The organism is Legionella santicrucis, assembly GCF_001468135.1.
Classification (GTDB): domain Bacteria; phylum Pseudomonadota; class Gammaproteobacteria; order Legionellales; family Legionellaceae; genus Legionella; species Legionella santicrucis.
Genome location: NZ_LNYU01000006.1, coordinates 57,672 through 111,244 on the forward strand (window position 1 = coordinate 57,672; position 53,573 = coordinate 111,244).

Here is a 53,573-nt window from a genome sequence, read left to right on the forward strand (position 1 = left end):
GAATTAGCACATAAGGTTGTTGACGGAATAATATCATTAGTGTAGAAATTACGTTTAGTGCGCCACTATTTAACAATAAAGTCGTATAGTGAACACTCAAGGAGTTTTTTAACGGAGGCCATAATGAAATTTTTTGATAGAAAAACCAACACACTATTTATTACTGATGGAAAAACAAGCGTAACTAATTTATCAGATAATCAATTAATACAAATATCTGAACCCCAAACAGACGAACCTTTATTTTATAAACTTCGCCGACAGAATGCGTGCCTACTAAATAGTCGTTCCGAAAAACACTTCGTCAGCAATAGTACAAGTCAAGAATACTTCGGTAATTACGATCTCGATCATCCCAGTAATAAAGATCTTGAAGAAGTTCAAACTATTATTTGTTGTCCTTAGTCGCAGAGAGAGTACTATTTAATTCCTTAATTCCGCTGTAGAGCATCAAGAAAAATGATTCGCACAATACAAGTTTATATGCGAATAAACTAAGAATAAACAAAAATAGGCCTACAGCAGAATATGGGATTAACTAAAAAAAGAGTTTAGTTTTATGTCTTTCATTTAAAGTACTTGTAGAGCTCACCTCGGAGGCCAATTGTCAACAGAGCCTATATACATTAAGAAAACTATCTGCCTATAATGCATGAAGATGATATTTAAAATATACAAATTTAAATCATCATTCTCTTTATAGTTGAAATAAAAAATTAACTCTTTATTCTAATAAGGAATGAACTATGAAACATGTGTCAACTTCAGGAAATACTCATACACATACTCACCCCACGCCGGCTCACGTACACACTCATGCCCCTACTACGAACACAACTGTTGTAGTAACAAATCCACCACAAACAGTGGTAGTAACAAATCCACCGCAAACAGTGGTAGTAACTTCTACTCCCCATGGTTTTTTTACTCCTTATCAAGTGCAACATCCTAACTACCATAATCACCGCTCTCATGCTCACCAGCATCCTGATCCAAATACGCATTCTCACACTCATCGTCCTTAATGGAGGATAGCCATATCATCTAAGGATGATATAAATTTTTGGACTTGCGCTAATAGCGCGTGAATTTTAACTAAAAAATACTCATTCCAAAATTCTAAACGTCCAGGTACTCGCTCAATGGTGCGAATGTAAGACAGTCTAGGTAAGGATTGAAGTTTCGAGGCTGACTCTCAGTTTCGAAAGAACATCGCCCTCCGCGAAGGTGGAGGGTCTAAAAATCGGTCAGAAATATACGGTATATTATGCTCTTGAATCAATTCCTCGAATAATACCCTGAATCAATTTTCCCATTTTTTCAGTAATGTAAACCTCATAATCAGATATGCCTAATTGCGAAGTTCATATAATCGATAAAAATGAATTTGTTAGTTCGTTTCATTGCATCGAAAGTACTTTAGTAAAACAACACCTATTTATACTAAACCAGTCAAGTAATCCTTATTCAAATCATAATATGGAAAAGTTATTATCATTATTGTAGATTAATCTTCAGAATGGTTAAGGTTTTTGAAGCAGAATTTGATGTTGTTTCAAAATACCTAATTACTCGCCAAAAAAACTATGGTAAGTTAGTAATTTTAGTTATTATGTTTACTTACTTAAGATTTTGCGGTTTTTCAATGCGCTCTATAGTTATTGTTTTTTTAATATTTATTTGCTCTGCATTTACTCATGCAAATGAAATTAATATTTCCACAACAACCAAAAATGGAAGTACTATTTTTTTTCTGCAAGCAGGTGCATTCAATTTAGAAAAAGATGCACAACAGCGTCAAAAAGAACTTTCCGCGCTTGTGAGTGAACCAGTAAAAATTAAAAACTTATCTGATAAAAAACTTTATCTTGTACAAATTGGCCCAATTAGTGATTACCTTGCTGCACGAGATTTGCAAAATAAATTATCTAAAAAAGTCAATTCAAGCACAAATCAACAAACTACTTCCTTTGCGCCATCTAACCAAGCTGGGAATATAGAGGAGCAAGCTCAAACGCAGCCTGTTAACAGCAAATTATGGAATTTAAGAAATGCTGACATTCGCGCGGTTATCGCGGAAGTATCGCGAGTTACTGGCAAAAATTTTGTCATTGATCCTCGGGTTCAAGGAAAAATATCGATTATTTCTTCAACGCCAATGAATAATAATGAACTCTATCAAGTTTTTCTTTCAGTATTACAAGTATCTGGCTATGCTGCTATCTCAAGTGGGGCTGTTATTAAAATTATTCCTAACATAGATGCAAAAACACAATCCCCTGATATTTTGAGTGAAATAAAAAATCCCCCTCATGGGGACGACATGATGGTCGCGGTAGTACCCGTTCACTACGTCCCAGCAGAACAATTAGTTCCTGTTTTACGACCATTAATGCCTCAATGGAGTAGTATTTCAGCTTATGCCCCTTCTAATATGCTGATTTTATCAGGACGAGCCAATAATATTCATAGCCTTGCTGATATCATCAAACAAGTGGATAATTCATCTACAAGTGGAATCGATATGATCCATTTACAGCATTCATTGGCTATGGATATTGCAGCTACCTTGAAAGACCTTGTAAAAGCTCAACCCAATATGGGAGGAGCACGAACACAGACAACCATCGCAGCTGATGATCGCTCGAATTCCATTTTAATCAGTGGTTCCAAAACAGATCGAATACGAATTAGAATGTTGATCTTAAAACTAGATAAGGAAAGCTCCGAAGGTCTTAATGCGAATACTCAAGTCGTTTATCTTAATTACCTCAGAGCAGAAGATTTAGTACCTATTCTTGCTGGCATCGCACAAGCGAACTTTAGCGGTAATGTTGGCACAACGATTGGAACAATAACACGCCCCGCATTAGACAGTACAAATCCTGCCTCCAACCTTGCCAACAACGGTAATAATGCAACCACACAGAGTTCTACATCTCTTTATCCTGTAGGTGGTTCATTAACTTCATCTGGAGCAACTGCAAATACAACATCGGCATCAACTCAAAATGAAGGAACAACGAAACCCACGGTACAGATCATTGCAGAACCCAATACGAACTCGATTATTCTCAATGCTCCTGCATCAGTGATACAGATTCTAAAAAGAGTCATAGGGCAACTGGATATTAAACCCGCACAGTTACTTATCGAAGCACTTGTAGCTGAAATTAATCAAGATGATGTCAATGATTTAGGTATAGAATGGGGAAGCAATCAGCAAACAGGAAAACCAGGTGGCTTTAGAAATGGCTTTGCGATCATCAATAGTAAAACTCAAATTGAAGATTTCCAAGCACAAATTTATGCTTTGGCAAGAGCACATAAAGCCAACATTCTATCAACCCCCTCTGTTGTAGTTCTTGATAACCGCCAAGCTAAGATTTTGGTGGGAAAACAAGTTTCTGTTGCTTCCACAAATTATCCTAATAATGCCGGAGGCACAACGCCTGCAAGCCCCTATACAACTTTTGATCGAGTAAATGTGGCCTTGCATCTTTATGTTCGTCCCCAAATTACACGTGGGAATGGAATTCAGATGCAAATCGATCAAGGCAATGATACTTTAGATCCGCCAGCTACTGCAGAAGCATCTGTGAATCCAACTTTTAGAATCAGTAGCATCGTTACCTCAGTCCATGTTGAAAGTGGTGACATTGTTGTTCTAGGAGGATTAACTCAAGACAGATTAGATAATGACAACAACCGTCTACCGGTTCTAGGAGATCTTCCTGGTGTAGGTCGTTTATTTAAACGTAATGTAAATACCCGGGAAAAACGAGTTCTTATGGTTTTTATCAAACCTATTATCATACGTAATGAAAGAGATAATATGCATCTATCTGGCGAAAAATATAATAATATTCGCCAATTTGAGTTAGATTGGCTAAGATCACAAGATGCATTTGTACAAAGTAATAATGCAACAGTCATGCCTGCATTAAAACGGGCTGATTTACCAAAACCGTTTAGTCGCCCACCTTTATTAGTGACAAAGTAATGGAACATGAAGAAAAATCACTACAAATTCCCTACAGTTTTGCAAAAAACAACGGGATTGTAGTGGCTAATGAAATGACCAATAATCAGGCTACTGTTTATTATTTATCAAATACGTCCCTGCAAGCTCTAGCGGAAGTAAAACGTTTATTACAATGTGAGTTTTCTTTAAAAAAAGTAGATGAATCGGCTTTCCAGCAAGAATTAGCTCATGTTTATCAATCTAAATCATCCATATTAGATGCTGCTGGAGGCATGGAAGAAGATATGGATCTTTCATTACTCGCCAGTCAACTACCTGTTAGCGAAGATTTATTAGAAAACCAAGATGATGCCCCAATAATACGTTTGCTAAACGCTCTGTTTACTCAAGCAATAAAACAAAAAGCATCTGATATTCATATTGAAACTTATGAGGATAGAGTTTTAGTACGCAATCGTATTGATGGTGTATTGCATGAAGTTTTAGAAATTCAACGTGCCATTGCTCCTCTGGTAATTTCCAGGGTTAAAGTAATGGCAAAATTAGATATTGCAGAAAAACGCATCCCACAAGATGGGCGTATTTCACTCCGCATTGGAGGCCATAATATCGATGTACGTGTTTCTACTCTTCCCTCTAATCATGGGGAGCGTGTAGTTTTGAGGATCTTGGATAAACAAGCAGCCCAATTAGATTTAAATCTGTTAGGCATGCCTAAAACGACTCTAAAAGCGATGCGGAAAATGATTGCAGAACCTCATGGTATTATTTTGGTGACTGGTCCAACGGGTTCTGGAAAAACGACCTCTTTATATGCCATGCTGACTGAATTAAATCAGGTCACACGAAATATTCTTACCATTGAGGATCCTATAGAATATGATCTTGAAGGCATAGGACAGACCCAAGTTAATACTAAAGTACAAATGACCTTTGCTAAAGGTCTAAGGGCTATTCTCAGACAAGATCCTGATGTGGTTATGATAGGAGAAATTCGTGATCTCGAAACTGCTGAGATCGCAGTTCAAGCCAGTCTTACTGGACACCTGGTACTCTCTACGTTACATACAAATAGTGCCTTAGGAGCATTGACCCGCCTACGTGATATGGGGGTAGAATCCTTTCTTTTATCATCCAGTATTGTTGGTCTTATTGCACAACGACTGGTTAGAAAATTATGTTCCCATTGTAAAACCCCCCATCAATTAAGAGATGATGAAAAGGAACTCATGGGACTCACCTCTGATATGGACATATCCAAAGTTTTTGAACCTAAAGGTTGTGACTTATGCAATCACTTGGGTTACAGAGGAAGAACAGGTATTTATGAACTTATTACCATAGATGAAGTATTAAGAGGTATGATTCATCGTCATGAAGATCTGCAAACTATGGAAGAACATCTGCGCCCGACAAGTCCTAGCATTCGTGATGATGGTTTTAAACGAGTACTTGCTGGAGATACTTCGCTTGCTGAAATTCTTCGAGTAACAACACAAAGTTAAAAATAATAAGCGAATACCCTGAGCTATTTATAATGATCTTTATATACAACTACTCTTGATTGTAAGCGTCCACAATGGCGCCAACTTACTGATTCCTATTTTTCTGTAGAAGACGTGGTGCACAATTCCCTGATTACGACTGCGTCTGATTCAGGCTACTTAAGTTACCGAAAGGATTAATTTGGCATATTGCGCAAAAATAAATCTATTTACCAAGAGACAAAAGCATACATCCTGAACAGGCACCTTGATTTTTATACTAAAACTTTTCTCTTTATTAACCTGCACCAATAAAATAACTTTGATTTAAACTCCCAAGATTCGCAATTCTAACTCTTGGTATACATATAAGCCCCTGCTCCTCTACTTCCGGGACAATACTATGTTCCAGAATCTCAAGCAACGTTTTTCCTAACGCTGATTTCATTGCAGCTCGCTCTTCATTTTCCATCCAATAAAGCTGAAGGTAAACTTTTGCTGCCTTAGAGTTGTTTAAACCAATATAAGAATAACTTTCTTGAATAACTCCACTATAAGCAGTATTCACATCCATATTGGGTACAATTCGCAGAGCATCATGAATCATCTCGAAAAGGCTTTTAAAATTAATAAGATTGGCATGTATATTTTGAGAAATGATAAGCGTTAACTGAGGCATTATTAATTCCTATATTTTTGGAGATCATGCTACAACATAGGATTTATGGCAAGCCTAACTTCATCCTCAATGATATCCACGCATCATCCACCTAAAGCAATATATAATTTAACAGTATCCTGATAACGTTGGGCTTGTGCACGGACATAACCTAATCGAGCTTGTGCATAATCTCGTTCAGCATTAAGAATTTCTAAAACCCCAACATTTCCTTCATTAAAACTAACCCTAGCCAATTTCAAAGAGTTTTTCGCTGTGTTCACTGCTTTTTTTTGCAACATTACTTCTTCCTCATCATGTAACAATGCATAAAGCACATCATGTACTTCTCCAAAAGCATTTAAAACAATTTGCTGATAGTTTGCATAAGCTGATTGATAAGCATGTATGGATGCTCGGCGTTGTGCATGCAATGCCCCTCCATTAAAAATGGGCGTAGTTAAGTTTCCAATAAGACTCCAGGCATTAGAAGAACCATTGAATGGAATAAGTGCTTCTTGCATGGCTGTAGCTGATATAGTGATATTAGGGTAAAGTTGTGCCGTGGCAATTCCAATATCTGCACTTGCAGCATGAAGTATAGACTCCGCAGCAAGAATATCTGGTCTTTTATGCACCAGTTTAGAAGGAAGACTCAATGGTAATTCTTTAGGTAAAGTAATATCTTTTAACCTAAAAGTATCTATTTTAAAATGTGCTGGAGGAATACCCAGTAAAATACTTAGCTTACTTTGTGCAACTTTTATTCGTTGATAGAGAGGGGGTAACAGAGTTTCATCTTTAGTTAATTGGCTTTGAGCACTTAAAACTTGTGTTTGAGTAGTTGCTCCCAAATCAAAAGCTTTTCGTACCAATCGCACGTTTTTTTTATCATCAAGAATGATTTCTTGAGTAGCAGTTAACTGAGAATTTAATTCGGCTATTTCTAAAAAAGCTTCTGCAATATTACCAGTAACCGTAAGATAGGTAGCATTCAATTCTTGTTGCTGATAATCCGCTATAGCCTGTTGTTTTTCAATTGTGCGGCGAGTGCCCCCAAATACATCTAAAATATAATTTGCGCTAGGGCCTATTTGATAATAAGTAAATGCTGGAATAGACGTATCAATTGGTCCAAATGAAGCAGCGCCATACTTTTGGCGACCAATACCTGCATCCAGGGTTCCCTGTGGCCATAATTGTCCTTTAGCAACTTTTACCATTTCACGTGCCTGGGCCAGGTTTTCTTGCATGATTGTTAAGGAATAATTATGCTTTTTCCCTTGCTGCATCATTTCATTTAATGCCGATGAATGAAATGATGTCCACCAATTTGTTGGTACATACTTTAATTTAAGATCCCTTCCTCCAAATTGTTTTTTTATTTTTGCAGTGTACGTTTTACTAGGTACAGCAGTAGGCTTCACGAAATCAGGGCCAACAGCACATGAAGTCAATAAATTAATCCCTACCCCAAAAAATAAATAATACGGATACAAATTCATAGGTTAATCCACAGCAATTGAATGTTCTACTTTGTCTTTAGGTTTTTTTATAAAACAGAGCAAAGGCAGCACGCCAAGGGTAATAAGCATCATTAATTTAAAATCGTCAATATATGCAATCATCGTTGCTTGATTAGTGAGCATATAATTTAAAGAAACCAATCCTGTCTGTGTTGATACATCAATATGATTAGCAAAATAAGCAGGATTTGCTGCGATATTATAAGGTGTTATATGAGAAGCGAGTACGCCATGATTAATTTGCGTATTACTCGTTAACAAACTTGTTACTATTGAAATCCCTATGCTACTGCCTATATTTCTCATCAAATTAAATAAAGAAGTGCCTTCGTTGCGTAAATCCCCCAGGAGAGTAGAAAATGTAAGTGTGCTTAAAGCAACATAGGCTAAACCGATACCAAAACCTTGTACCACACCAACCCAAATAATTGCCCATGAGTCGATATACAAAGAATAAGAGGTCATTCCCCAAAGAGAAAAAGCAGTGGTGAGCAAGCCTGCACCAACTAAAAAACGAGGATCTACTTGATTAATAATTTTTCCTACCAATATCATAGCTACCATAGTTCCCACTCCTCGAGGCGCAGTAACTATACCCGCAGTGATCACAGGATAATTTAATTGGTTTTGAAGCAAAGGAGGAATTAAAGCAAGGGTTGCAAAAAGAACTATTCCAAGAACAAAAATCAATACATTACCTGCTACAAAATTACGATCCTTAAATATTTCAAGATTTATAAAGGGCGTCTTATAAGTGATGCTATGAATCAGAAAAAGATAAAATCCTAGTCCAGAAATAATTGTTTCCAGTATAATTTCTGGAGAACTAAACCAATCTTTTAACTCTCCTCGATCAAGCATTAATTGTAAAGCGCTGACGCCAATGCTTAGTGTGATAAAACCCATAAAATCAAATCGGCTTTTTTGTGCTTTTGTCTCTGATAGGAAAAAATAAAGTCCAATGAACGAAAGAATGCCAATAGGAACATTGATGTAGAAAACCCAACGCCAATTATAATTTTCAGTGAGCCAACCGCCTAATGCAGGGCCTAATATAGGTCCAAGGGTTACACCTACACCCCACAAGGCCATTGCTTTACCAAAATTTTCTTTCGAATTAATATCAAATAAAATAGATTGTGATAAAGGTACTAATGCTGCCCCAAAGACACCTTGCATGAGCCTAAAAATAACCATTTCAGGTAAGCTTCCCGCAATTCCGCATAAAATCGAAGAAAAGGTAAATCCTGCTATTGATGTTAAAAAAACCAATTTTCGTCCCAAATAACCTGCCAACCATCCTGTCAGTGGGATTGCAATAGCTGCTGCAACAATGTATGAAGTAAGAACCCAGGACATTTGATCTTGGGTAGTGGCCAGTGAACCTTGCATGTGTGGCAAAGCGACATTGGCAATAGTAGAGTCAAGTGATTGCATGATGGTAGCGAGCATCACAGAAAAAGTAATTGCTTTATAAGGTATACTTTCTCTAGAAAGAGTGGTTGTAGAAAAATTATTCATTTCTATTTGTTGAAAAAATTCGACGATGTTGAGTATCCACAGTCACTACAACACTTAAGCCTGATTTTAAAAAAGGCATTTTTTCTACATCCTTAATGGCTATGCGTATAGGTATTCTTTGTGTAATTTTCACCCAATTTCCTGTGGCATTCTCTGGAGGTAATAGAGAAAAAGTAGCACCAGTACCAGGGCTAGTACTTACCACATAACCTGATATTTTTTTATCACTGTATGCATCAATCACAATAATTGCATTTTGTCCTGGTTTTATATTGGTTATTTGTGTTTCCTTTAAATTAGCCTCAACCCATATATTTTTATTGGAAATCAAAGCAAATACTGCGGCACCTGCATGGATATAATCACCAGGCTGTATTTGTTCTACCTTAGTCACAATGCCATCCATAGGCGCTTTAATTACTGTATATGAAAGATTAAGCTCTGCACGACTAACTTGCGCCTTAGCTTGTTGAACTAAAGGGTGTTTATCCACAGATATGTTCTCATTATTCCCCAAATTAGCTAGTGCATTTGCCATCTGCTGCTGGGCTGCTGTCAATTGCTGTGTTGCATTTTCTAAAGCATTGGTAGCTTTATTTAATTGCCTTTGTGAGGAAATACCTGAGGCAGCCAATTTTTTTTGACGATTATATTCTTGTTGCATGTAGCTAAATGTTTGTTGTGCTTTTATTGTATTAGCTTCACGTTGTTTATAAGTTGCTTTGAGCGCTTGTACTTGTAAACGTGTATTGATTAATTCTGCTTTAGCTTTTTCCAACGCAATTTTATAAGGCTGATCATCAAGGCTAAATAAAGGAGTTCCTTCTGTCACTTTTTGATTATCATGTACATAAATTTTTACAACCTGACCAGGTACATTAGCACTAATGGCTGCTTTGGCGGCTTGGATGTATGCATTATCCGTAGAAATGTAACGCCCACCAAATAAATAACACAACAAAATGACCAAAAAAAGAATAAGTGGAACACCAACAAGCAAAAAACGTCTATGCTCTTGCATCCAGTTTGTTAACTTCATTTTGAACCACACATTTACAGATTAAAGCATATTTAAACATACAATTTGACATAATAAGTAAAAATTGTCAAACTTTATTATGTTCTTATTTTTTATAAATTGACTTTTTATCTCAATTTAAGATAATTAAAAAATGACTCAGGAACTCACCATAATACATTGTGATAAAAGAAAAGAATTAATTCTTAAAGCCGCTCTTAAATGTTTTTTACAGTTTGGATACAGTAAAACATCAATGGAAGACGTGGCTAAAGAGGCTAACTTATCCCGACCACTAATTTATTTAAAGTTCAAAAATAAAGAAGAACTCTACATTGCGGTTATTGAATACTTAACCGAGGGTCGTATTGAAAAAGCGAAGCAAGCCCTAGAATCTCATGAATCCAAAAAACAAAAACTCATGAAATTTTATGAGATTTTGTTATTAAAACCTTGGGAACAAGTTATGGAAAGGCCTATGTCTGCTGATTTGTATTGGGCATATAAAACGCTCTTTCAGGAACTTGCTCAAAAACATAAATTGCTCGCATTACAATGTATAGAGAACATTTTTGAGAATAAGGAAATTGCCCTCTTATTTGTTTTGGCGGTCGAGGGTTTAAAATCTGATCTACCAGATACACAAACACTAAAAAATCGCTTAAAAATGCTTATAGAGCGTTTTGTATAAATGGCATGAACTAACATAAAAGGCATAGAAATCTTTTATGTCGTTAAACGAACATATCCTGTAACGCTTGTCCCTAGAGGAAAGGATGGACTCGTAGTAAAAAAATTGCCTATTTAATCTATTATAATCGAACAGTTATCGCCAAGAACTACCAAAGTTACTGTAGTGTCTTTTGTTAAAGTTTTAGAGCCACAGATAACATCATCCCCAAAAACTGTATGCTTTCTAAAGCCAAATACATATTTCTTATTTGAAGGTCCTCTACCTGAATAAGATTTTCCTGCAGTACCACTTTTTTTTCCTTCGACTACAAACCCTAATGCCGCCGCCGTTTTTTCATTTGTTTTCACATGAACTCGAATAGTGTCGTTGGCAAAAACATCAGTTGAAAAAAAGAAAATGGTGAAGCAGCTTAATATTATTAGTGAACTCCTTTTCATAATACTCTCCTTGTAATTATGATATTTTACTATAGCTCATTTTTCGTCATGTAAATATTAATTACTCACCTAAACGGACAAAAAACTCCTATGAAAATCAAGTTCTAATGGTTACTATATAAAGAACTTTATGATGATAAGATGGAAATTAGGTTATTGTTAAAGGATTTATTATGAGGCTAATCAGAGGAATTGCTTGCTTGAGCTTATATGCATTAGCATCCTGTACTATCTCTCTACCTCAACAAAGCCAAGTTAAAAATATAAGAGCAGTCCCAAACATGGAACATGCTATTAAAAAAAATCTGCAAAAAAAGGAAGTTTTTTCTCAAGGAAAATGGCCAAACAAACAATGGTGGTTGTCTTATAATTCTCCTGAACTTAATCTCCTAGTCACAGAAGCTTTAGGTTATAACCCATCAATTCAGGAAGTCAAAAAGCGCATTGAGGTAGCGAAACAGCAAGCGATAGTTACACGGTCGGTGCTCTTCCCATTAGTCTTTTTTAACGCAGATGAGAACAGACAATATATCAGTCACAACGGTTTATATCGCGCATTCAATCCATCATTCCCTTTAAATGCTAACCTTTTAGATCTTTCTCTTTCATTTAATTATGAAGTTGATTTTTGGGGGCAAAACCGTAATCTCTTTCGTGCTGCTCTAGGAGAAGCAAAAGCGCAAGAAGCAGAAGCAGCTGAAGTAGAGTTAATTACAAGCACTGCAACAGCACAAGCTTATTTTGCTTATAAAACAAATCTTATAAGAAAGAAATTATACGTACAATTAATTAACGTACGACAAAAAATTGCAAAATTACAAAACTTATTAGTACAAAAAGGACTTTCTTCAAAATTACCTGCATTAGAAACTTCGGAAAAATTATTTGAAGCAAAAAAACTACTCTCAAGTATTACTGATGAACTTACCGCAAATAAACATTTGATTAATATTTTAACCGGACATGGACCTGATAGTCCTTTATCAATCAACTCCTCGCTTCCAAGCTTGCCTAAGTCATTGAATATTCCTCAAATACTGCCTTTAGATTTCTTGGCTCGCAGGCCTGATCTTATGGCACAAATTTGGCGTGCTAAGGCTTTGGCCTATAAAACAGGGGCAGCAATGGCCGAATATTATCCCAATATAAATCTTGTTGGTCTTCTTGGTCTGGAAAGTACCGGCTGGAAAAAACTTTTCGATATATCAAGTGGTACAGCAGCATTTAGACCTGCATTAAGTTTACCTATTTTCACTGCGGGAGCGATACGAGCCAATATCAAAGCAACTAAAGCACAATTCGATGCAGCAATTGATGCCTACAACAGCTTGCTCCTATACAGCACCCAAGAAGTTCTTGATGTCTTAGCATTTGCTGAGGACATTTATCAACAAAAGGAAGAACAAGAGCATGTAGTTGAATTGGCAAAACAACGTTATGAACTCAGTTATTTGCGCCAGAAAAAAGGATTAGATAGTCTATTCGATCTTTATTTTTTGCAAGAAGAGGTCATTCAAAAAAGGATTGTAGACGTTACTTTACTATATAACCAATACTTAGCTTCAATAAAATTGACCAAAGCCTTAGGAGGCGGTTACTACCAAAATACGATACCCTTGGTGAAAAACTCATGAACAAGAAATCTCCCTCTTTCTATTTTACAATCATTCTTTTTGTTCTATTTCTTTTTCTTTTGTTGTATTGGTTTATTGTTTGGAGAAACGAAGTTTACACCAATGATGCCTATGTCCAAGGAAACCAAGTTTATATCAAATCCTTACATCCCGGATTTGTTACAGGTATTTATACTGATGATAGTTTTCTTGTAAAAAAAGGACAACTGATTGTTTCTTTAAATGAAACAGACTCTCTTATCGCTCTTGAAAAAGCGAAAAAGAAGCTCGCTCAAACAGTACGTGATGTATGTCAGGCATTTCACGATGTATTTATATTAGCCGCAGACATAGACGTAAAAAAAGCAGAACTGCTAAAAGCACAGCAAAATCTGAAACACCGCTATGACGTAATTGATGCCAAAGGAGTTTCTTTGGAGGATTATCAGCATGCACAAGACGATCTTAAAGCCTCAATGGCTTCACTAAAAAGCACTAAAAATAATTATCAAAAAATGCTCGCTTTTGTACAAGGTACCTCAATTATTGAACATCCCTGGGTACAGGAAGCAGCCCAAGAAGTACGTGATGCCTGGGTTCAATTATATCGATGTAAAATTTATGCTCCTGTAGATGGTCTTATAGCACAAAGAACTATTCAGGTAGGCATGTGGATCTCCCCTAAAGATCCTCTGATGTCCATTATTCCGTTGGATCAAATATGGGTTAACGCCAACTATAAGGAAACACAACTCAAAAAAATGCGTATTGGACAAAAAGTTAAATTTACTTCAGATCTTTATGGTTCTAGTGTTGTGTTTCATGGCAAAATTGTAGGTTTACCTGGAGGAGCAGGCAATGCTTTTTCATTATTACCTCCTGAAAACCTCTCCGGAAATTGGATTAAAATCGTCCAAAGGTTACCTGTTCGAGTGGCACTAGTACAAGATGAGTTAAAAGAACATCCTCTTCGAATTGGTCTCTCTTTAGAAGTCACAACTGATCTGGCTGATCAAGATGGCCCTTTAGTACCTACATCTACTTCGGACTCGCCTCATTATGTGACTGATATTTTTCAAAAAGAAGAAACTGGTGATAAAGAGCTAATAGCGGAAATTATTAAAAACAATTTAGATCCGAATCTCCAAGTATATGCTAATACACCTCTTATTTTAAATAAATTTGCTTTAAATGAGAGATAATAAATAATGATTCTCTATATTTTGCTCTTAGCACTTGCTGCCGTCATTTTCAATCTCACCTTACCAATAATGGCGGGTCTTTATATTGTAAGTGATCTAGGTGGCAGCACCTATATGACTTCCTATACCGTCAGTTTTTTTTGTATTGGAAATCTTTTAGGAGTCCCTTTGGGAAAACCTGCAGCAACCCGTTTAAGTCCCATACAACTTTTTGTAGTCTGTCTCAGTTTGACTGCTTTATTCTCGTGGGGATGTGCCACTGCTACGGATTTTTTCAATTTTATCTTATTTAGGTTTTTAGAGGGATTCGCTTCGGGGCCAATGTTTCTTCTAATTACTTATACACTTATTCCCTTATTATCTTCTAACAAAGATAAAGTCTATATTCTTTCCTTAGTCTTAATTTGTCTTTCAATAATTCCCGTCATTGGCGCCTCATATGGAGCATGGATTGCTTATGACTATCATTGGCGATTTCTGTTTTTCTCTAATGTTCCTTTATGTATCTTTTTAATTTTGTATGTTGGTTATGGTTATAGAAGATACCATGCACCCGTAAAAGAAATTGTTTTTGATAAACTTGGATATTTTTATTATTGTGTAAGTATCGTTTTTATCGGAGCTGCTTTAACAACTGGCCAAGAATTAGATTGGTTTCGTTCTTCTTTGATCACTTTTTTACTAATTGTGGGAGTAATCTGTTTTATTTTCTTCGTATTACGCAGTTGGTCCGCTAAAAATCCAATTGTTGATTTGCAACTGCTGAAAAATTTTTATTTTTCACTGGCAATGATCTACATTGCATTACTTTTTGCAATCTATTTCGGTATGGTCATTTTGCTGTCCTTATGGCTGAAACTCTATGTCAATTACACTCCAGATTGGATTGCTTTAATTATAGGAACAATGGCATTTTGTGGATGGATCCCTGTGGTTCTTAATAAAAAGCAATATAAACCATTTCCTCCATTAATAATTGCCTTATTCTTTTTTGCCATTTCTTGTTTTTATACCTGCTATTTTAATGTAGATATTAATTTCAATCGAATTGCATTTTCTCGAGGTCTAGCAGGCATTGGACTTGCATTATTTTTATCTCCCCTCTTCCAATTATCAATGCATACTTTTCCTGAAACAAAACTGGCTGAATGCATTTGCTTTTTCCATGTGTCACGCTTAATTGGGAGTGGATTGGGAGTCGCATTATTCCCCATTTTATGGCATAGACGAGAAGTTTTTTTTCATTTGCGTTTAGGAAGCAGCTTAACCGTATTCTCTCAGGAAACACAGTTATTTTTAGCACGAGCAAAACTATTACATATTCAAGGCGAACATGCCTCTGCCCAATTAAATTACTATTTGACGCGACAAGCTACTGCTCTTGCCTTAGATGACTGCTTTTACCTTATGGGTTGGATAACAATCATTTTAATGATTTTTTTAATCATCGCTTTTTTATTTCGTTTCAAAAGAACCAAAGTTCCAATAAAAAAAGATGAAAGCTCATTATTAATAATGGAACGATCCTAATAGAAAAAATATTGGAGCATTTAGACTTTTTATCCAAATAAACGAAGAATGATGTATTGTTTAAGAAAATTCTAGCACTTCGCCCCCCAATCCATTCATTGAGTAAATAGCTTGTTATTCTCTCCATCGAGTGCTTGAGGAATAAGGTAAGTTAACCTGCTTTAATTTTTTCATCATCGCGCAAATTCCAATGCCCCAGGCCTTATCTGGAAATTTGATATGTCTTATTAAAAAAATGATTTGTACAAATTTTGTATAGTTTGTTTAAATTAAATAATTAGGCTTATTAAGGAAATTGATACAGGAGCTTTTACAATATGACTGCAATGAAATATGATTCAAATGAAGAACGCATTAAATTTTGTAATGAAATTGTTCCTACTGAAAGATATTCTTATCGGCAAAAAATATTTGTTACATTAAACACTCAAGAATTTGAAGCAAAAGTTAAGTCTTTTCTTTCTACAGATACCCCCTTTGCCGGATCGAAACCTCCATTACAAAAAGCTTCTGAGCTATTTAAAGAATCTTTTATCATAGGTGAGGCCCATGCTGATATCAGTCCTAAAAAATTTTTGATAGAAAATATTAAAAATATGAAAGAACATGGATGTGAAATTTTATTCATGGAGCATTTATTTTATGATACTCAAGAGGAACTGGATAAATTCTTCGAAACAGGAGATATTTCTGATATTTTAATGCAGCAACTAAACGCTATGAACCGACACGGAACAAGTCATTTTTATGGCCCTACTAGAGATATTTCAGCCTCTTTGTGGAATGAGCATGACTATATAGCAGTGCTACATGCTGCTCGTAAAGCAGGTGTCAGAATAGTTGGAGTGGATATAAGTACCGTTTACGAAACTCAAGCTATCGACATTGGTAGTGAGCAGAAAACCAATACTCGAATCCCGTACATGAATTATACGGCAGCAAAAATCATGCAACGTGAAATTAGCTCATTACCGCCAGAGAAAAAATGGTGCGGACTTATGGGAAATGCCCATGTGAGTACCTTTGAAGATACACCAGGCATTACTGATATATTTGGTGTAAGAAGTGTATATGTTTTTGACCAACAAAACTGGAAAAACTCAGATACTCGGTGTAAAAAAGTTGCTGAGTTTAATACTGAATCAGTCATATTAGGCGGAAGAGATATATTCAAAGGTGAAGCGATTTTTAAAATCGATCCAAGATCAAGTACAACATCATTAATCAATTCAAACCCAGCAACAAGATTTAGAGATTTTTTAGATAGAAATCGATCACATAAACCACTTACAACAAAACAAGAAAATTTGGCAATACAGTATTTAGCTAGTCTCAAAATAGATGAACTATGCAAACATTTTGGATTTAATGATAAAGAAATACAACATTTAAGCTCGTATCATTTTGTGGATAAAATTACTCCAGTTAACCTCAGCAAACCTAAAAATGAGAATGATACATTTTGCTTTCAGATTGAAGAAAACCATTTAAGGGCTAAACCATACACTCTTTATGTATCTAAAGATAAATTAATAGAATTTGCTGCGCTACAACAATTAGAAATGAAGCAACAAAAGGCTCATGAACATAGTTTTTCTCCTTCCTAATTGTGGGTAAAGGATGTAAACGCTGCTGAGAATAAAGATTGAATCTAGTTGGGATTAAGAGTACGAAGATCTAGATCCCAACCCATATACTGACCCTGATGATACTCATCCCCTGGCTCACATAATGGCATTTTAAGCATACCAAACACTTATAAATGACCGCAGTATTCGACTACAATCAAAATTGCATAGGATCTTTTATTCTACCTTACGCCAAGTAGTCCCATTAGCTCCATCTTCTAACTCGATACCTTTGCTTAATAAGTCCGCTCTTATCTGATCGGCGCGTTCCCAATTACGCTCAGTACGTGCTTGAAGTCGCTCATTGATTAATTGTTCTATTGATGCTTTGTCTTCGTCATCTAATCCTGACTGTAAGAAAGAGGAAGGATCTGTTTGCAATAGCCCCATAATATTTCCCAAATATTTCAAAGTAGCGGCTAAAATAGGCGAATTACTTTTATTAACTTCATGACTAAGCTGAAACAAAACAGATAAAGCAACGGGAGTATTAAAATCATCATTCATTGCTTGATTAAATTCGTTAATCCAATGATTATCTAATTCACCATCTGCAATAATACGACTGTCTTTGATGGTTTGATACAACCGGATTAATGCCTTTTTAGCATTGGTTAAGTTTTCTTCCGAATAATTTAACGAACTGCGATAATGACTACTTAAAAGAAAATACCGCACCACCTCTGGATGATGTTTTGCTAAAACATCTGCAATAGTAAAAAAATTACCTAATGATTTTGACATTTTTTCATTATTAACCTGCAACATTCCTACATGCAGCCAATAATTTGCAAAAGGTTTTTCAGTAGCAGCTTCACTCTGAGCGATTTCATTCTCATGATGAGGAAATTGCAAATCCAACCCTCCCCCGTGAATATCAAACTGCTCACCTAATTCACTCATTGCCATCGCCGAACATTCAATATGCCAACCTGGACGTCCTTCGCCCCAAGGGGAAGGCCAACTAGGCTCACCTGGTTTCGCTTTTTTCCATAAAACAAAATCTAATGGAGAACGCTTTTCCTTAACAATTTCAACCCGAGCTCCGGCCACTAATCCCTCTAGATCTTTATTGGATAATTTACCATAGTCAGTAAATGAATTGACCTGATAACATACATCACCATTGTCGCTAAGATAGGCATTTCCTTTAGCAAGCAACCGTTCAATTAAATGAATAATGCTATGAATATGTTCTGTAGCACGTGGCTCTCCATCCGGGGGTAAAATATTTAATGCCTGCGTATCCTCATTCATTGCTGCGATATATTGAGCGGTCAACTCATCTATAGGTATCGCTCGTTCATGTGCACGTGCAATAATTTTATCGTCAATATCCGTAATATTACGGATATATTTCACATCATACCCCTGGGAGCGCAGATAGCGGACAACGACATCAAAAGCAACCATAGAGCGCGCATGACCGATATGACAACGATCATATACTGTAATACCACAAACATAGATACCAATTTTTCCAGGTGAAATGGAAACAAACGGCTCTTTTGTTCTGGTTAAAGAATTATATAAATGCAACATATTTGTCCCTCTTAACTCACTTTTCCCCAAGTATCCTTCAGATCCACCACACGATGAAAAGCACCAACACATCCCTCTTTTAATTCATTAACACAATAATATCCTAAGCGTTCAAACTGAAACACTTCACCCAATGGCTGATTAGCTAATGCTGGCTCACAATAACCTTGTTTTATTTGTAATGAATTATGATTTAAAAACTGGAAGAAATCCTCTTCTCGACCAGGATTAGGATCATTAAATAAACGATCATATTCCAATATAGCCACCGGATAGGCATGTTTGCAAGATACCCAATGAATCACTCCCTTAACTTTCCTGTCTTCGGGATTCTTTCCTAAAGTATTTTCATCATAGGTACAACGTAATTCAATAACAGTTCCTTGTTCATCATATATTACATCATGACATTTAATCACGTAAGAGTGACGTAAACGTACTTCAGCACCAGGTGATAAGCGATGATATTTTTTGGGTGGCTCTTCCATAAAATCAGAACGCTCGATAAAGATTTCTCGCGTAAACGGCAAATCCCGTGTACTTGAATTTGGATCTTGTGGATTATATGCAGGCTTTAATAATTCAGTTTGATTCTCAGGATAATTTTCAATGACTATTTTTAACGGCTCCATAACACATAAAGCACGTTTTGCCGTTCGATTTAGCTCAGCACGGACACATTCTTCAAGCACTGACATATCAATTACTGAATCACTACGTGATACACCAATTACCTCGCAAAATTGGCGAATTGCTGCAGGAGGATATCCACGTTTACGCATCGCCCGCAAAGTAGGCATTCGAGGATCATCCCACCCTGACACCGCTTTTTTTTCAACCAGCGCACGTAATTTACGTTTTGAAGTAATTGTATGCGATAAATTTAAACGGGCAAATTCTGTCTGTATCGGTTTAGCAGGTAACGGTAAATGTTCAACAAACCAATCATAAAGAGGTCGGTGATCTTGAAACTCTAAAGTACACAAAGAATGCGTAATTTTTTCTAACGCATCAGAAATAGGATGTGCATAATCATACATAGGATAAATGCACCATTCATCGCCTGTACGTTGATGATATGCATGGCGAATGCGATATATTACAGGATCGCGCATATTCACATTACCTGATTCCATGTCAATTTTTGCTCGCAACACGTGGGCCCCATCAGGAAACTCACCTGCTTTCATACGCGCAAATAAATCTAAGCTTTCTTCAACAGGTCTATTCCTGTAAGGACTTTCACGACCAGGTTCTTGCAAAGTACCACGATAAGCACGAATTTCATCCATACTGAGGCTATCAACATAAGCCATATCTTTTTTAATTAAAAGTACGGCAAAATCATAAAGCTCATGATAATAGTCAGATGAGTGAGTCATCGCATGCCAATCAAAACCTAACCAACGAACATCTTCAATAATGGCATTGACATACTCCTCTTCTTCTTTCATGGGGTTTGTATCATCAAAACGTAAATAACAAATCCCTCCAAACTCTTGTGCCAAACCAAAATTCACACAAATCGCTTTAGCATGTCCAACATGCAAATAACCATTAGGTTCTGGTGGAAAACGGGTAACTACAGACTTATGCTTACCACTCGCTAATTCATCAGCAATCAATTGTCTTATAAAATGAGCTCGCTTTTCAGTTATTTCAATCATTATTTTATCCATTATTGTCCATGGCATGTCGCATGGAATAAATTAAATCTGCTCCGGCCTGTAACATATCATTATTCGTATTATAAGCATCCAGAATACTCGTAATTAAGGCAGCCCCTACAATAATACCATCTGTAAAACGAGCAATTTGTGCTGCCATTTCTGCTGTTTTTATACCAAAACCAACCATTAAGGGAAGAGTAGTTTGCGCTTTTCGGTGTTGGTATTGAGCTTTTAAAGATTCTATATCAAGCGCATCAGAACCAGTAACACCTTTTAAAGACACATAGTATAAATAACCCTTAGCAAACTTACTTATTAAGGCCATGCGCTCGTCTGAAGTTGTAGGCGAACAAAGGAAGATACTGTACAGACCATATTTTTGCCAGATTTTAGCAATTTCTTCACTTTCTTCAGGAGGTAAATCTACTATAATCGTTCCATCAATACCCGCTGCTACAGCTTGTTGTGCAAAAAGCTCATAGCCAAAATGCTCTATGGGATTTAAATAGCCCATAATAATCACTGGGGTTTCTTGATCCTGAACACGAAATTCTTTTACCATATTCAATACTGTATGGCAGTGCACGTCCTGGGCAAGTGCCCTCTCCATAGCACGTTGAATCACAGGCCCTTCGGCCATAGGATCGGAAAATGGTATACCTAACTCTAAAATATCTGCGCCAGCTCTTACTAACTCACGCATTAACTTCACGGTGATCTCTGGATAAGGATCTCCTGCTGTAATATACGGACTGAGCATTTTTTTGCCACTCATCTTAAGACGCATCAAGGTGTTGTCAATTCGGTTCATACGCTAATCCCATCAATTTGTGCCACAGTATGCATGTCTTTATCGCCACGACCCGATAAATTCACGATAATATTTTGATTTAGGGACAGTGTCTTCGCGAGTTTCATGGCATAAGCAATAGCATGACTGGATTCAAGAGCTGGAATAATGCCTTCAACACGTGTTAAAGTTCGAAACGCGTGTAAGGCTTCATCATCATTAATTGCCTCATAAATTGCGCGTCCAGTATCCTTCAAATAAGCATGCTCAGGTCCTACACCAGGATAGTCGAGGCCTGCAGAAATCGAGTGAGTGTCCTTAATTTGACCGTGTTCATCACAAAGCAAATAAGTTCGATTACCATGTAAAACACCTGGTTTTCCGGCTATAAGTGAAGCAGAATGTTCGCCACTTTCCAAACCTTTTCCTCCAGCTTCAACACCATAAAGAGCAACTGCCGTATCATTCAGAAAAGGATAAAATAAGCCAATTGCATTAGAGCCTCCACCTACACAGGCAACTAAAGCATCTGGCAAACGACCTGTTTTTTCTAGAATCTGTGCTTTCGCTTCAATACCAATCACTGATTGAAAATCTCTAACCATTTGCGGATAAGGATGTGGCCCTGCAACTGTTCCAATGATATAAAATGTATCATCAATATGGCTCACCCAATCACGCATGGCTTCATTCAAAGCATCTTTCAGCGTACGTGATCCTGCTGTCACAGGAACAACCTCCGCCCCCAACAATTTCATGCGGTAAACATTAGATGCTTGACGTTTTATGTCTTCAGCTCCCATATAAACCACACATTCCAAGCCTAATTTAGCCGCGACAGTAGCTGAAGCCACTCCGTGTTGTCCTGCTCCGGTTTCTGCAATAACTCGAGTTTTTCCCATCCGTTTAGCGAGTAATGCTTGTCCCACAGTATTATTAATTTTGTGTGCGCCGGTGTGATTCAAATCTTCTCGCTTTAAATAGATTTGCGCCCCACCGATTTCCTGACTTAAGCGCCGAGCATGATACAGTGGATTAGGTCGTCCTACATAATCTTTTAATTCAGCATGCAATTCTGCAAGAAAATTAGGATCTTGTCGGTATTTCGCATAGGCCTCTTCTAATTCTTTCAAAGCATGCATCAACGTATCCGCTACAAAAATACCGCCATAAGGACCGAAATGTCCACGTTCATCGGGAAGTTCTTTTTTGTTCATTAATCTACCTTTCTCAACCTCTTAAAATGTATACTGGACACAACAAAGCAAAAAACCAAGCTTCTTCAGTTTTCGAATTCCACTGCGCGGCGCCTAATTTACTATCTGCTCCATAATCTCTGCATAAACCGACTCATTTTGCCATGATCTTTAACTCCAGGCGAGGCCTCAATCCCACTACATAGATCTACAGCATAAGGATGACATACTTCAATTGCTTTAAGCACGTTAGATTCATCTATGCCTCCAGCCAATATATAAGGCTTTGCTATCTCTTGAGGGATAACTTTCCAGTCAAAGGCAAGCCCCGTTCCACCTCTTGCTGAATTAGAGGGAGTATCCAATAACAAAGCGCGAGCCATCGCAAATTCTCGTGCTGCTTGTTGAATATATTCTGCCGAATCAGCATGTATCGCTTTAATAAAAGGTTTTTTAAATTGTTGGCAAAATTCTGCTGATTCATCACCATGAAATTGCAATAACTGAATTGGCAGTTCCTCTATGATTTTTTGCACTAAATCTTGTTCAGGATTCACCAAAACAGCAACAGAATTCACAAATGCAGGAAGACCGCTGAGTAAAACCTTTGCTTGCTCAATAGAAATAAATCGGGTACTTTTTGGATAAAAAACTAAACCAATAGCATCTACACCTAAATTTACAGCACATGCGATATCTTCGCTACGCGTCATGCCACACATCTTGACTCGTACACGTGATGAATTCAATTATTTCTCCAAAAGAAACATAGGGCCCGGGCAATTCTGTAATATAGAAAACTCTTGAGGGTAGTTTACTTGCACTAAATACAATCCATAGGCAGGTGCTGTTTCAGCCCCTAACCGTCTATCTTTTGCTTTAAGCACTTCCTCTACCCAAAAAACGGGTTTTTTTCCTGAGCCTACTGCAATGAGAACACCAGCAATATTTCGTACCATATGATGTAAAAAAGCATTAGCAGTAATATCAATTACTATCAAATCTCCCATTCGGTTCACTTGAAGCTTATGCACATTCCGCATTGGAGTATTCGACTGACATTCAACAGAGCGAAATGAGGTAAAATCATTTTCACCCAATAAAACTTGAGCTGCTTGATGCATGAGGCGATGATCTAATTGTCTGTATTGCCATGTTACATTACTGCGCAACAGTGCTGGTCTTATAGCACTATTATAAATCACATAGCGGTACCGTCTCGCAGTTGCCGAATATCTTGCGTGAAACTCTTCTGAGAGCTCTTTTCCCCATTTTACACATATATCTTTAGGTAAAAATGAATTTACACCATGGATCCATGCGCGAATACTGCGCTGCTTCTCACTGTCAAAATGAATTACTTGATTTGTTGCATGCACACCAGTATCAGTTCTCCCAGCACAAACTACGGATATAGGGAGATCTGCTACTTTAGATAAAGCGTTTTCTACAGCCTGTTGTACAGTATGCAATCCTGTTTGTGCTTGCCAGCCATGATACTTGCTACCATCATACTCAAGCACTAAAGCGATTCGCATTGGTTATTCCTGATAAAAGGGTCAATTTATAATACAGCATTTGTTTTGTCTATACTTTACCAGAATTGATTTCAAGTTTACTAATATTATAATTATTTCTGCTTGATAAATTTACCGTTACATTGCTCTCCCTTGTTGATTTATTGAATTCATTTATGATAGCTTCTTGGCTTGCAAATTAGGAATTAGCTAATTGATACATATCTATAACAATCTGTATTAAAAATTTGAGACTTAAATTTATGAAATGGAATTTATTTTATCCATGTATTCCCGCCCTGTTACTTGTATGTCATAACGCCTCTTTTTCTAAAAATGCTGGGGACGTACAAAGCCCATCATTTCAATCGGTTTTTAATGCTCAAGGGAACTGGTTTATTTCTCTTGGGGCAGGAGCACAATTTCCTGAGTTGCACTCTCATGTACAAGTAAATAATGGATCTGAATTTTCAGCACCTTATAATTATGATCAATACTCAATCACCAATAACAATGGAGCAGTTATCGCAGCATCTGTAGGACGTCGATGGCAAAATGACAATATTTGGTTTCCTTCCTATTCACTTAGCATATTTTGGCAGTATTTTTTCAAAACCCAGCTCAATGGTAAGATTACACAATATTCCTTACCCCAATTTACTAATTACAATTATAATTTAGACTTTACTTCAAACCTTCTATTAATCTCAGGAAAAATGAATTTATTTAAGCATGGAATGTTTTCACCTTATATCAATGGAGGAATAGGAAGCTCTTTTAATAAGGTCTCTAATTATAATGAAACAGCCTTAGCAGGTGTGACACCACGAGTTAGCCCAAGATTCAGAACCGCCAATACCAGTGAATTTGCCTACAATATAGGTGCAGGTGTAGATGTACATTTTTTACCTCAGTTTATTTTTTCCTTAGGTTATCTTTATCAAGATTTGGGCCCATACTCTTCGGGTAATGGAGTTGGAACATGGTCAAATCAATCATTCAATCCAGGCTCTTACCATTCCAATGAAATTTTAGTCAGCATGACTTATTTGTTTTGACAAAATTAAGTCTTCCCCTTTATCTCTGCAAGTAAGCGCTTTGCTTCTTCTTTTTGTTCCTGAGTACCATGTTTAAGTACTTCATCCAACGAGTTTAAAGCGGATTCGCTATCTTCCATTCCAATATATGTTTTCGCAAGAGCTAAAAGTGTATCTAGTGCTTTTTCATTTTTTAAGGAAGAAAGATCCACATCATTCTGAGTAGTTTTCTCTGCATCAGAAGAAGTAAGAGTAAACTCCAAACCTTGTTCATTCTCGCTATCTACTTCTTTAGAATAGTTTGTATTAATAGGTTCTTTCGCAATTGTGTCATACAAGCCAGATTCAAATTCTAATAGATTTTCTTCGGCTAGTTCTTCTTTAGATATACTTTCATTTTCGTGGCTTGATTTAGTTAATGGATCCTCATCTAAATCTGATGTGACATCTAATTGTTCTTCACTCTCTTCTGGCTTAAGAGGAGGTTCAATCACTGTAGGAACACTTTCCTGAGAATCATCAATGCTCTTTAATTTCTCTACCTCTGTTAATGGATCCGAAAATCGAAGTTCAGGAGTTAATTCTATATTGGGTTTCGATTTTAGCTCACTCATTTTATCTTGTATAGCTGGCTCTTCCTTAGTGTTCATGAAGGATTCAATCGATGTATCAGCTTCTACAGGATGGGTTGGTTTTGGTATATTATTTTTTTTCTCTTCTCTATGTTTAAAATAATAAAATGCGATACTACCTGCGCCTGTTGCAATAAGTAACAAAATAATTAAAGACCCCAAATTAAAGAGCATACCGTTAAAAAAACCAGAACTGTTCTGTCCAGCTATCCGTTCTTGTATCAACATTTGAATTTGCTTATGTAACGATGCAATTTCTTTATCGCGTACATCCAACTGCTTTTGTAATTTTTTATTATGCGTTTGTAATAAGCTTAATTGTTCTGTTAATAAAGCATTAGATTCTCGTAAAGAGTCTACTGCCGCGGTTGTAATCGATATTTCTGCATTTAAAGTCTTGCTTTGTTCATAGCTTATTTGTTTTTGATTTTCCAATGACGGTAATAAGCTTACTGAAGTAGACTCAGGTTGAGTCTGATTCGATACAGGGAGAGTCGAATCTGAAAATTTTGGCACTGGAGGAATTTGCGAATACTCAATAGGGAGATTTATGTTGGATGTTTGTCCTATCATATAAGGTGGTGATAATACATGATTAATCGATATTTTTTCATTCCATGCTTTATCATGAGCCATTACTTCAACTGTCGCTAAATCAGCAGGAACCTTAACAAATTCTTGAGCAGATGGAATTTTCAGACGAACTCCAACCTTTAATCCGTTTAAATTGCCATCAGTAAATGCATCTGGATTAGCGCCAACAATTGCCAGAACCACTTGCGGTAAAATTGCATCAGAAGTTTTATATCTTTGTGCAATTTGCCATACATTTTCTTGAGCAACTGTAGGACCGTAGGTCTCATTCTTTTTGTTATGAATCTTCTTAGTTGATGAAACAACTGTATTTGGATGGTAATTAGAGAACCGCCGTTGATAGGTCAAACCACTTTGGGCAGTTGTACTGGCTAGTTTATAACCAGGAGGATCCAATAATACCGTATAGACTTTATAGATTTGTCCTTTAGACCAAGTTAAGTCAATAATAAGCTGCAAATAAGGTTCCGTCATTCGCTCTGTCGAGTAAATAACTATAACAAATTTCCCTTGCTTGTTTTTTTTAATTTCAAAAAAAAGTGAATCGGCTGCCCCCGGCCGTTCTACTCCAAGACTTTGATAACTTTGCGGATCAGCTAAACTAACGCGAACATTCGATAAAGAAATCTCATGTGCATCAATTAAACTCACTTCTGCCGCAAAAGGCTGTTCCAGGACAGACTTTACTTTCATTTCTCCTAAACCTAGTGCATGAACATAGGCTGGCAAAGTAAGCGCAAATAAAGCTGAAAATAAAACATTTTTTTTCACTCAGGAGCTCCACGCCCTTTGGAGTTGAACTAGATTAGGGCTTAATATAAAAAAAAGCTAACATTATTTATGAATTGATTCAAGTAATTAGCTTCTATTGAGACAGAAGATCGCTCATTACATTCAAGATGACGTTTTAGCCGGACTTATTCAGAATATTAATAATTTATTTTCTCACTCCAGTAAAACACTATTGCATTACATCAACTGCTAATTCATAATTGGCGCCTCGCTTTTCTCATAGGTAATTATGTCAGCATCTTTAATTGATGGAAAAGTTGTCGCTTCTCTACGTCGCAATGAATTAAAAAAACAAGTGCAAGATCACATAGGAAAAGGGCATCGCGCACCAGGCCTTGCAGTTGTTCTCATTGGCAATGATCCTGCTTCAACAGTTTATGTGGCCAATAAACGAAAAGCATGTGCTGAAGTAGGTATAATCTCTCATTCTTATGATTTATCTGAAGAAACAACACAAGATGCATTAATTAATCTGATTGATCAATTAAATTGTTCTGATCAAATTGATGGTATCCTCATACAATTACCTTTGCCCTCACATATTAATGAGAGAGCAATAATTGAACGCATCAAGCCAGAAAAAGATGTTGATGGTTTTCACCCCTATAATTTGGGTCGACTTGCACAACGTAATCCTTTATTACGCCCATGCACCCCACTCGGTATCATAAATTTGTTAAAGCACTATCAGCTTGAAGTGAAAAGAAAACATGCTCTTGTTATTGGAGCATCTAATATAGTCGGTCGCCCCATGAGCTTGGAATTACTCTTAGCAGGTGCAACTGTAACAATCGCTCACAAATTTACACAACAACTCGAAAAACTAGTTCGTATTGCTGATTTAGTAATTGTGGCAACGGGAAAAATGGATGTTATTGACACTGAATGGCTTAGTATGGAGCAAATAATCATCGACGTCGGCATACATCGATTAGCAGATGGTAGTATTAGAGGAGATGTTGATTTTTCACGTGCAGTAAATAAAGTTTCTTGGATAACCCCTGTTCCTGGCGGCGTTGGACCAATGACTATCGTGACATTACTTGAAAATACCCTAAAATCCGCTACAGGAATTTTAAACCACGCACCTAGCTGACTCCTATTCCTCTGTAGTCCGGATTAGGCAAAGCCATAATCCGGGAGAAGGCGTGGTACAACAAAACTCCCGAATTACGATTGCGCCTCATCCGGGCTATACGTACTATTTCAGTCTTAGGTACGCAGTAAAGTCATTTAATGCCAAATAAAGAATTACTTATCTAAAACATCCCAATCAAAATCACCACTTAACTCATCGAAATCGTCCTTGAATTCTTCTTTTAAACGCTTACGCTCAAGCTTTTCTTCAAGCATACGTCTAACGTTCTTCCGATGACTCATAGATTCAACATCATCATCGTAGTTATAATCAGAGAATGATTGGTCATCATAATCTTCGTGAAGTTCCATAACTTTCCCCTTTTATACTCTCTTAAAAAGAGTATAGTAGACAATTTAAAAAATGTTTTAGGAACCCTATGCTCAGTTATCAACACGGATATCATGCAGGAAACTTTGCTGATGTCATCAAACATTTAACCTTAACACGACTTCTGTGTTATTTAACTCTAAAAGATAAGCCATTATTTTATCTTGAAACTCATTCGGGAAAAGGTTTATATGACTTAAAAAACAAACAGGCTGAAAAAACAAAAGAATACCAACAGGGAATTCAACTACTTTGGTCTAATGAACAGTCTCTAAACCCTCTTTTCCAAGATTATCTCAACATTGTGAGTCAACTTAACCCTACAAATACATTAAGATATTATCCAGGCTCACCCTACTTAGCTATTAATATGCTACGCAGGCAAGATAGAATGTATTTTTGTGAGCTGCATCCAAGGGAGTTTGAAGTTCTTACTCAATTACCTCGTTTTAATAAAAAAGTGCACTTCAGTAAAAGTAATGGCTTAGCTGCATTGAAAGCACTGCTTCCACCACCAGAAAAACGAGGATTAATTTTTATTGATCCTTCTTTTGAAATAAAAGAAGAATATAAAGAAATTCCTATTGCCTTGAAACAAGCCTGTTCGCGTTTTTCTACAGGAGTTTATTGTCTTTGGTATCCTCTTGTAGATAAAAAATTAACCGATAGGTTAAACAGAGGTATGAAAGATATCAATATAAAAAATACCTTGCATATTGAATTTAATTTAACCGCAACTCCTATTAATGGGATGTACGGTTGTGGTTTCTGGATTATTAATCCGCCATTTACGTTAGCCGAAGAAATGAAATCCGTATTAACTGCTCTTAAGAACTCTCTTAATCCAGAGAGTTTTTTCTCTATTACTGAGGCCAATTGATGAAACTAATTCCTATTTCTGCTTTCTTTGATAATTATATTTGGGCAATTATTGATGAAAAATCAGAGGTCTTTGACTGTGTTGATCCTGGTGATGCAGAACCCGTATTACAATTTGCACACTCAAATCACCTCAAACTACGTACTATTTTATTAACTCATCATCACCACGATCATATTGGTGGTGTAGGTGAACTTATTAAAGCCTATCCTTCTTGCGCAGTTTATGGTCCTAAGGATCCACGAATTCCCTATGTAAACAATCCAATAGAGGAGCATCAAACCATTCAAGTAGGACTCTGTAGTTTCAATATTTTATTTAATCCGGGTCATACATCCACCCATATTAGCTATTATGAATCCCAACACCAATGGTTATTTTGTGGCGATACACTTTTTTCAGCAGGTTGCGGGCGAGTATTCGACGGCACATTAGAACAATTACATCAATCTTTACATCTTTTTCAAAAATTACCTACAACTACAAAAATATTCTGCGCTCATGAATATACACAACAAAATTTGCGCTTTGCGCAAACGGTGGAGCCTAATAATTTGTCTGTACAAAAACATTTGCAAAAAATACAAGATTCCCCATCCTCTTGCACGCTCCCCTCTACTTTAGAATTAGAACAATCCATTAACCCATTTTTACGCACTGATAAACCAGAAGTACAGCAGTACGCATTAAAACATGGAGCAAAATCGCTTAATTCAATAGAAATATTCCGAATATTACGAGAGGAAAAAAACTCATTCAAATAATAAGTAAAGCTCCTAAGGTTTTTATCCAAGAGCTAAAAAACTTTAGCGATAGTTACCTACTCATAAAGGATTAATTTAATCCCTTATGAGTTAATTGAATACAATCAGGGTTTAATCCCACAGTAAATTTTAGTAAACTGATGAGTCATTGTATTCATAGGTAAATTCTATTGAAATTTAACTTTTCCACAATAAAAGTTTTGTTATTCTACACCCTCATTTTTTGGGGCATTACTTGTGGAGCCATAGCGAACACAGCACCCAATGTATGGGAAGTATTACGATATGAATTTACTTTAAATCATGAAACTTCTCGAGTTGAAGTACAAGATCAGATCCAATGGTTTGTTGCGCACCCCGGTTTTATTAATAAAGTATGCCGTCAATCAGAGCCTTATATTTATCATATTATTAACGAAGTTAAGAAAAAAAAACTACCTGGTGAATTAGCGCTGTTACCTATGATTGAAAGCGCATTTGATCCCTTTGCCTATTCTGTAGCTGGTGCAGCTGGATTATGGCAATTAATGCCCCTTACCGGCAAAGATTTAGGGTTAACTCAAGATTGGTGGTTTGATGGTAGACGAAGTATTAACTCTTCCACTGATGCAGCACTTAATTACTTACTTTATCTCAATAATTTTTTCAATGGTAATTGGATATTAGCAATAGCCGCTTATGATGCGGGAGCAGGAACCATTGATCGCGCAATAAAAGCAATACCAAAATCAGGAAATACTATAAGCTTTTGGGAGTTATCTGTTCCTCGAGAAACCCAAATTTATGTTCCTCGTTTGCTTGCATTAGCAGAAATCATCAGCAATCCCAGTCGATATAAATTGGTGCTTCCAGAAATTGCTTATCTTCCTTATTTCGAGGAAGTGAATATAGGAAGTCCTATTGATTTAAATCATGCAGCAAAAATGGCAGGAATGAGTTATAAAGAGCTCATTAAACTAAACCCTGGATTTAATCGCTGGACCACAGCTCCTAATAAGCCTTTTAAATTGCTCATCCCCACCGAAAAAGTACAGCAATTTTATTTCAACCTTGCCAATCTTCCTGAACACAAACGTGTCAGCTGGGAAATGTATCAGGTTCAGCCGGGGGATAGCTTAGATAATATTGCAGTGAGATATCACACAACCGTAAATTTCATAAAGCAATTAAACCAGCTCACGACAAATGATTTAAAACCGAATCAGTCTATTCTAATTCCAAGTACTAAAAACACTCCTGTAGTTGTTAAAAAAGAGCCAGCAGTAACACTTCTTCCAATCAAACATCAAATGATCGCCTCAAGAGAGCATCGTATTATCCATATTGTACAAGAAAATGATAATTATAATACCTTAGTTAAAACCTATGGTATCAGCGTTCAACAAATACAAACATGGAATAAAATAACAAACAATCAGCCTTTATATAAAGGCCAACAATTAATTATCTTTAAAAAAATAAATCAACCTACTTATTATGTGGTGAAAAAAGGCGATAGTCTCAGTAATATTGCTCAAAAACATCAAACTCAAATTGAACGCCTTTTAGCGCTTAACCCAGGCCTTACAAGAAATACGTCTTTATATCTTGGACAAAAAATATTTATTGGTTAAAAATGGATCAAAAACTCAAACTTTTCTTAATAGCTCCTTAATATTAGTATGGTAATCTTCTTATAAATTGAAATGTGAACCAAAAAATTCGTTTATTTCTGCTTTCTTGCGAAATGAAAACTATAGAGCTTGACTTAATAAAATCTGTGTTTATCTTTAAGTAATAAGGATGATGAAAATAATTGGAATCTAGTAACGCATAGCGTTGCAACTGATTTCTTTAATAATAATTAAAAGCGTGAATGAGAGCACAAAAACTTGTGTTATACTCAAAGTAACATACTTTTTATATTAAGATAATATGAAATTACTCTTTGATTTTTTTCCTATAGTTTTATTTTTTATTGTATACAAATTTTTTGGTATCTATACCGCTACCGCCGTTGCGATGATTGCGTCTGTAAGTCAGGTAGCTTTTTATAGATTAAAATTTCAGCATTATGAAAAAATGCATTTAATCAGTTTGGCCATAATTATGATCCTAGGAGGAGCAACTCTCTTTTTCCATAATCCTTGGTTCATTAAATTGAAACCAACAGGCATTTATTGGCTCTCCGCCTTAGTCTTTTTTGGTTCAGGGTACATAGGTGGTAAGCCTTTGATTCAAAAAATGATGGATACTAACGTGACACTGCCTAAAAGAATATGGCAACGGTTAAATACAGCTTGGGCATTATTTTTTCTTTTAATGGGCGCTGTCAATATTTATGTAGCGTATAACTTTAACACGGATGCCTGGGTTAACTTTAAATTGTTTGGTGGAGTTGGTCTGACCCTACTTTTTGTATTAATTCAAGCTTTTTATCTTACAAAGCACATGGATGGAACTGAACTTGAAAAACAATAGGAGCAAGAATGAGACTATTGCTGGTTGAAGATGATGAACTACTTGGCGACGCTGTAAAAACTGGTTTAACCCAGTTTGGTTACATTGTTGATTGGCTTAAAGATGGCGAAGCTGCTCGCGCCGCTTTAAAATCTGAATCCTTTGAACTCATTATTCTTGATTTGGGGTTACCTAAACTCTCTGGACTTGCTTTACTGCAAAGTATTCGTAATGATGGAAATCCTACTCCTGTTCTTATTTTAACAGCCCGAGAGTCCGTAGAGGATCGTGTCAAAGGCTTAGACAGTGGTGCTGACGACTATCTAGTGAAACCTTTTGACTTAAATGAACTAAGCGCCAGAATTAGAGCTCTGGTGAGGCGCTCCCAAGGTCGTGCTGATGCTGTTTTGCAATATCGAAATATTACTCTAGATCCAGCCGCACACTCTGTGTTTGTTGATGATGTATTAGTCAATGTCCCGCGCAGAGAATTCGCCCTATTACAAAAGCTTCTGGAAAACAGTGGTCAAGTCTTATCTCGCGAACAATTGATGCAAAGTATTTATGGTTGGGAAGAAGATGTAGACAGTAATGCATTAGAAGTTCATATTCATAATTTACGTAAAAAACTTAATGCTAATTTTATTCGAACAATAAGAGGTGTTGGATATATGGCAGAAAAAAATGATGGTATTATTGTATCGTGAAATCGTCTATACGTAAGTTTCTCCTTATAAATCTTTTATTGGCCATTACAATAACGACCACTTTAACTGCTATAGGAAACTATTATCTTGATCAAAAAGATATTCAGGATCATCTAGATACCTTAATGGCAGTTTCTGCATTATCTTATCAAGCTCTGCTTGGTGATGATCTCCATCAACGCCCTCTTGCCAAAATTCAAGATGCACTTGAAACAATTCCACAAAAAATTGATACCTTCTATAAAAAACGATTTTTAAATGATGAGCCCCCCGAAAACTATCTAGACAAATTTAATTTTCAGGTTTGGACTAATGGGGGAAAATTATTACTTCATTCATCAACAGCCCCAAAAATTCCATTAGCTTCAGAAATTGATGGTTTTAGTGACAAAAAAATATCCAATCAAGATTGGCGTGTGTTCACTACTTATAATGATAAGGCTGGTATACGTACAGTACTTGCAGAGCGTTATGATACCCGGAATGAACTAGGGCATAGAATTGCTCAAGACGATCTTTATATTATGCTTTTGACTTTCCCATTATCTGGCCTATTGATTTGGATAATTATTGGTCGAGGTTTAGATAGTCTAGATAAAGTAGCTGAAGAAGTAGCAAACCGAGCGCCTACTCATCTTGAGCCCGTTGATCTTCACGAAGTACCTGAAGAAATTAAACCCGTCATTGATGAATTGAATAAATTATTTTTTAGACTTAAAGAAGGGTTCGAGCGAGAAAAACGTTTTGCAGCTGATGCAGCACATGAATTACGTACCCCTCTTGCAGCACTTAAAACACAAGCGCAAGTTGCTTTGCACTCCAATGATATAGAAGAAAAAAATCAAGCATTACAAAAACTTATTGCCAGTGTTAATCGAAGTACCCATATAGTACAGCAGCTTCTAACCATGAGTAGGCTTGTTCCTGAAGCGACTCACATGGATGAGAAAGATGAGGTAAATTTAAGCAGATTATCACGAGAAATACTTGCGATGCTTGCACCAGCAGCAGTGGAAAAGCAAATTGATCTCGAGTTCGAAAGTAATACTGAAAATCTAATTGTTTATGGGAATTCAACCGCCTTAGGCATATTGATTCGTAATCTTGTAGACAACTCCATCCGTTACTGCAATGAGCACGGACGCATTTTAGTGCGTCTCTCCAAGCTTCAAAATGAAGTAATGCTCGAAGTAAGTGATAATGGCCCCGGGATTCCGTCTGAATTACAATCCCGTGTCTTTGAACGCTTTTTCCGTGTCTTGGGAAATAAAAGTCCAGGAAGTGGTCTTGGTTTGGCAATTGTTCAACAAATTGCTGAACTGCACGGCGGTAGATTACTTTTAGACACTCCTAAAGAAGGAACAGGACTTATTGTACGGTTCTTTTTACCCATCCAGGAAAACAGTCAATTATAAAAATATCCATTCGTGCTGATAAAAAATCATTGTTTCATCTCTATGTTTGTTCATTAACATCTCATAAAACTCGTATTTTCTGAATCATTCCTGTTCTTAATCTATGCCCTTAATTGATTGTTAACAATAACATATTTGTCTTTCTCATATGATATATAAGAACAATCAATTGGATTGATTATACTCTTAATGGTTAAAATTCACTCATTGAAATAACGATTAAATTAAAGCCTTTGCAATAAGTTTCATTGGGTTAAAGCAAGACCGCATAAAATAGAAATTTGTGTGCCAAAACCTCATGATGAAGTAATTTTTCAATACAGTCGAGGTTCTATTTTTAATCCTAAAATACGTGAGGCACAATGATTAAACTAACTTCTTTTTTATTCACTCTGGTAATAGCAACTCATTCTCCAACTCCCAACACGAACACGAATATAGAACAAAAGGTAAATATTCCCACTGAGCAGGTAGTATTAGAAAAATTAAGTCAATCAGCCCCGAAGTTAAATAAAATGGTTATTAAGCTTGCTTTAAGAGCCTATAAAAGAGCCTTTATTCAAGGTAAAGTTAAAAATCCCATGCTAACCATTATCGACTTTTCTGTTCCATCCAACCAACGTCGTATGTGGATTTTTGATATGCAAACATACACCTTAGTACTTAAAACTTATGTTGCTCATGGCCGAAATTCAGGCAAAGGCGCCGTGCCCTATAAATTTTCTAACGATATGTGGAGCAAAGAATCCAGTCTTGGAACCTATATTACTGAAGGTACTTACGTAGGACATAAAGGTTATTCTTTAAATCTCAAGGGATTAGAGAAAAATTTAAACTCTAATGCTCACGATCGCCGGGTTGTAGTGCATGGAGCTTGGTATGTTGAACCTTCCTTTATCAAAAAAGCCGGTCGTGCTGGCTGTTCATGGGGCTGTCCTGCGATTGCTGCAAGTTTAGCAAAACTTATTATCAATACTATTAAAAACGGCTCTGTAATATTTGCTTACTACCCAGATAGCTACTTTCTAAGTCACTCCAAATATGCTCTTTTAGAATGAAGCATGAGAAAACTATATTGAGAACTATGTGGTGTCTTAAAAATCAAAACAAAGTTTCAATCAGATGATTTTTTATTTCACTCAGGCTCCTTATTATCGAGTCGCTAACACTTGTAAAGCATCTCGAATTAACTGTTCGCAACCTTTTAAACCATCATTAACCTTGTTCACTGCTTTTAAAGCCTCTTGAGGCTTATACCCTAACGCTTCTAAAGCACTCACGGCTTCATCCTGACCACTCATCCTGTAATCTGATTTTAAAGACTCAGAAGCAGGCACAGAAAACTGTTTTAAGCTATCGCGCATTTCCACTACTAATCGTTCCGCTGTTTTCTTACCTATACCTGGTAATTTCATTAAAAAAATAGCATTTTCCTGTTGAATACATTGAATGAACTCATTAGGAGTGATGCTAGATAGAATGGACATGGCAAGTTTTGGACCTACTCCATTTACTTTAATTAATGCTCTAAATAATTCTCTTTCCTGACGATCTAAAAAACCATATAAAAGTAAAGCATCTTCTCTAACAATAGTATGTATATGCAAGCCCACTGAACCATTTAGAGCATCTAATTTGAAAAAAGTATTTAATGAGGTTTCCACATCATATCCAACTCCATGGACATTGAGAACTAACTTTCCTGGCTGATGTTTATCAACAATGTGCCCATCCAACCAACCTATCATCTTTTTCTTCTCCTTAATCCTCGCCTACCGATCACAGTTGATAAATGATGGCGCATATGGCTATGACAAATTGCTATGGCTAATGCATCCGCAGCATCTTTTTGGGGGGCTTTATTGAGCGCAAGCAAACTTACTACCATATGACTTACCTGGTTTTTTTCTGCTGCCCCATAACCTACTACGTTTTGTTTGATCTCTCGCGCAGAATACTCACTAACTTTAACACGGTGTGACGCTGCAGCAACCATGGCAACACCCCGTGCATGCCCTAGCTTTAAAGCAGAGCTAGGATTTTCATGCATAAATACTTGCTCAATAGCAACTTCTTCAGGCGAATAATGATCCATTAATTGACAAATTCCATCATAAATTTGCAACAATTTTTGACTCAACTCACCATCTGGCGTAGTTCGAATACACCCACTATCAATGTATTCAATTTTACGGTCTGATTCTTTTATTAAACCATAACCTGTAATCCTTGAACCAGGATCTATCCCTAAAATAATAGTCATTAGTTCATTGATTCTAATAATGTTTCTGAAAATTCGGCATTACTGTATACTTCTTGTACATCATCCAAGTCTTCGAGCATATCTATTAATTTCAGTAAACTTTGTGCTGACTCATCATCAATAGGTACTAGGGTTTGCGCACGCATGGTTAAATGAGATTGTTCAATCTTCAACCCTGCATCTGTTAAAGCATTTAATACACTATGATACGCCTCTACAGGTGTAATTACCTCAATCTGCTCCTCTTCAACCGAAACATCATTTGCTCCAGCATCAATAGCAATTTCCATTACTTGCTCTTCAGACTGACCTGGCTCCATAAGGATTTCGCCTTGATTTGTAAAAAGATAAGACACTGAGCCATCTGTACCTAAGTTACCTCCATGCTTTGTGAATGCATGACGCACATCAGATACAGTTCTATTTTTATTGTCAGACAAACAATCTACAAGAACAGCAATACCACCAGGACCATAGCCTTCATAACGCATAGCAACCATTGTCTCACCATCAAGCCCCCCAACGCCACGTTTAATCGCGTTATCAATGGTATCACGCTTCATATTCGCACTAAGTGCTTTTTTTACAGCATCTCTTAATCTCGGATTTGATGATTCATCTCCCCCGCTAAGACGAGCCGCAACGGTAATTTCTCGAATTAATTTAGTGAATATTTTTCCTCGTTTAGCATCTTGCACTCCTTTGCGAAATTTAATATTCGCCCATTTACTATGACCAGCCATATAATACCTCAAAACCTGATTTCAACTTGTCTAAATTATACATATTCTTTTGTTAAAAAGAATAACCGAAGCTGTTTTGGTCTCGACATTTTAAGCTTTTTTAGACTATAGTAGCCACCAGTTATTTTATTTTTTAAGTAATTGTGGTCTAAAGGAAGAAAAGTCATACTTGGAAAACGTTCCTAAGTAACTGTCCTATCACCATCAATGAGCCATAAACTCAAAAGGAGATCAACAGTGTATTTGCAAGGATTTGGTAATTATCATCAAACTGAAGCAGTTCCAGGGGCCTTACCCATTAGTCAAAACTCACCGCAACACTGTAATTTAGGTCTTTATGCTGAGCAGCTAAGTGGTACAGCGTTTACTCGTCCAAGACATAATAATTTACGCAGCTGGCTTTATCGTATATTGCCCTCTGTAGTACAAGGAACATATCATCCTTATGAAGTAGAACTCTTTAAACCTTATCATGCAGAGCAATCTCCTAATCCATTGCGCTGGTCTCCCCTTAATTTATTCAAAGAAGAAAACTTTGACTTTGTTGATAGCCTGTTCCATCTAGCTGGAACACCCCTAGTCAATGCATACCTCTATCAGTGCACTCGCTCTATGCATGATAAATACTTTGCTAATAACGATGGAGAAATGCTCTTTGTTCCCTACATGGGTGAAGTAAATCTACACACCGAATTTGGTAAATTAAATGTATGTCCAGGGATGATTGCCGTTATTCCTCGTGGTGTTAAATTCAAAATGGAGCTTCTTAGTTCAGAAGCAAAAGGTTATCTTTGTGAGAATAGCGGAAGTCCACTCACTTTACCTCAACTCGGAGTCATTGGTGCGAACGGCTTGGCTCACCCTAGACATTTTCAGTATCCAGTCGCTGCGTTTGAACAAAATAAAACTAACGTTACTCTTATTTGCAAATATCAAAATAAGTTATGGACGGCAAAATGCAACCATTCCCCACTTAATGTAGTTGCTTGGCATGGTAATTATGCTCCTTATTGTTATGATTTAAGCTTGTTTAATACAATTAATACAGTAAGCTTCGATCATCCTGATCCTAGTATTTTTACAGTATTATCTTCAGAAAGCGACACGCCAGGTGTAGCCAATTTGGATTTTGTTATTTTTCCTCCTCGATGGATGGTCGCTGAACATACGTTTAGACCTCCTTATTATCACCGTAATTACATGAATGAATTAATGGGTCTTGTGCATGGCGAATATGATGCCAAAAAAGAAGGCTTCTCACCGGGCGGCGTCAGCATTCATAATTGCATGACACCCCACGGCCCCGATCACACAAGCTATGAAAAAGCCATAGCACAAAGGCTAGAACCTGAAGCCTATTTGAATACACTAGCCTTTATGTTTGAAACAAGAGATATATGGCAAGTTACTGAACAAGCAATGCGTATCCCTGAACGACAGAAAGATTATGCCGATTGCTGGCAAGGAATTAAATCAGAATTTAGTATTGATTAAAAGATCATTATTTTTTAAATACAAATCGAATTTGCTGTGCTTCATCCAGGCAACTTTAGATGTAGCTTGGATGAAGCACAGCGTAATCCGGGACCATGAACACAACAAATTCCCTAACTTATCGCTTAGCCAAATGCCTTAAATCCTTTATTTAACTCACAAGCCACTTGAAAAGTATCTATTTTCTGGTAATTAGTAGCATTCATTATCGTATTCTTTATAGCGACTTTGCCGTCGGAATTAATATTATATTTAATATATTCAAATGTGGGATTGCCGTTTGCTGTAGGATTATCCAAAGTAAAGTGTCTGTCTGAGGCAGTAATCCGATTATTATTAATCACCATAAACGCATTAGGTTTCACTGAGCCTATAATTGGACTCGCAGGAAATTTATCAGAAGTACATTCCTGAAGGTCCATGACCAAAGTAATTTCCTTTCCTTGGGCAACTGCATCAGCTATATCAGTAAATGTTATTAATTGCTCCGCATAGGTTATTGATGAGAATAAAGCTAAAGCGGATAAAGTGATTTTTTGCATTACAGCAACTCCTGTTCAACTGTGTTTTTAGATAAAAAAAACAGCCTGAGTAGACAATCAAACTGCTTGCTTTGCTCACTCAGGCTACCAACTTTTCTTAAAATTTTTGAGATAAAATTAAAACAAATCCTCTTGCGTTAAGCCCATTTTTTCCAAAAGACTTCTTAACGTTTTTAATGCTTCAACTTGGATTTGACGAACACGTTCACGAGTTAAGTCAATTTCCTTGCCTACATCTTCTAAGGTTGCTTTTTCAAAGCCTCTTAGGCCAAATCTTCTTGCAATAACTTGCTGCTGATTTTCAGTAAGCTTATCCAATAAAGACTCTATATGTAAACGTAGGTTTTCATTAGTCAATAGTTCTGCAGGATTAACACTGTTTTCATCGGGAATAGTATCGAGCAACGATTTGTTTTCATCAAAGCCTATAGGTGTATCCACAGAAGTTACTTTATCATTTAATCCCAAAAGCTTTTGCACATCCTCCAAAGGCTTATCAACCATCTCAGCAATTTCTTCGGGTGAAGGCTCATGATCAAGCTTTTGTGTCAGCTGTCTGGCAGCTCTTAAATATACATTTAGCTCTTTAACCACATGAATAGGCAAACGAATCGTTCGTGTTTGATTCATTATAGCCCGCTCAATTGTTTGTCGAATCCACCAAGTGGCATATGTAGAAAACCGAAATCCTCGCTTAGGATCAAATTTTTCTACTGATTTCATCAACCCTAAGTTTCCCTCTTCAATTAAATCAAGTAAAGGTAAACCCCGATTCAGGTAGCGCCGTGAAATTTTAACCACTAAACGCAAATTAGACTCAATCATCTTTTTACGAGCCGCAACATCTCCTTTTAAAGCAAGTGTTGCATAATGTACCTCTTCCTCAGCGCTTAGCAAAGGCGAAAATCCAATTTCACTCAAGTACAATTGCGTTGCATCCATCATTTTAAGTGCGTTCTTACCGCGAAATGATGGAAAAGCATGATCATCGGAAAAATCAGGAAGCTCAAAATCTCCGTCCTCGGATTTCTCCACAAACGAATCAAGATCATCCTCTTCAACTAACAGTGACTCATCGTCTGGCTCAGACCACTCTTCATCTTTAAGTTCCGGCTCTTTAATTGGCTCATCGTCTTCACGCATTATTTTCACCTATAGTATTTAGCCATATTTCAAAATTGTTTATTTTGAGTTCAATATAAAACAGTTCGATATAAAATCTTAACTTACATCAAACTCACGTTAACTACATTATACTTCATCACAGAGATGTATTGTTGCTATAACTACAAGTAATCTGTCAACCTTTTTGTAGATAATTCAATGGATTGACAGGAACACCTGACTTTCTAATTTCAAAATGAACGCCTATATATTTATGGTCAATAACACCTGCTTCCGCAATAACCTGACCCGCCCTCACATGCTGTCCCTCTGCAACCATAACTCTTGCATTATGACCATAAGCAGTTAAATATCCATAATTATGTTTAATAATAATTAAGTTACCATAACCTGCCAGACCACTTCCAGCATAAGCGACTACACCACTTGCTGCCGCAAGTACTTTTTCACTTTTTTTACATGCAATGTTTATGCCTTTTTTGCCTTGATCTGGAATAAATGTAGTAACTACGCGCCCACTCACCGGCCATAACCAACCTGAAGCAGAACGAGCATATCGATTCGCAGGTGAATGGATTATGACTGGTCTTGGCTTAGGAGGAACAGAATACGGCTTATATGTCTTAAAATTGCGCGAAACTTGTTTACGACGCGGAATATTTCGTAAATTTATGACTTGCCCAATTCTTAAAGAATAAGGTGGATTAATATGATTTAAGCGCGCCAAGGTCTTATAATCAGTATCATACCGAAATGCAATTGAATAAAGTGTCTCACCACGTTTCACAACATGTACTTTTTGAGAGTACCAGCGTAACTCACTAACCGGAGCCCAATTTTTTCCACAACCAACCAAAATTAGTGGGAAAAAAAGGCATAAGAACTTTTTGAAAAATGAACTTATCATCGATTACCTCAACTAAAACCTAAATAATTCTGTTGCGCCTTACAAAGATTTCTACTCTCTCTGAAATCGTTATAGCTTCAAGCACAACTGCATTGTTCAGATTAAAATTAACGTGAGCTCAACATAAAAGCATAGAAATACTTTTTATCTCGCTAAACGAACGTTATCCCGTACAATGCGCAGCATTTATACGAGATCTAATTCTAAATAAAAAGAGTTTGATATAAAAAATGACTTTTTTTATATCAAACTAACGTTAAACTATTCTTCTTGAACATGGATACCATTAAGCCAATGGGCTAACTGATCAAACATTTTATAATTTGTCATATCTAAATGAAGAGGCGTTACCGAAACATACCCTTCATTAATAGCATAAAAATCAGTTCCAGGACCTGCATCAGCCTCTGCCCCCGGTAAACCAATCCAGTAAATAGGTCGTCCTCTAGGATCAGTGTCCTTGACAACAGGCTCTGCACCATGACGTGTTCCTAATCGAGTGACTTGCAAACCTTTTATTTTATCTAAAGGTAAATTAGGAATATTCACATTTAAAATAGTCTGCGAGGGCAGCCTATGTATGCTAAGTTGCATCACTAATTGTTTCGCAATAATTGCTGCTGTTTCATAATATTGAATATCATGACCAACCATTGAAATCGCAAGCGCAGGCAAACCCAAATAACGACCTTCCATGGCAGCCGCGACTGTACCTGAATAAAGGATATCATCGCCTAAATTTCCACCTTCGTTAATCCCAGAGACAACCATATCAATTTCGGAGTTTAAAAATCCAGTTACTGCTAAATGCACACAGTCAGTTGGAGTGCCTTCGACACTGTAATACCCATTTTCCAATTTTTTAACTTTGATTGGTTGAGATAATGTTAAAGAATTACTTGCCCCACTTCTATTTCTATCCGGAGCAACTACTTCAATATCTACAAAAGTTGAAAGTTCTTTAGCTAAGATATTAATCCCAGGCGCAAAAACTCCATCATCATTACTGATCAATACTCTCATGATTAACTCTTGGGAGATTCAAACCATCTAACCACTGCCAAGTGATCAGCCAAATCTTGTTTCTTCTTCATTAAACTTACTTCTAAATTTTCATTGTTACGTTCTGTTTTTAATTGGTTTTGCTCTTTAGCAATAGCTTCTTGCAAGGCTATAATTTTTTGGCCAAAGCCTTGGGGACTCATCTGTAATTGATATGCAAGTTCGTTCATCCGAGTTGCAAGAGTTTCCATTTGCTCACAAGTTAATCCTTGAGGTTGTTTCTCTGGACAGGCTTTCAAAGCTTGTTGTAATTCATCAGGATGCGTTTGGTAATAATATTCGTTTTTTGCTGAGCAAGAGGCCAATCCCAAAGCAATTAATAGTGCCACCCAACATTTATTCATACTCAACCTATTGTAAACTACAAAACACCAATATTATCATTAGACAAACTCTAACGCCATCTGTATGAGAGAACCATGCTTGATTTTAAATTGCAACGTGATCCACAAACTGGTGAACAATATCTTGAGACTTCTATTTGTGGTAAACCCCTTTTAACTACACCGCAACTGAATAAGGGCACAGCATTCACTAATGAAGAAAGAAAAGAATTCGGCCTATTAGGCAAACTCCCTCATCGAGTTGAAACACTTGATGAGCAAGTGAAACGTGCGTATCTGCAATATTCAAGTTATACGACGCGATTGCAACAAAATATTTATCTGAATAACTTACACGATAAAAATCAAATTCTTTTTTATAAGTTAATTATTAAACACTTAGGTGAAATGCTGCCTACAATTTATACTCCTATTGTAGGAACAGCGGTAAAACGCTTTAGTCATGAATACAGACAACCTCGAGGCTTATACATTTCTCATTCCGATAAAAATCAAATTGAAGAAATACTAAAAAACCGCTCTAATCCAGAAATCGATGTGATCGTTGTCACTGATGGTGAGGGTGTCCTAGGCATTGGTGATCAGGGCATCGGTGGGATGGATATTCCAGTTGCTAAATTAATGGTCTATTGTTTATGCGGTGGTATTGAGCCAACACGAACCCTACCTATATTTCTTGATGTAGGTACAAACAATCAAGATTTGTTAAATGATCCAATGTACTTAGGATGTCGTCATCCACGCATTAATCCAGCTGCATATGATGATTTCATTTCTACTTTCGTTCATGAAATTCATAAGCAATTTCCCAACGCTTTTTTACATTGGGAAGATTTTGGGCGAGGTAATGCACGCCGTATCTTAGAAAAATTTCAAGATCAATTATGTACCTTTAATGATGACATTCAAGGGACGGGTGCCGTAACCCTAGCTGCATTATTAGCTGCCTGCGATGTAACAAATTCAAAATTACAGGAACAGCGTATTGTTGTTTTTGGCGCAGGCTCAGCCGGGACTGGAATTAGCGACCAAATCGTTGATGCTATGGTACGTGAAGGGATTAGCCCAGAAGAAGCCTACCAACGCTTTTGGTTAATTGACAGACAAGGTTTATTACTTAATACAGACCCAGATCTTACTGAAGCCCAAAAACCTTATACTCGTGATCCCAAAGAAATCGTCCAATGGGCAATTAATGAAAAACATCATCCCTCACTTACCGATACTGTGAGACATGTTAAACCTACCATCCTTATTGGTTGCTCTGCTCAGCCAGGAGCTTTTTCGCAAGACATCATAGAAACAATGTCCACTCATTGTGAGCGCCCTATTATTTTTCCACTTTCTAATCCAGATGAACGATGTGAAGCGAAACCAGTAGATATATTAACCTGGAGCCAAGGAAAAGCATTGATTGCAACAGGTACGGCATTTCCTCCAGTGGAATTCCACAATCGCATGGTACAAATTGCTCAATGTAATAATGCGTTGGTATTTCCAGGAATAGGTCTTGGAGTGCTGGCTGTAAATGCTACTCGACTCACCAAAGATATGATTCTGGCTGCTGCGCATGCGCTTTGCAAATTTGCACCAAGCAAAAAAGAAAGCTACCTTCCTTTGCTTCCTTCCTTGGACGATGCCCAAATGGTTGCTAAAGAAATTGCCATAGCTGTGGCTCGTTGTGCTATTGATTCAGGCTACGCTCAGAAAAATAAAGATGCTGACTTGGAAAAATTAGTCATTGATATGTTTTGGGAGCCACGATATTTACCGTTTAAATTTACAAAATCCTGATATGGACTAGACAAAAGCAAAGCTTTAATCTGGTAATAGCACTATATTACCAGGTTACGCTTCGGCTTTACTTCTTTCCATCAGTTTTTACAAAATTCACTTTAATGTTTCTCATCGTTGCGCTTGAAGGTTCCCAAGAGCGTTCGTATTTAAATAGAATATCAGTACTTGCAGGATAGTTTTTTCCTTTTTGTAGCGTAAAAATAAAATGCATTTGGCCACTAGCGCCTATAAGTTTAGTTTTTGGTCGCTCATAAGAACTATTGCTTAGGGTTAATAACTTCGTATTATAATGAACAACGGACCATTGAAATCCGGTAGTTGGATTTGCAGGTAAAGTTACTTCGAAATTAGGGCTACTCACATTAACATCTAGAGTTAGATTATCATTTGCATAAGTCATCATTGAAAAACTAAGAAACAAACAGCCAAATATTATTTTCATTGACAAGCTCCTTTCGCACACTCTATCAAACAGTTTAGCTTATTTTCCGCATAAAAAATAAAGGGAACCGGAATAGAGTACAACTTATTCTTATCGAATTTTTATTATACTGCCATTTATTTTTTGCTAATTTTCATTCCAGTTAATATCCCTAACACAAATATCATAATCAATAAGCCCATTAAGGGGATAAGCGTATTTACCCCCTGAAACAACTCAAAAACATTTATTTGTGTCATTTGAGAAACATCTTTAATGCCGTAAATACATAATTCACCAGTGGGTAATGAACAGAATTTATCCGAAGGGCATGTCTTAAGGATGGTTGGGTTTTCACCAGTACCACATTTAATATGAGCTTCTTTAAGTATTTTAAAAACTATCTCTGGATGTTTAGTAACAATTTCTGGCATGTTATCCTCTTTTAAGAGCAATGAAGGTTTATCATAACTAAATTTTCGAATTATTTAATAATTCTATTGCTACTTTCCATTAATTTTAAATATTAATCTTGATCTTAATGCACAGAAAAGCGATTATTTTATCTTTTTTAATCATTGTTAGGAGTGCGCGTGGACTACGAAACCATGGAATTTGATGTTATCATCGTAGGTGCTGGGCCGGCGGGGTTATCTGCTGCGATTAAACTAAAACAGCTTGCTCTCAACGCACAAAAAGAAATATCTGTTTGTATTTTAGAAAAAGGGGCCCAAGTCGGAGCACATATTCTTTCAGGAGCCGTTCTAGAACCGAGAAGTCTTAAAGAGTTACTCCCTAGCACATGGCAAGACGCTCCCTTAGATACACCTGTAAAAGAAGATTTTTTTTATTTTCTAACTCAAAAACATTCATATAAACTTCCTACACCCAAGCCTATGCACAATGAAGGAAATTATATTATTAGCTTAGGCGAACTTTGTATTTTTCTTGCGGAACAAGCAGAGGCTTTAGGTTGTGAAATTTATCCTGGCTTTTCTGCAGTAAAAGCACTGTATAATGATCAGAATCAAGTAATTGGGGTAATGACAGGTTGTGTAGGTCTCGATAAAAATAAAGAAAAAACTCATAATTATCAACCTGGAATGCATTTACTAGCCAAACAAACTTTACTCGCTGAAGGTTGCCGTGGACAACTCAGTCAAAGTCTAATGTCGCGTTATCATTTAAGAGATAAAGTCAATCCACAAACTTATGGTTTAGGTATTAAGGAAATATGGCGGGTCACAGCAGAGAACCATAAACCAGGACAAGTGATTCATACTGTAGGCTGGCCAATGGATCATGCGACTTATGGTGGTTCATTTGTCTATCATTTATCAAATCAACGTGTTGCTCTTGGTTTTGTAGTTGGTCTTGATTATAAAAATCCATGGTTAAATCCTTTTGCAGAATTCCAACATTTCAAAACTCATCCATTAATCAAGCCTATATTGACAGACGGTGAGCGCATTAGTTATGGCGCTCGTGCACTTAATGAAGGAGGATGGCAATCTTTACCAAAGCTTACATTTCCTGGTGGGGCATTAATTGGTGATGCAGCAGGTTTCCTTAATGTTCCTAAGATTAAAGGAATACACACCGCCATGCAGTCAGGAATGCTCGCGGCAGATGCATGCTTTGATGCTTTGCAGCAAGAGAACTCTGCCCAAATTGAGATCACCAATTATACTGAAAAAGTCAAAAACTCCTGGTTAGATAAAGAACTATATGCTGTACGTAACATAAGACCAGGATTTAAATATGGCCTTTTCCCTGGTTTAATCAATGCTGCTTTTGAAACCTATATTACTCGCGGACATTCGCCTTGGACACTCACTAATCATGCCGATAACAAAACTTTAATTCCAGCAAATAAAGCAAAAAAAATAGACTATCCTAAACCTGATGGGGTTATTACCTTTGATAAACTCTCTTCAGTATTCTTAGCAAATACATATCATGAGGAAAATCAACCCTGTCATCTTGTATTGAAAAATCCACAATTAGCAATTGACATCAATTTAAATGAATATGCTTTTCCAGAAGGTCGATACTGTCCTGCTGCAGTATATGAAATAATTGAAGAAGAAAAGGGACCCAGATTACAAATTAATGCACAAAACTGCATTCACTGTAAAACTTGCGACATTAAAGATCCGCGACAAAACATCGTTTGGCATGCGCCTGAAGGTGGAGGTGGACCCAATTACTCTGGAATGTGAATCTTGGCAAAAGTTGGTTTTAAAGCTAAACTGACGCCGTTTCTTGCCTAAATCCCTTTCAATTAAGAGTAGCTCTTTTATTATGCGATGATAACCGATTTTCATCTTATATTTTAATTATTATCGCAGAAAGCCAAGCTTATGTCTGAATCCAATCATATGATTATTAATAAACAGGAACGTATATATGTTTAGATATGAAGCACCAAATCCTTATAATAACGAAGGATCGTTTTTTTCGTTCTTAAGTTCAAATTCTGTTTCATCAAGCCAGAGTATTGGTAAATTAGTATTACCTGCGCAATGGCGTGAACCCCAAAATATAGGTGAAATGACCTTGAATCAATTTGCTCATGCAAATGGCCTTCTTATTCAAGGTGGTTATGTGGGCACACATGATAGTGCAATTTTAGATACGATTGAATTAAAACCAAAAGCAGAGTCTAACACTCCTCTTAGAAACCAACATTTTATTATTAAATTTAATGGAAATGGGATGTTCTATCAGGATGCATTACGCAATTTTGCTCATGATGCAAACAAATTAAACGTAACCGTCATTGGCTTTAACTATCGTGGTGTAGGCAACAGTAAAAAAACACCTGAAACCTTTCAAGATCTGGTGACTGATGGTATTGCACAAGTGCAACGTTTGTTAGACAGTGGCGTTGATTCAAAAAAAATTACAGTTGATGGTTTATCACTTGGTGGTGGTGTTGCCACAATGGTTGCTAGTCATTTTCATAAAATAGGTAAACCAGTTTATTTGTGGAATGATCGTTCTTTTGCTTCGATCTCGAAAGCAGCTGCGGGCGTTGTTGCCCCCGAAATAGATAATATTTTTGGCGAAACTTTAGCGACATCATTTGAATACACATCCTGGAGTTTAATGAAACCAGCTGGATGGGATGTCAATGTTGCTAAAGCCTACAACGCTATTCCAGATGAATATAAAAATCATATGTATGTAGCTAAAAAATCCGCACGTTCTTACGGTGATGGTGTCATTGCTCATCGAGCATCATTGCACGAAGGAGTAAAACAAGAGGAGAAGAAAAAAGGAATTAGGACAGGCCATAAAGTATATGCCCAAAATGGCTTTTTTGGCGGCGGTCATAACATGTCGCGAAGTGATTTAGTGAGTGCAGAAAACACTTCTCTTACTGGACAAGATCAGTTTGAAAATTTTATAAGAAACCACAGGCCCTAAAATCAATAGAGGGGTTAAGGTTGGATTGCCCCTCCCTGCCTTCATCTCGATTTCCATACATCCAAATATTATTAATAATTAATACTCGAAATCTCTTTGCGTTCTCTGCCACAAAAGAGAAAGAGGAGAAATACAAAGAGATTAGGACATAATTGATGTTTATTACTTGCACTATTTTTGTCCATTTTGTATACTAGGATCATGTTTTTTGCAGATGGATGAAGAAGTCTTTATTATTTCGCTAAATCAAATCCTAATTTATCCATCCAAGATTTTCGCATGTCGCGTAATACCCATTTAAGGTTATCATTTGGAATTAAATACCCACCTATCCCATCAGAAAATAATAGGTCAACGACTTGTGTTGTAACCTGCTTTAATTCTAAGCTGATACAAGTTGGAGAAGCAGGTTTTGTTGGTAACATGATGGTAATGGTATTATCTTTTTGCTCTACAATTTCAATTTCAATATTTCCGTTAATAGTACAGCCATATTCTTCACTTAGTTTTTGCTTGGGATTATTAATCAATTCTTGTCTATATTGTAAGTCACTTACAATTTTCTGAAAATGTTCTTCTACAAAATGACTGTTCATTATTCTTCCTTTTTATGAATGCTATCACGAAGTTGTAGTAATTTTGCCTTCTGCTTGGTTGAAGCAAGCCACACAAACATTTTCCCACTAGACCAAATGTCTATTTGATTCAGTTCAAATGGCTTTTGCAAATCAAGATTATGATTCGCTGGTGGTATAGTAAAATATAAAGTATTAGGCTTTTGTAAAATAATGTTTAATTTAATCCCATCAGGAACAGTTACACCCAATTGAGATAATGCCTTAACAGGATTAGTGGTTAATAAACTCGCAAAATCTGGATCTTCCCAAGATTTTTTAGTGAGGAGTAATTCAAAATCATTTTCCATTTTTAATTCCCTTTGGATACGTCCTTATATCGAATTGAGGTCCAATCGTATTCAATATAAAAACTGATTGCAATTAATCAATAAAAAATCGACCTAGTAGAAATATTGTCACCAAATACAATGACTCGTTAGCTTTCTTCTTGAACGTTAATAAAATAATTTTGGATCACCTGTGTTTAATTTAGGTATAATGCGCTCTGTTTAAAGTATAGGGGTTTATCGCATGAAGTTTAGTCCCAGCACAAATCCAGAGCATTTAGACGCGATTATCAAATCGACATTGACGGGATTAGTTCTTAAATCAGATGAAGAATTGACGAACTGTCTCAAATCGCTACCTGAGGAAATAGATTTTGATGCACCAGATGAAGATTTCAATACAATACTCTATCTTGCCGCTGCAAATAACTACATAAAAACCGTAAGTTATTTGTTATTAGAAAGAAAAGTGAATCCCAATATTAAAGTATCTGAAGACTTAACTGCTGCCCATATTGCCGCCGCACATGGACATATTGATGTATTAACAAAATTAGCAAGTTGCAAAAATATTAAATTTAATGAAAAAGACAAATATGGAGAAACACCTTTATTTCGCGCCATAGGTAATGCTCCTGATGAAAAACTTTTAGAAATTGTCCGTTTAATTGTTAATAAAGACCCCTCTTCAATTTCAGTTCCGAATGAAGATGGCGTTTTCCCTATTGAACTAGCACTTCAAAGACAACATCGATTAGTAATTCAATTACTATTAGAAAATGGCGCTGATGTTAACAAACGTTACAGTGTAATCGCAGCAAATATGATGATGTCACAAAGCGTCCCTAGCAGACAATTCGCTAGTGCTTTCGTATTTTTTACTGGTCCAACCGAAAATGATAATTTACGTCAATGTGCTAAGCTAATTATCGAAACTTATAACAAACAACACATTGAAGAAGATGTTAAGGAAATGGCAGCAAGCAGTCGCCCCAATAAGTTCTAGTTAATTCTTCAAAGTACCGACTAAGCTAATAAGCTTAGTTAATATCTTCATTGCCTTAGATTGAAGCCTGAGTTAGTTTTTCTTCACTATTAAAAACAAAAAATCATCTTTTGTAATTATCCATCGCCGTGTGTCCGGTATTTTTAATAGTTCAAGACTTCAATATGTTATGAACCCTATTAGAGAATCTCTGAATAACGTTCCTTTTAACTCATTAATTTCAATATAAAGCGAAGCCTTTAAGAAGTCATTATTAAATCCCTAAAATGTGTAATTTGTAAAGTTTGCGTATTTTTTGAGCTTTTATTAAAAACCATTATCGGAATTGTCGTAGAATATAATGCTTATTTTAAGCAGTCCTGCAGAATGACTAAGAGTCAAAAGTAATAAGAGAATTGATGATGAATATCAAAAAATTAATAATTGTTTGCACCACCCTTTTACTTTATCTGACTAATTCTTATTCGATAGCCGCAAATACTAGCAATCAGAATCAGATGGAGGTATTTTTAATTTCAGATCCTCATGTGGACATTACAAAACGTCAAACAACGCTCATAAACCCAAAACCCAATATTTCCGAAGAATTAGATCCGCAAAGTTTTAAATTTTTAATAGCGAAAATTGGTGAACAAATCGATTTACATCAAGAAACAAATCCTATAGTTTTATTGCTTGGTGACTTACCTGCTCATAATGCATACAAACGTAAAACAACTCGAGATAATATTAATTTAGTTTTTGAACAACTGTTTGAAAAAATAAATCCACTCCCTTATTTTTATGTTTTTGGTAATAATGATTCTTTACAAAGAGATTACGGCCCTTTTACCTATAAAAATCAATCTGCTTTCGACCTATTAAAAGCGATAACAGGTAACACTGATGGGTTTCTCTCATCAGGTCTAAAATGCCCATTTTATGATAAACCTTGCATCAACAACGAAAACAAAAACTACGGTTATTACTCTGCTTATTTAAATGATCATCTCAAGCTTATTTCGTTAAATAGCGTTGTATTTATATCAAGACCAAATTTCTCCCCTTCTCGAGATGGTGCCGAAGAAGAACTTCAATGGTTGGAAAATGAAATTAAAACAAGCAAAGCAAATCATGAGAATGTTTTATTAGCCATGCATGTTCCACCTCAGAATTGGGAATCAATCTATAAAGAATCATTCATAAAAATAATAAAAACTTATCCGGAAATCATACTTGGTATGGTCGCAGCCCATACTCATTTTGATGAAATTCACGCGATTAAAATTAAAAGTAAAGACTATGTGATCCCAATCATTTATTCAGCTTCCATTGGATCTGATCATGGCAACGCTTCTTCCTTTAAAATTTTAAATTTATCAAGACAAAATGACACTTCTTCATGGCAATTAAAAAACTATGTCACTTATAATTTTATAGGTCCTACTGCCGAAAAAAGTCAGCTCAATCAATACTATGACTTCAATCAAGCATTCTGTTTGAATTCTTCTACTGAAACTATCAGTAATTGTCTTAAAAAGCATATCAGTAAAAATAAATTTGATAATGCAACAAGCACCTTAATGAGCAAGCATTATACAGCTGGAAACCCTAATAATAGCCAAAAGATTAACCCATCTTCAAAATGGCTCATGATAATACAGTAATAAATCAGTGAAACATTGCTCTATTCCAAACTGTTGCTCGCTTACATTCCTATTAGCCCAAAAAAGCGAGCACTTCCAGTCGGACTATAATAAGATAAAAATATCTAAGAAACATCATGACTAATTTCATCAAACTGCCAATTGATAAGCAACAGAGATAGAATAGCAATATTTATATTATTAGTTACCAAATGAAAGGTATAAGCCGAGTCGTTACTTTTTTTTGATATTCTGCATATCCGTGTAAATCCCGTACAAGTATTTTCTCCTCATTCAGAATACGGGCAACTAGAGTGGTGAGTAAAACGGGGGCCAAAAGCAGTGTCCACCACGATCCGAGCGCAAGCGACGTGCCTATGAATAAAAATATGGCACCAAAATACATTGGGTGACGCATAAATCTGTATGGACCGGCCGTAATAACTTTTTGCCCTTCCTCAACTCGAATATTGGCAGCAGCGTAGGTATTCACTTTCGAAACGAGATAAAACATGTAGAATGAGAAAACAACGAGCATGTCACCTATGATCGAGACGTACCATGGTACTAATGACCAACCAAAGCGAACATCAAGTGAAGACAGGACAATAAGAACAATGCACGTAGCAAAAAGAAAAAAGATAATAATTTTCTGAGCCGGTTCCTTTTCATACGATATGCCTGCCTCAGTACGACGCTTAAGAAGAGCTGGATCATGTTTTGCCAAGTACATGCTGTATACTGCAGATGCAATAATAAACACTATCATATAAACCCAGCCTTGCCAGTATATTAGAGTTCCTGCAGGAATAAACAGGAGCAACAATATAATAATCGTTCCCAAAACTGAGGATCTAATTAACTGTTTATAGAGTAAGTTCATATCATCCAACTATTCTCTTTACTTTTTTCTTCGAAGCCCGATCTCAACGATCTAAGTATAGAACGAATCAAAAACATTTTTTAGTCTAAATTTCCTAAGATTCTCTCAAGCCTAGGCACAAACAGATAGAAAGTGAGAATCAATAGAACCTAATAAAAATGAATTATTACTGCGTTCAAGATGATGGTGCCTGGACTTATGGGCTGTCTCTTGATCACATCTCCATCAATTTGGTAGCTATCCTAAGTCCTTCAACTCGCTCTTGTAAACGGAACCATCCTTTCCA

51 protein-coding genes (1 of these 51 only partly in view) are annotated in these 53,573 nt (G+C 36.5%); 25 read left to right on the forward strand and 26 right to left on the reverse strand.

The features are described 5' to 3' along the window. The 5 genes from Lsan_RS01430 to lspE form a co-directional block, all read left to right on the forward strand. Nucleotides 1-14 carry the end of a dihydrofolate reductase family protein gene (locus Lsan_RS01430; protein ID WP_058512760.1) on the forward strand. The gene continues 529 nt to the left of window position 1, outside the view, so only the last 14 of its 543 coding nucleotides appear in the window; the start codon falls outside the window, past its left edge; the stop codon is at nucleotides 12-14. Nucleotides 15-123: 109 nt separating this feature from the next. After that, the gene (locus Lsan_RS01435) at nucleotides 124-405 is read left to right on the forward strand and encodes a hypothetical protein (RefSeq protein WP_058512761.1); all 282 of its coding nucleotides are present in this window, start codon (nucleotides 124-126) and stop codon (nucleotides 403-405) included. Between the two features lie 341 nt (nucleotides 406-746). Next, entirely contained in the window at nucleotides 747-1,025 is a 279-nt protein-coding gene (locus tag Lsan_RS01440) for a hypothetical protein (RefSeq protein ID WP_058512762.1), read from the forward strand. 620 nt (nucleotides 1,026-1,645) lie between these two features. Then, nucleotides 1,646-4,003: a GspD family T2SS secretin variant LspD gene (gene lspD / locus Lsan_RS01445; protein WP_058512814.1), complete on the forward strand. Its 2,358-nt coding sequence runs from the start codon at nucleotides 1,646-1,648 to the stop codon at nucleotides 4,001-4,003. After that, on the forward strand, nucleotides 4,003-5,490 hold the full coding sequence (gene lspE / locus Lsan_RS01450; RefSeq protein ID WP_058512763.1) for a GspE family T2SS ATPase variant LspE: 1,488 nt from the start codon (nucleotides 4,003-4,005) through the stop codon (nucleotides 5,488-5,490). The genes lspD and lspE overlap by 1 nt, the downstream gene beginning before the upstream one ends. Before the next feature lie 277 nt (nucleotides 5,491-5,767). Here lspE and Lsan_RS01455 read toward each other — a convergent pair whose 3' ends face one another. From Lsan_RS01455 to Lsan_RS01470, 4 genes are all read right to left on the reverse strand, one after another. Next, complete coding sequence (locus Lsan_RS01455; RefSeq protein WP_058512764.1) at nucleotides 5,768-6,148, reverse strand: hypothetical protein; 381 nt, start codon at nucleotides 6,146-6,148, stop codon at nucleotides 5,768-5,770. A gap of 83 nt (nucleotides 6,149-6,231) precedes the next feature. Continuing rightward, nucleotides 6,232-7,632, reverse strand: coding sequence for an efflux transporter outer membrane subunit (locus Lsan_RS01460; protein WP_058512765.1), 1,401 nt, complete (start codon nucleotides 7,630-7,632; stop codon nucleotides 6,232-6,234). Between the two features lie 3 nt (nucleotides 7,633-7,635). Continuing rightward, the gene (locus Lsan_RS01465) at nucleotides 7,636-9,174 is read right to left on the reverse strand and encodes a DHA2 family efflux MFS transporter permease subunit (protein ID WP_058512766.1); all 1,539 of its coding nucleotides are present in this window, start codon (nucleotides 9,172-9,174) and stop codon (nucleotides 7,636-7,638) included. Next, nucleotides 9,167-10,213 (reverse strand): HlyD family secretion protein, encoded by a 1,047-nt coding sequence (locus Lsan_RS01470; RefSeq protein WP_058512767.1) that lies wholly within the window; start codon nucleotides 10,211-10,213, stop codon nucleotides 9,167-9,169. Before Lsan_RS01470 ends, Lsan_RS01465 begins: the two co-directional genes overlap by 8 nt. A gap of 133 nt (nucleotides 10,214-10,346) precedes the next feature. Here Lsan_RS01470 and Lsan_RS01475 point away from each other — a divergent pair, with 133 nt between their 5' ends. Beyond that, nucleotides 10,347-10,883 (forward strand): TetR/AcrR family transcriptional regulator, encoded by a 537-nt coding sequence (locus Lsan_RS01475; protein WP_058512768.1) that lies wholly within the window; start codon nucleotides 10,347-10,349, stop codon nucleotides 10,881-10,883. Nucleotides 10,884-10,996: 113 nt separating this feature from the next. On the opposite strand, the gene Lsan_RS01480 is transcribed toward Lsan_RS01475, so the two are convergent. After that, on the reverse strand, nucleotides 10,997-11,323 hold the full coding sequence (locus tag Lsan_RS01480) for a hypothetical protein (RefSeq protein ID WP_058512769.1): 327 nt from the start codon (nucleotides 11,321-11,323) through the stop codon (nucleotides 10,997-10,999). 173 nt (nucleotides 11,324-11,496) lie between these two features. Here Lsan_RS01480 and Lsan_RS01485 point away from each other — a divergent pair, with 173 nt between their 5' ends. The 4 genes from Lsan_RS01485 to Lsan_RS01500 all read left to right on the forward strand — a co-directional run bounded on the left by Lsan_RS01485 (nucleotide 11,497) and on the right by Lsan_RS01500 (nucleotide 17,275). Further along, a complete protein-coding gene (locus Lsan_RS01485; protein ID WP_058512770.1) occupies nucleotides 11,497-12,957 on the forward strand; it encodes an efflux transporter outer membrane subunit in 1,461 nt (486 codons plus the stop codon). Further along, nucleotides 12,954-14,138 carry an HlyD/EmrA/EmrK family protein gene (locus Lsan_RS01490; protein ID WP_058512771.1) on the forward strand — a complete coding sequence of 395 codons (1,185 nt, stop codon included), beginning with the start codon at nucleotides 12,954-12,956 and terminating at the stop codon, nucleotides 14,136-14,138. The genes Lsan_RS01485 and Lsan_RS01490 overlap by 4 nt, the downstream gene beginning before the upstream one ends. A gap of 6 nt (nucleotides 14,139-14,144) precedes the next feature. Continuing rightward, nucleotides 14,145-15,668: an MFS transporter gene (locus Lsan_RS01495; RefSeq protein WP_058512772.1), complete on the forward strand. Its 1,524-nt coding sequence runs from the start codon at nucleotides 14,145-14,147 to the stop codon at nucleotides 15,666-15,668. Nucleotides 15,669-15,985: 317 nt separating this feature from the next. Continuing rightward, on the forward strand, nucleotides 15,986-17,275 hold the full coding sequence (locus Lsan_RS01500; RefSeq protein ID WP_058512773.1) for a membrane-targeted effector domain-containing toxin: 1,290 nt from the start codon (nucleotides 15,986-15,988) through the stop codon (nucleotides 17,273-17,275). Nucleotides 17,276-17,473: 198 nt separating this feature from the next. Here the strand turns inward: Lsan_RS01500 and cysS are convergent, their stop codons facing one another. From cysS to truA, 6 genes are all read right to left on the reverse strand, one after another. Beyond that, nucleotides 17,474-18,838: a cysteine--tRNA ligase gene (cysS, locus tag Lsan_RS01505; RefSeq protein ID WP_058512774.1), complete on the reverse strand. Its 1,365-nt coding sequence runs from the start codon at nucleotides 18,836-18,838 to the stop codon at nucleotides 17,474-17,476. Between the two features lie 11 nt (nucleotides 18,839-18,849). Then, on the reverse strand, nucleotides 18,850-20,505 hold the full coding sequence (locus tag Lsan_RS01510) for a glutamine--tRNA ligase/YqeY domain fusion protein (protein WP_058512815.1): 1,656 nt from the start codon (nucleotides 20,503-20,505) through the stop codon (nucleotides 18,850-18,852). A 4-nt stretch (nucleotides 20,506-20,509) separates the two neighbouring features. Further along, nucleotides 20,510-21,319, reverse strand: coding sequence for a tryptophan synthase subunit alpha (trpA, locus tag Lsan_RS01515; RefSeq protein WP_058512775.1), 810 nt, complete (start codon nucleotides 21,317-21,319; stop codon nucleotides 20,510-20,512). After that, nucleotides 21,316-22,515 carry a tryptophan synthase subunit beta gene (gene trpB, locus Lsan_RS01520; RefSeq protein WP_058512776.1) on the reverse strand — a complete coding sequence of 400 codons (1,200 nt, stop codon included), beginning with the start codon at nucleotides 22,513-22,515 and terminating at the stop codon, nucleotides 21,316-21,318. The genes trpA and trpB overlap by 4 nt, the downstream gene beginning before the upstream one ends. 101 nt (nucleotides 22,516-22,616) lie before the next feature. After that, on the reverse strand, nucleotides 22,617-23,243 hold the full coding sequence (locus Lsan_RS01525; protein WP_058512777.1) for a phosphoribosylanthranilate isomerase: 627 nt from the start codon (nucleotides 23,241-23,243) through the stop codon (nucleotides 22,617-22,619). Further along, complete coding sequence (truA, locus tag Lsan_RS01530) at nucleotides 23,244-24,032, reverse strand: tRNA pseudouridine(38-40) synthase TruA (RefSeq protein WP_058512778.1); 789 nt, start codon at nucleotides 24,030-24,032, stop codon at nucleotides 23,244-23,246. It abuts the gene before it with no gap. A gap of 242 nt (nucleotides 24,033-24,274) precedes the next feature. Here truA and Lsan_RS01535 point away from each other — a divergent pair, with 242 nt between their 5' ends. Then, the gene (locus Lsan_RS01535; protein WP_058512779.1) at nucleotides 24,275-25,069 is read left to right on the forward strand and encodes an outer membrane protein; all 795 of its coding nucleotides are present in this window, start codon (nucleotides 24,275-24,277) and stop codon (nucleotides 25,067-25,069) included. A gap of 5 nt (nucleotides 25,070-25,074) precedes the next feature. Here the strand turns inward: Lsan_RS01535 and Lsan_RS01540 are convergent, their stop codons facing one another. Continuing rightward, complete coding sequence (locus tag Lsan_RS01540) at nucleotides 25,075-27,045, reverse strand: motility hub landmark protein FimV (RefSeq protein ID WP_058512780.1); 1,971 nt, start codon at nucleotides 27,043-27,045, stop codon at nucleotides 25,075-25,077. Between the two features lie 250 nt (nucleotides 27,046-27,295). Between Lsan_RS01540 and folD the strand changes: the two genes are divergently transcribed. Continuing rightward, nucleotides 27,296-28,162: a bifunctional methylenetetrahydrofolate dehydrogenase/methenyltetrahydrofolate cyclohydrolase FolD gene (gene folD, locus Lsan_RS01545; RefSeq protein WP_058512781.1), complete on the forward strand. Its 867-nt coding sequence runs from the start codon at nucleotides 27,296-27,298 to the stop codon at nucleotides 28,160-28,162. Nucleotides 28,163-28,317: 155 nt separating this feature from the next. Here the strand turns inward: folD and Lsan_RS01550 are convergent, their stop codons facing one another. After that, nucleotides 28,318-28,515 carry a PA3496 family putative envelope integrity protein gene (locus Lsan_RS01550; protein ID WP_058512782.1) on the reverse strand — a complete coding sequence of 66 codons (198 nt, stop codon included), beginning with the start codon at nucleotides 28,513-28,515 and terminating at the stop codon, nucleotides 28,318-28,320. Between the two features lie 68 nt (nucleotides 28,516-28,583). On the opposite strand from Lsan_RS01550, the gene Lsan_RS01555 reads away from it, so the two are divergent. From Lsan_RS01555 to Lsan_RS01585, 7 genes are all read left to right on the forward strand, one after another. Beyond that, nucleotides 28,584-29,414 (forward strand): 23S rRNA (adenine(2030)-N(6))-methyltransferase RlmJ, encoded by an 831-nt coding sequence (locus tag Lsan_RS01555; RefSeq protein ID WP_058512783.1) that lies wholly within the window; start codon nucleotides 28,584-28,586, stop codon nucleotides 29,412-29,414. Next, a complete protein-coding gene (gloB, locus tag Lsan_RS01560; protein ID WP_058512784.1) occupies nucleotides 29,414-30,178 on the forward strand; it encodes a hydroxyacylglutathione hydrolase in 765 nt (254 codons plus the stop codon). Before Lsan_RS01555 ends, gloB begins: the two co-directional genes overlap by 1 nt. A gap of 170 nt (nucleotides 30,179-30,348) precedes the next feature. Further along, a complete protein-coding gene (locus tag Lsan_RS01565) occupies nucleotides 30,349-31,791 on the forward strand; it encodes a lytic transglycosylase (RefSeq protein ID WP_058512785.1) in 1,443 nt (480 codons plus the stop codon). Nucleotides 31,792-32,092: 301 nt separating this feature from the next. Further along, complete coding sequence (locus Lsan_RS01570; protein WP_058512786.1) at nucleotides 32,093-32,638, forward strand: septation protein A; 546 nt, start codon at nucleotides 32,093-32,095, stop codon at nucleotides 32,636-32,638. 8 nt (nucleotides 32,639-32,646) lie between these two features. Next, nucleotides 32,647-33,324, forward strand: a complete 678-nt coding sequence (locus Lsan_RS01575; protein ID WP_058512787.1) for a response regulator — start codon at nucleotides 32,647-32,649, stop codon at nucleotides 33,322-33,324. Then, nucleotides 33,321-34,739, forward strand: a complete 1,419-nt coding sequence (locus Lsan_RS01580; protein WP_058512788.1) for an ATP-binding protein — start codon at nucleotides 33,321-33,323, stop codon at nucleotides 34,737-34,739. Before Lsan_RS01575 ends, Lsan_RS01580 begins: the two co-directional genes overlap by 4 nt. Nucleotides 34,740-35,101: 362 nt before the next feature. Continuing rightward, complete coding sequence (locus tag Lsan_RS01585) at nucleotides 35,102-35,797, forward strand: murein L,D-transpeptidase catalytic domain family protein (protein WP_058512789.1); 696 nt, start codon at nucleotides 35,102-35,104, stop codon at nucleotides 35,795-35,797. Between the two features lie 93 nt (nucleotides 35,798-35,890). Here Lsan_RS01585 and ruvA read toward each other — a convergent pair whose 3' ends face one another. From ruvA to Lsan_RS01600, 3 genes are read right to left on the reverse strand one after another with little or no spacing between them, the layout of a single operon-like run. Then, nucleotides 35,891-36,487, reverse strand: a complete 597-nt coding sequence (gene ruvA / locus Lsan_RS01590; RefSeq protein ID WP_058512790.1) for a Holliday junction branch migration protein RuvA — start codon at nucleotides 36,485-36,487, stop codon at nucleotides 35,891-35,893. Next, on the reverse strand, nucleotides 36,484-37,002 hold the full coding sequence (gene ruvC, locus Lsan_RS01595; protein ID WP_058512791.1) for a crossover junction endodeoxyribonuclease RuvC: 519 nt from the start codon (nucleotides 37,000-37,002) through the stop codon (nucleotides 36,484-36,486). Before ruvC ends, ruvA begins: the two co-directional genes overlap by 4 nt. After that, a complete protein-coding gene (locus Lsan_RS01600) occupies nucleotides 37,002-37,745 on the reverse strand; it encodes a YebC/PmpR family DNA-binding transcriptional regulator (RefSeq protein WP_058512792.1) in 744 nt (247 codons plus the stop codon). Before Lsan_RS01600 ends, ruvC begins: the two co-directional genes overlap by 1 nt. 237 nt (nucleotides 37,746-37,982) lie before the next feature. On the opposite strand from Lsan_RS01600, the gene hmgA reads away from it, so the two are divergent. Beyond that, on the forward strand, nucleotides 37,983-39,239 hold the full coding sequence (hmgA, locus tag Lsan_RS01605) for a homogentisate 1,2-dioxygenase (protein ID WP_058512793.1): 1,257 nt from the start codon (nucleotides 37,983-37,985) through the stop codon (nucleotides 39,237-39,239). A gap of 125 nt (nucleotides 39,240-39,364) precedes the next feature. Here the strand turns inward: hmgA and Lsan_RS01610 are convergent, their stop codons facing one another. The 5 genes from Lsan_RS01610 to Lsan_RS01630 all read right to left on the reverse strand — a co-directional run bounded on the left by Lsan_RS01610 (nucleotide 39,365) and on the right by Lsan_RS01630 (nucleotide 43,219). Next, a complete protein-coding gene (locus Lsan_RS01610; protein ID WP_058512794.1) occupies nucleotides 39,365-39,781 on the reverse strand; it encodes a VirK family protein in 417 nt (138 codons plus the stop codon). A 117-nt stretch (nucleotides 39,782-39,898) separates the two neighbouring features. Next, nucleotides 39,899-40,924 carry an RNA polymerase sigma factor RpoS gene (gene rpoS / locus Lsan_RS01615; RefSeq protein ID WP_058512795.1) on the reverse strand — a complete coding sequence of 342 codons (1,026 nt, stop codon included), beginning with the start codon at nucleotides 40,922-40,924 and terminating at the stop codon, nucleotides 39,899-39,901. A 157-nt stretch (nucleotides 40,925-41,081) separates the two neighbouring features. Beyond that, nucleotides 41,082-41,813 carry a peptidoglycan DD-metalloendopeptidase family protein gene (locus Lsan_RS01620; protein ID WP_058512796.1) on the reverse strand — a complete coding sequence of 244 codons (732 nt, stop codon included), beginning with the start codon at nucleotides 41,811-41,813 and terminating at the stop codon, nucleotides 41,082-41,084. Nucleotides 41,814-42,074: 261 nt separating this feature from the next. Beyond that, the gene (gene surE / locus Lsan_RS01625; protein ID WP_058512797.1) at nucleotides 42,075-42,836 is read right to left on the reverse strand and encodes a 5'/3'-nucleotidase SurE; all 762 of its coding nucleotides are present in this window, start codon (nucleotides 42,834-42,836) and stop codon (nucleotides 42,075-42,077) included. A 2-nt stretch (nucleotides 42,837-42,838) separates the two neighbouring features. Then, nucleotides 42,839-43,219, reverse strand: a complete 381-nt coding sequence (locus Lsan_RS01630; RefSeq protein ID WP_058512798.1) for a hypothetical protein — start codon at nucleotides 43,217-43,219, stop codon at nucleotides 42,839-42,841. A gap of 75 nt (nucleotides 43,220-43,294) precedes the next feature. On the opposite strand from Lsan_RS01630, the gene Lsan_RS01635 reads away from it, so the two are divergent. Further along, a complete protein-coding gene (locus Lsan_RS01635) occupies nucleotides 43,295-45,013 on the forward strand; it encodes an NAD-dependent malic enzyme (RefSeq protein WP_058512799.1) in 1,719 nt (572 codons plus the stop codon). 67 nt (nucleotides 45,014-45,080) lie between these two features. Here Lsan_RS01635 and Lsan_RS01640 read toward each other — a convergent pair whose 3' ends face one another. Together Lsan_RS01640 and Lsan_RS01645 are read right to left on the reverse strand one after the other, a co-directional pair. Beyond that, nucleotides 45,081-45,458, reverse strand: a complete 378-nt coding sequence (locus tag Lsan_RS01640; protein WP_058512800.1) for a protease inhibitor I42 family protein — start codon at nucleotides 45,456-45,458, stop codon at nucleotides 45,081-45,083. A 116-nt stretch (nucleotides 45,459-45,574) separates the two neighbouring features. Beyond that, a complete protein-coding gene (locus tag Lsan_RS01645; RefSeq protein ID WP_058512801.1) occupies nucleotides 45,575-45,871 on the reverse strand; it encodes a hypothetical protein in 297 nt (98 codons plus the stop codon). 159 nt (nucleotides 45,872-46,030) lie between these two features. On the opposite strand from Lsan_RS01645, the gene Lsan_RS01650 reads away from it, so the two are divergent. Both Lsan_RS01650 and Lsan_RS01655 read left to right on the forward strand, forming a co-directional pair. Beyond that, nucleotides 46,031-47,659 (forward strand): electron transfer flavoprotein-ubiquinone oxidoreductase, encoded by a 1,629-nt coding sequence (locus Lsan_RS01650; RefSeq protein ID WP_058512802.1) that lies wholly within the window; start codon nucleotides 46,031-46,033, stop codon nucleotides 47,657-47,659. Between the two features lie 187 nt (nucleotides 47,660-47,846). Further along, nucleotides 47,847-48,869: an alpha/beta hydrolase gene (locus Lsan_RS01655; protein WP_058512803.1), complete on the forward strand. Its 1,023-nt coding sequence runs from the start codon at nucleotides 47,847-47,849 to the stop codon at nucleotides 48,867-48,869. A gap of 233 nt (nucleotides 48,870-49,102) precedes the next feature. Here the strand turns inward: Lsan_RS01655 and Lsan_RS01660 are convergent, their stop codons facing one another. Both Lsan_RS01660 and Lsan_RS01665 read right to left on the reverse strand, forming a co-directional pair. Continuing rightward, entirely contained in the window at nucleotides 49,103-49,465 is a 363-nt protein-coding gene (locus Lsan_RS01660; RefSeq protein WP_058512804.1) for a hypothetical protein, read from the reverse strand. Continuing rightward, a complete protein-coding gene (locus Lsan_RS01665; RefSeq protein WP_058512805.1) occupies nucleotides 49,465-49,794 on the reverse strand; it encodes a hypothetical protein in 330 nt (109 codons plus the stop codon). Before Lsan_RS01665 ends, Lsan_RS01660 begins: the two co-directional genes overlap by 1 nt. Before the next feature lie 223 nt (nucleotides 49,795-50,017). On the opposite strand from Lsan_RS01665, the gene Lsan_RS01670 reads away from it, so the two are divergent. Continuing rightward, complete coding sequence (locus Lsan_RS01670; RefSeq protein ID WP_058512806.1) at nucleotides 50,018-50,779, forward strand: ankyrin repeat domain-containing protein; 762 nt, start codon at nucleotides 50,018-50,020, stop codon at nucleotides 50,777-50,779. 398 nt (nucleotides 50,780-51,177) lie between these two features. Then, on the forward strand, nucleotides 51,178-52,425 hold the full coding sequence (locus Lsan_RS01675; RefSeq protein ID WP_058512807.1) for a metallophosphoesterase: 1,248 nt from the start codon (nucleotides 51,178-51,180) through the stop codon (nucleotides 52,423-52,425). A 184-nt stretch (nucleotides 52,426-52,609) separates the two neighbouring features. Here Lsan_RS01675 and Lsan_RS01680 read toward each other — a convergent pair whose 3' ends face one another. Further along, entirely contained in the window at nucleotides 52,610-53,287 is a 678-nt protein-coding gene (locus Lsan_RS01680; protein ID WP_058512816.1) for a methyltransferase family protein, read from the reverse strand. Between the last annotated feature and the right edge of the window lie 286 nt (nucleotides 53,288-53,573).

Excerpts from the sequence above, each read along its gene's own strand:
- Lsan_RS01600 (WP_058512792.1), bottom strand. The coding sequence starts at position 37,745 with ATGGCTGGTCATAGTAAATGGGCGAATATTAAATTTCGCAAAGGAGTG.
- rpoS (WP_058512795.1), bottom strand. The coding sequence starts at position 40,924 with ATGCGTGAAGACGATGAGCCAATTAAAGAGCCGGAACTTAAAGATGAA.
- lspE (WP_058512763.1), top strand. The coding sequence starts at position 4,003 with ATGGAACATGAAGAAAAATCACTACAAATTCCCTACAGTTTTGCAAAA.
- Lsan_RS01470 (WP_058512767.1), bottom strand. The coding sequence starts at position 10,213 with ATGAAGTTAACAAACTGGATGCAAGAGCATAGACGTTTTTTGCTTGTT.
- Lsan_RS01555 (WP_058512783.1), top strand. The coding sequence starts at position 28,584 with ATGCTCAGTTATCAACACGGATATCATGCAGGAAACTTTGCTGATGTC.
- gloB (WP_058512784.1), top strand. The coding sequence starts at position 29,414 with ATGAAACTAATTCCTATTTCTGCTTTCTTTGATAATTATATTTGGGCA.
- Lsan_RS01475 (WP_058512768.1), top strand. The coding sequence starts at position 10,347 with ATGACTCAGGAACTCACCATAATACATTGTGATAAAAGAAAAGAATTA.
- cysS (WP_058512774.1), bottom strand. The coding sequence starts at position 18,838 with ATGTTGCATTTATATAATTCTTTAACCAGAACAAAAGAGCCGTTTGTT.
- Lsan_RS01585 (WP_058512789.1), top strand. The coding sequence starts at position 35,102 with ATGATTAAACTAACTTCTTTTTTATTCACTCTGGTAATAGCAACTCAT.
- surE (WP_058512797.1), bottom strand. The coding sequence starts at position 42,836 with ATGAGAGTATTGATCAGTAATGATGATGGAGTTTTTGCGCCTGGGATT.
- Lsan_RS01620 (WP_058512796.1), bottom strand. The coding sequence starts at position 41,813 with ATGATAAGTTCATTTTTCAAAAAGTTCTTATGCCTTTTTTTCCCACTA.
- Lsan_RS01575 (WP_058512787.1), top strand. The coding sequence starts at position 32,647 with ATGAGACTATTGCTGGTTGAAGATGATGAACTACTTGGCGACGCTGTA.
- Lsan_RS01440 (WP_058512762.1), top strand. The coding sequence starts at position 747 with ATGAAACATGTGTCAACTTCAGGAAATACTCATACACATACTCACCCC.
- Lsan_RS01570 (WP_058512786.1), top strand. The coding sequence starts at position 32,093 with ATGAAATTACTCTTTGATTTTTTTCCTATAGTTTTATTTTTTATTGTA.
- Lsan_RS01645 (WP_058512801.1), bottom strand. The coding sequence starts at position 45,871 with ATGCCAGAAATTGTTACTAAACATCCAGAGATAGTTTTTAAAATACTT.
- Lsan_RS01480 (WP_058512769.1), bottom strand. The coding sequence starts at position 11,323 with ATGAAAAGGAGTTCACTAATAATATTAAGCTGCTTCACCATTTTCTTT.
- Lsan_RS01495 (WP_058512772.1), top strand. The coding sequence starts at position 14,145 with ATGATTCTCTATATTTTGCTCTTAGCACTTGCTGCCGTCATTTTCAAT.
- trpA (WP_058512775.1), bottom strand. The coding sequence starts at position 21,319 with ATGAACCGAATTGACAACACCTTGATGCGTCTTAAGATGAGTGGCAAA.
- lspD (WP_058512814.1), top strand. The coding sequence starts at position 1,646 with ATGCGCTCTATAGTTATTGTTTTTTTAATATTTATTTGCTCTGCATTT.
- Lsan_RS01485 (WP_058512770.1), top strand. The coding sequence starts at position 11,497 with ATGAGGCTAATCAGAGGAATTGCTTGCTTGAGCTTATATGCATTAGCA.
- Lsan_RS01460 (WP_058512765.1), bottom strand. The coding sequence starts at position 7,632 with ATGAATTTGTATCCGTATTATTTATTTTTTGGGGTAGGGATTAATTTA.
- Lsan_RS01630 (WP_058512798.1), bottom strand. The coding sequence starts at position 43,219 with ATGAATAAATGTTGGGTGGCACTATTAATTGCTTTGGGATTGGCCTCT.
- Lsan_RS01465 (WP_058512766.1), bottom strand. The coding sequence starts at position 9,174 with ATGAATAATTTTTCTACAACCACTCTTTCTAGAGAAAGTATACCTTAT.
- Lsan_RS01550 (WP_058512782.1), bottom strand. The coding sequence starts at position 28,515 with ATGGAACTTCACGAAGATTATGATGACCAATCATTCTCTGATTATAAC.
- Lsan_RS01640 (WP_058512800.1), bottom strand. The coding sequence starts at position 45,458 with ATGAAAATAATATTTGGCTGTTTGTTTCTTAGTTTTTCAATGATGACT.
- Lsan_RS01610 (WP_058512794.1), bottom strand. The coding sequence starts at position 39,781 with ATGCAAAAAATCACTTTATCCGCTTTAGCTTTATTCTCATCAATAACC.
- truA (WP_058512778.1), bottom strand. The coding sequence starts at position 24,032 with ATGCGAATCGCTTTAGTGCTTGAGTATGATGGTAGCAAGTATCATGGC.
- Lsan_RS01675 (WP_058512807.1), top strand. The coding sequence starts at position 51,178 with ATGATGAATATCAAAAAATTAATAATTGTTTGCACCACCCTTTTACTT.
- folD (WP_058512781.1), top strand. The coding sequence starts at position 27,296 with ATGTCAGCATCTTTAATTGATGGAAAAGTTGTCGCTTCTCTACGTCGC.
- Lsan_RS01435 (WP_058512761.1), top strand. The coding sequence starts at position 124 with ATGAAATTTTTTGATAGAAAAACCAACACACTATTTATTACTGATGGA.
- Lsan_RS01455 (WP_058512764.1), bottom strand. The coding sequence starts at position 6,148 with ATGCCTCAGTTAACGCTTATCATTTCTCAAAATATACATGCCAATCTT.
- Lsan_RS01670 (WP_058512806.1), top strand. The coding sequence starts at position 50,018 with ATGAAGTTTAGTCCCAGCACAAATCCAGAGCATTTAGACGCGATTATC.
- ruvC (WP_058512791.1), bottom strand. The coding sequence starts at position 37,002 with ATGACTATTATTTTAGGGATAGATCCTGGTTCAAGGATTACAGGTTAT.
- Lsan_RS01490 (WP_058512771.1), top strand. The coding sequence starts at position 12,954 with ATGAACAAGAAATCTCCCTCTTTCTATTTTACAATCATTCTTTTTGTT.
- Lsan_RS01655 (WP_058512803.1), top strand. The coding sequence starts at position 47,847 with ATGTTTAGATATGAAGCACCAAATCCTTATAATAACGAAGGATCGTTT.
- Lsan_RS01510 (WP_058512815.1), bottom strand. The coding sequence starts at position 20,505 with ATGATTGAAATAACTGAAAAGCGAGCTCATTTTATAAGACAATTGATT.
- ruvA (WP_058512790.1), bottom strand. The coding sequence starts at position 36,487 with ATGATAGGTTGGTTGGATGGGCACATTGTTGATAAACATCAGCCAGGA.
- Lsan_RS01500 (WP_058512773.1), top strand. The coding sequence starts at position 15,986 with ATGACTGCAATGAAATATGATTCAAATGAAGAACGCATTAAATTTTGT.
- Lsan_RS01665 (WP_058512805.1), bottom strand. The coding sequence starts at position 49,794 with ATGGAAAATGATTTTGAATTACTCCTCACTAAAAAATCTTGGGAAGAT.
- Lsan_RS01660 (WP_058512804.1), bottom strand. The coding sequence starts at position 49,465 with ATGAACAGTCATTTTGTAGAAGAACATTTTCAGAAAATTGTAAGTGAC.
- Lsan_RS01535 (WP_058512779.1), top strand. The coding sequence starts at position 24,275 with ATGAAATGGAATTTATTTTATCCATGTATTCCCGCCCTGTTACTTGTA.
- trpB (WP_058512776.1), bottom strand. The coding sequence starts at position 22,515 with ATGAACAAAAAAGAACTTCCCGATGAACGTGGACATTTCGGTCCTTAT.
- Lsan_RS01680 (WP_058512816.1), bottom strand. The coding sequence starts at position 53,287 with ATGAACTTACTCTATAAACAGTTAATTAGATCCTCAGTTTTGGGAACG.
- Lsan_RS01635 (WP_058512799.1), top strand. The coding sequence starts at position 43,295 with ATGCTTGATTTTAAATTGCAACGTGATCCACAAACTGGTGAACAATAT.